Origin of the sequence: Cryobacterium cheniae (assembly GCF_004403395.1) — a bacterium.
Lineage (GTDB): Bacteria > Actinomycetota > Actinomycetes > Actinomycetales > Microbacteriaceae > Cryobacterium > Cryobacterium cheniae.
The window spans coordinates 56,432-112,186 of record NZ_SOGN01000026.1; the positions used below are offsets into that span (position 1 = coordinate 56,432).

Here is a 55,755-nt window from a genome sequence, read left to right on the forward strand (position 1 = left end):
CTCAAGCCTGAGGACTCGGTCTTCCACGAGCTGCAGGACCGCTTCGGCATGTACTTCGAGGCCTACATGGGCGCCGAAGCCATCAAGAAGCGCCTCGAGGCCTTCGACCTGGTCACCGAGAGCGAAAACCTGCACCTGCAGATCGCCGAGGGCAAGGGCCAGAAGAAGATCCGTGCGATCAAGCGCCTCCGCGTGGTCAACGCGTTCATCATCACCGGCAACTCGCCGGCCGCCATGGTGCTCGACGTCGTCCCCGTGATCCCGCCCGAACTGCGCCCGATGGTGCAGCTCGACGGTGGCCGCTTCGCGACCAGCGACCTCAACGACCTCTACCGTCGTGTGATCAACCGCAACAACCGCCTGCGTCGTCTGCTTGACCTCGGTGCCCCCGAGATCATTGTGAACAACGAGAAGCGGATGCTGCAGGAGGCCGTTGACGCGCTCTTCGACAACGGTCGTCGTGGCCGTCCCGTCACGGGTACCGGCAACCGCGCCCTCAAGTCCCTGAGCGACATGCTCAAGGGCAAGCAGGGTCGTTTCCGTCAGAACCTGCTCGGCAAGCGCGTCGACTACTCCGGCCGTTCGGTCATCGTCGTCGGCCCGCAGCTCAAGCTGCACCAGTGTGGTCTGCCCAAGCAGATGGCACTCGAGCTGTTCAAGCCGTTCGTGATCAAGCGCCTGATCGACCTGAGCCACGCTCAGAACATCAAGGCCGCCAAGCGCATGGTCGAACGTTCACGCCCGCAGGTCTGGGACGTGCTCGAGGAGATCATCCGCGAGCGCCCCGTGCTGCTGAACCGTGCGCCGACGCTTCACCGCCTCGGCATCCAGGCGTTCGAGCCTCAGCTCGTGGAGGGTAAGGCCATCCAGCTGCACCCCCTCGTCTGTGCCGCGTTCAACGCCGACTTCGACGGTGACCAGATGGCAGTCCACCTGCCGCTGTCGATGGAAGCCCAGGCCGAAGCGCGCATCCTGATGCTCGCGTCGAACAACATCCTGAAGCCGTCCGATGGTCGCCCGGTGACCCTGCCCACGCAGGACATGATCATCGGTCTGCACCACCTGACCACGCTCAAGGAAGGCGTCATCGGCGAGGGCCGCGCGTTCTCCTCGGTTGCGGAAGCGATTCTTGCTTTCGACCAGAAGTCGCTCGACCTGAACGCCAAGGTGCGCATCCGCCTCACCGACAAGTTCTTCGAAGAGGGCACGCAGCCCGACGGAGTCGAACTGGTCGATGGGCAGGCTGTCGGTGTCGTGCTGGTGACCACCACGCTCGGCCGCGCCATCTTCAACGAGGCCATGCCGGTCAACTACCCGTACTTCGAAAAGGTCGCCGACAAGGGCACCCTCTCGGCGATCGTGAACGACCTCGCCGAGCGGTACCCGAAGGTGGAAGTTGCCGCGACGCTGGACCGCGTCAAGGACGCCGGTTTCTACTGGGCTACCCGCTCCGGTGTGACCGTGGCGCTCAGCGACATCCTGACCCCGCCGAACAAGCCGCAGATCGTTGCCGGCTACGAGAAGCAGGCCGCCAAGGTTCAGTCGCAGTTCGAGAAGGGTCTCACGACCGACCTCGAGCGTCGCCAGGAGCTCATCCAGATCTGGACCAAGGCAACGGAAGACGTTGCCGCGGCCATGCAGGAGAACTTCCCGAAGGACAACACCATCAACCGCATGGTCACCTCCGGTGCCCGTGGTAACTGGCTGCAGGTGCGGAACATCGCCGGTATGCGAGGCCTGGTCAACAACCCGAAGGGTGAGATCATCCCTCGCCCGATCATCTCGAGCTACCGCGAAGGCCTGTCCGTCGCCGAGTACTTCATTGCTACTCACGGTGCTCGTAAGGGTCTGGCCGACACGGCTCTGCGTACCGCTGACTCCGGGTACCTCACGCGTCGTCTCGTGGACGTCTCGCAGGATGTCATCATCCGTGAAGACGACTGCGGCACGACCAAGGGCCTGGAACTGCCGATCGCGGAGGTCAACCCGATGGGCGACCTCGTTCGCCACCCCAACGTGGAGAACGCGGTCTACGCTCGCAGCCTGGCCGCCGCGGCGGTCAACGCCAAGGGCGAGGTTGTCGCCGACGCCGGCGACGACGTGGGCGACGTGCTCATCGACAAGCTGGTCGAGGCCGGTGTCGAGTCCATCAAGGTGCGCTCGGTGCTGACCTGTGAGTCCGCCGTCGGTGTGTGCGCGGTCTGCTACGGCCGTTCGCTGGCCACCGGGCTGCTCGTCGACATCGGTGAGGCCGTCGGTATCATCGCTGCACAGTCCATCGGTGAGCCGGGTACCCAGCTCACGATGCGTACCTTCCACACCGGTGGATCGGCATCCGCCGACGACATCACCCAGGGTCTGCCTCGCGTGCAGGAACTGTTCGAGGCCCGTACCCCCAAGGGTGCGTCGCCGATCGTCGACACCGCCGGTCGCATCACCATCGAGGACACCGACCGCAGCCGGAAGGTCATCCTGACCCCCGACAACGGCGACGAGGCGATTGCCTACCCGGTGCTCAAGCGCTCCACCCTCCTCGTCGAGGATGGCCAGCACGTCGAGCTCGGCACGCAGATCATCATCGGCGCCGTCGACCCGAAGGAAGTTCTTCGGGTCAAGGGTGTTCGCGCCGTGCAGAAGCACATCGTCGGTGGCGTGCAGGATGTCTACCGTTCGCAGGGTGTGCCGATTCACGACAAGCACATCGAGGTCATCGTTCGCCAGATGCTTCGTAAGGTCACCGTCGTCGAGCACGGCGACACCGGCCTGCTCCCCGGCGAGCTCGTTGACCGGTTGAAGTACAACGACCTCAACCGCACCGCGCTCACCGAGGGCAAGAAGACGGCTTCGGCTCGTCAGGAAGTCCTGGGTATCACCAAGGCTTCGCTGGCGACCGAGTCCTGGCTGTCGGCCGCTTCCTTCCAGGAGACCACCCGGGTTCTGACCCAGGCGGCTATGGAAGGCAAGAGCGACCCGCTGATGGGCCTCAAGGAGAACGTCATCATCGGTAAGTTGATCCCGGCCGGCACCGGTCTTGCCCGTTACCGCGACGTCACCGTCGAGGCAACGGATGAGGCCAAGGCCGAGCGTTACCCGAACCGCATCTTCACCGATGATGCAGCGTTCAACGAGGGTGACCTCAGCTTCGTCGACTTCGACAGCTTCTCGTCGGACGACTTCACCCCCGGCACCTACAACTAGTCACTAGCGATAGGTTCCACGGATGGCCCTCTGCCTCGGCAGGGGGCCATCCTCCGTTAACGCCCGCCGGTGGTCGAGCCGCACCCGGTGGTCGAGCCTGTCGAGAGCCGAGCCTCCCGCGACCCACGGTAGGCTGGTGCCCAAACATCCTGGGGGTATCGCATGGCTGCAGGTCCGGTGTCCGCTTCGGTGTTGACGCGTCGACGGATGTGGGTGCTCCTCGGCACCGTCGGCTCCCTGCTGGTCGTCGCTCTCGTCGTGTTGCTCATTGTCTGGCGCGGGGGAGCGGGCACGCCCGGGGCCGCCACGGCCGGGCGACCGCAGCCGAGTTCGTCTCCCGCCCCGCAGGCCATCACTCCGGAACCGGCGGCGACGTCCGCGCCGGGGGTGCCCCGCCCCACCCAGTGTGAGCAGCTGTACAGCCCGGCGATGGTGGCGGCTTTCGATGATTTGGTGCTGAACCCCGCCTGGGTGACCGAGGAGAACTCGGGAGTCACCCGAGGCTCTGACGACGCAGAGCTGGTCACCCTGATCGACGCCGCCGGCGAACACCTCACCTGCGTCTGGGCGAACGAGAACGGCGGGTCCGGCCTGGGACTCACCACGGAACTGGTCTGGGTCACCCCGGAGCAGCAATCCCAGGTTCAGAGCCGGCTGACCGCCGCCGGCATGAACTGCTACGAGGAACTTGACGGCATGCGCTGCCTCCTCGAGGCAACGGAGAACGGTGAGCTCGCCGGCGAGTCGCACTTCCTTCGCGACGGCATTTGGCTGGCCACCCGCTACTTCAATGCCGGACCGGACGGCTACACGCACGACATCATCGCGAACGTCTGGCGTGATGCCTGACATCGGGCGCGCAACGGTCGACGCTCGGCGGCCGAGAGGTCGGCGCAATTCGCCCACCCAGTCTGTTGACACAACGGCCGGCACCGTTACTTTTCGGGATCGAAGAAACAGCATGCGTTTGGTCGGGCAGGTCGGTGCGGCGGTAGTCGGTGCCACGGGGCTCCTCATTCTGGTCGGTTGGTATGTCGGCGTCGACGCCCTGCCGCCGGTGATCGGTTCCCTGTTGGCGATTAAGCCGACGGCGGTAGTGGGGCTCGTGCTGGTGGCGGTTGCCCTGCTCGCGTTCGACCGTCGCCGACTGCCCCTGACTTTGGGTCTGGTGGCCGCCGTGATCGGCGCCCTCACGCTGGCCGAGTACGTCTTCGGCCATTCGCTCGGCATCGATGTTCTGTTGCCCGGAATCGACTTCGGGGGACAACCCGAACGGATGGCGCCGGCCACGGCGGTGGCGCTGGTCCTGCTGGGGGCATCCGTCGTCGCAGGCCGGGCCTCTCGGTCCGCCGTGATGCTCGGCTTCGCGCTCGCGGCCTTAGGCGTCAGCCTGGTCGCGATCCTCGGCTACGCCTATGGCGTCTCCTCGCTGTATTCGCTCGGTGGCTACACGAGCATGGCCTGGCAGACGGCCCTGGCCATCGCGATCCTGGCGTCCGCGTTGCTGTGTCAGCGTCCGGATGCCGGCCTGATCGGCCTTCTTCGCAACGGGGGCAGCGCGGGGCGACTTCTCTTCCAGGTGCTTCCGTTCCTGGTTCTCGGCCCGTTCGTGCTCGGCTGGCTTCGACTGTGGGGTGAGCGCCGGGGGTGGTACGACACGGCTTTCGGGGTCGCCATCCTGATCCTCGGCATGACGGTGGGCAGCTGCGTGCTGGCCTGGGTCGCGGCTCGCCGGCTGCGCGACCTCGATCGCCAGCGTGATGCCGCCATGCACGCTCTCGCCGAGGCCAACCACACTCTCGAGGCGACCGTCGACAACCGCACCCGCCAGCTGGCGGAGACCGCCGACACGCTGCACACCCTGATCAAGATCGCACCGGTGGGAATCGTGCAACTGGATGCCACGGGCGGGCTCATTTCCGCCAACGACCAGTGGCTCGAGCTCAGCGGCCTGACGAAGAGCCAGTCGCGCCGCGACGGTTGGGCCAGCGCGCTCCATCCGGACGACGCCGAGCGTGTGCTCCGCGGTTGGGAAGCGAGCGCCGCCGCCGGCGTGCCCTACGAAACGACCCTGCGGTTCCGTACTCCGGCAGGGCAGGTCAATTGGGTGCAGGTGAGCACCGCCCCGATGCGTGATGCGAAGGGCGTCATCGGGCACCTGGCCAGCGTCACCGATGTGACCGCGCAGCGTGCGGCCGAGAACGCGGCGGCGGAGGCCGCCGCCCGGTTCGAGGCCGCCTTCGCCTCCTCGCCGCTCGGAACGGCCATCGTGTCCCTCGACGGACAAGTGGTGGCTGCCAACAAACGGCTCCTGGAGCTGGCAGGGCGAAGCAGCACACTGGTCGACACCCCCATCGACACGATCTTCATGCCGCCGGAGAACGATGGCGACGCGCTGCCGGACGGCCCGGATCTCGACGGCGCGTCCACCCGCCAGCGCTTGGACCGACGGATGCGCCACAGCGGCATCCAGGAAACCTGGGTCAAGGTCAGCATCGCCGAGATCTTCGAGGGCGACCAGGTCGGGGGACTGCTGTACCAGGTGGAGGACATCACCGCCCGCCGCCGCGCGGAGGCGCGGGTGGAACACCTGGCCTTCCACGACCCGCTGACGAACCTGCCCAACCGTCTGCTGCTGCTCGACCGTTTGAAGCAGGCGCTGCTGCAAAGCTCGCGGCAGGGTCGCGGTGTTGCGGTGCTGTTCATCGACCTCGACCGATTCAAGTTCGTCAATGACAGCCTCGGGCACCACGCCGGAGATTCCGTGCTGATCGAGGTTGCGCTCCGCCTGCGGCAGAGCGTCCGGGCCGGCGACACGGTGTCCCGGATCGGGGGCGACGAGTTCGTGGTGATCTGCCCGGATGTCGGCGGCAGCGAGGCCGTGCACCGCGTCGCCGACACGATCCAGGAGGCCATCGCGCGGCCGATCATGATCGGCGACCAGTTCGCATCCGTCGATGCCAGCATCGGGATCGCCTTCGGCCTCGGGCACGACGACGCCGAGCTGCTCCTGCGCAACGCGGACCAGGCCATGTATCAGGCGAAGGACCGCGGGCGCGCCCGCTACGAGGTCTTCGACGACGATCTCCGGTACCGCATCCATCAGCGGCTCGACAGCGAGCTGGCCCTCCGCGATGCGGTGGACCTGGGCGAGATCGAAACCTGGTACCAGCCGATCGTGGACCTGCAGAACCACCAGGTGGTGGCCACCGAGGCTCTGGCTCGCTGGCGTCGTCCCGAACGCGGGCTCGTGATGCCGGGGGACTTCATTGCCCTGGCCGAGGAAGTGGGCCTGATCAAGGGGATCGGGGCGACCGTGCTCGGTCAGGCCTGCCGGGCGGCCACGGGGCTGGAACCGGGAATGGCGGTCAGCGTCAACGTGTCCGCGCGGCAGTTCGTGCAGGATGACTTCGGTGACGTCGTCAAGCGGGCCCTCGCCGAATCGGGGTTGCCGCCGGAACAGCTCTGGCTGGAGCTGACCGAGAGCGCGGTGCTCCACGCCATCGATTCCGCGGCCAGGACGTTCCAGGAACTGCGCGCGCTCGGTGTGCGCCTGGCGATCGACGACTTCGGCACGGGGTATTCGTCCTTCACTCACCTGCGAGCGTTCACGGTCGACCTGCTCAAGATCGACCTGACGTTCATTCGCGACGTCGAGAGTTCCGACCACGATCGCGCGATCGTGGAGGGAATCCTGCGCCTGGCCGATTCCCTGAACCTGGACGTCGTCGCGGAGGGCATCGAGACGCCCTCCCAGCGGGACCTGCTGCAGGGAATGGGCTGCCGCTACGGCCAGGGCTACCTCTTCTCGAAGCCGGCCCCCAGCGCGTCCCCCGCCCTGCTCTTCGCCCCCTGACCCCGCCCGCCGGTTCCCCATCCCGGTGGTCGAGCCTGTCGAGACCCGGCGACCCGATTTCCGGTGGTTGAGCTTGTCGAGACCCGGCGACCCGATTTCCGGTGGTTGGCCTTGTCGAGACCCGGCGACCCGATCTCCGGAGGTTGAGCTTGTCGAAACCCGGCGACCCGATCTCCGAAGGATCCCCCGACGCTGGTCGAGCCCGTCGAGCCCGTCGAGCCCAGAGGCCAGACTCCCGGCCTAAAGCCCAGGTCTCTTGCTCGGCAGTGCGATCAACTTCTGCTCCGGGTCCACTTCCACCGGTGGCCGGAGCGAGTAGTCCGTTCCGTTGCGGAGGATCGTCCAGTGCTGGTTGTGCAGCAGCAGGTGGTGCGGGTGGCAGAGGAGTACTCCGTCGGCGAGGTCGGTGTTCCCGTTGTCTTTGAGCCATTCGTTACTGTGGTGGGCTTCGGTCCAGGCGGGTGATCTGTCGCAGTCGACCCAGAGGCATCCGCCGTCGCGTACGGCCATCGCGGCGCGCTGGGCCTCTGTGAAGAGGCGTTCGTCGCGGCCGACGTTGATGATCTGGCCTTCTGCGTCGAGCTGGATGCCGCGGGTGCCGGTGTCGCAGAGCAGCCGGCCGATGGTCTCCTGCGAGATCGGGACCGGGTTGCCCTCGATCTGACCGTGAGCGGCGAACTCGGCGGAATCGGCGGCATCGGCAAGGTCCGGGGCTCCCGGCTGACCCGGCTTGAGCGCCTTCTCGGTCATGATCACACGCACCGCGGGGCGGCGCCCGCCGAACACCCGGCCGGGATCGGCCTCGCCGGCGATTTTGAGTAGTTGCACGAGGGAGTCCGCGGCGATCTGTTCGGTGCTGCGCGGGTCCTCCTGCAGGCGTTTGGCCCAGGCTGCCCTTTTCGGGTCCACGAACCTCACTCCGCCGCGGCGGGGAGCGGTGATGGAGTCGAAGGTGGAGAGCACGAACTCGCCGTCTTCCGGGGCGAAGAGCCCGTTCAGGCGCACGTTGCCGTTGCTGAGCCGGTAGACCTTCAGGTAGCGGTCGTCGTGGGCCTGTTTCTCGCGGGCGGCGATGCCGGCCTCGTCGAGCCGGTCGCGCATCCGTCTCGCGCATTTGAAGACCTCGTCGGTGTTCAGAGTCGACGCCTCGGCCAACAGCGTCTCGAGTGCCGCCCCGAGCTTCTCAGCCGTGACCGCGGCATCGATCTGACCGAGTCCGGAACGGATCGACTCGGCCGCGTCGACGGAGAGGGTGCCGGTTGTCACGGCCCGGGCGATCGGTGCCTGCCAGGGCACCTTTGCGACGAATCCGGCCATGCCGGCGGCATCAATGTCGGGCGACGAGAGGGCGGCTTCGACGAGCTTCTCGGCCGCCTCGGTGTCGGCCATCATCGTGCCGACCGCGACCAGCTTGTACGCGTCGCCTTTGGACGAGCCGGTCCACTTCTGGATCAGGGCTTCGGGCGAGAGGAACCCCTGCTGCGCTGCCAGACCCGAGTGCCCGAGCTCGGGCCGGGAACGGCGGGCGATGGTCGCGGCCATCCACGCGGACCGGGTATCGAGCAGGCGCCGGGCGGCCGCGAGCTGCTTCTGACCGGCCAACACCACGGCGTCGGGCAGGGCCTCATAGTCTGCGCTGGACGAGCCCAGGCGGGCGACGGCATCCGTTGCCTGCCTGAGGTCGTCCGCGAGGGTGATCATGATATGAGAATAGCTTAAAACGCACTTGTAAGCGAGTGTTTCTCAACTTTGTGCGAAGTTGATTCGAAACTGTTTTCGCCGTCGAATTGCCGCCAGAGAGGCATCCCAGGTAGCCGATTGCCTCAATTGAGACCCCGGATATGGTGGAGGGCAGAACTTCGGAGGATGCGCCGATGAGCCCAGAGAATGCGGCCGAGAACGGGAACCGGAACCGGAACGACGATGCGCCCGGGAATGAGCCCCCAACGCCGGGCTCGCCGGCAACCCGACGGCGGTTCTGGATCGGTCTAGCCATTCTCGGAACGGCGCTGGCCATCGCACTCGTGGTGGCGCTTATCTGGCGGGGCGGCGAGGGGCTCCCGGGCGCGGGGGAGTCCACCGGATCCGGCATCGTGGCTCCCGGACCCAGTGGAACACCCGACGCGACATCGGTGCCCACCGGATCCCCCACCCAAGCGCCCACGAGAGCGCCCACCGCAGCCCCCGGGCAGACCGCGGCGCCGGGCGTGCCGCGTCCGGCCTCATGCACGCAGCTCTACAGCCCGGAAATGGTCCAGGCGCTCGGTGGCCTCGCGCTGAACCCGGCCTGGACCCAGGAATCGGACAGCGGTGTGTCCCACGGCACGGACGACGACGCACTGCGTGCCGAGATAGACACTCTCGACCACCTGACCTGCGTCTGGGCGAGCCCGTACGGCGGATCCGACGTCGGGATCGTCACCAACGTGGTCTGGGTGACGCCGGAGCAGAGTGCCGCCGTGGAGGCCAGGCTCATCGCAAACGGGCTGGAGTGCTTCGGCCAATCCGACGGCCGCCGCTGCATCATTCAAACCAACACGCTCGACGGTGCGTTCGGCGAGTCCCACTTCCTGCGGAACGGCATCTGGCTCGCCACGAAGTACACGAATGCCGGCCCCCTGGGGTACACGCAGAACATCATCGACAACCTCTGGAGCGGTGTCTAGCCGTCTCCAGGCGGGCTGAGACCCGCTTCACTCCGGCCGCATTCCACCGCCACAATCCGCGGGCCGCAACCGAGCGGATGCCGGGCAGCGTTAGGATCACTGAACAGAGGCTTTTTCAAACCACGCCCACCCTCAATGTGGGTCTGGCAAGACTCCCGGCCCCGACGATAGCGTTAGTCGTTACTCACTTACCGAGCCTGTTCGAGGGGATCGCGTGGCCAGCCTCACCGAAATCTTGATCCTGCACGGTCTGCTGCCGATCGAAGAGCTGGACCACCTCATGGCCGGCGATCCCGCCGACGAGACCGCCGTGCGCGCCCTCGTTGCCAAGGGTGTCATCACCGAGGTGCAGTTCGCCAAGGCTCGGGCCCAGCAGGCCAACCTGCCCTTCGTCGAGCTGATCGATTACCCCGTCGATCGCCTGGCCGTCGCGCTCGTGCCGGTGGCCGTCTGCAAACGCCACGAAGTGCTCCCGATCGCCATCGACAATGGGCGCCTGATCCTGGCCATGGTCGACCCCGGCAACGTCTTCGCCGTCGACGACGTGCGCGAAGCATCACGGATGCGCGTCACCCAGGTCGTCGCCGAGCGCGCCGACCTGCTCGCCGCCATCACCCGCTACCATCGCGCCGACGACGAGCTCAGCAATCTCACCTCCACGATGGAGGAGGAGAACGCCCCGGTCGACACGTCCGCATTCGGCGCAACAGACTCCGGCGACGATGACGCTCCCATCGTGCGGTTCGTGAACCTCCTCGTCAGCCAGGCCATCCAGGACAAGGCCTCCGATATTCACATCGAGCCCGCGGAAACTGACATGCGGGTGCGCTACCGCATCGACGGTGTTCTGCACGAGATGCAGACGGCGCCCAAGAGCATCCAAAGCGGCGTGATCTCACGACTCAAGATCATGAGTGACATCGACATCGCCGAACGGCGGAAGCCTCAGGACGGACGAATGTCGGTCAGCCACGGTGGTCGCAAGATCGACCTCCGGGTGGCAACTCTCCCCACGGTGTGGGGCGAGAAGATCGTCATGCGAATCCTGGACAACTCGAACACCAGCCTCGACGTGCGTGATCTCGCACTGCTGGAACATAACTTCCAGGCGTACAAAACTTCGTACAGCAAGCCTTACGGCATGATCCTCGTAACCGGGCCGACCGGTTCCGGCAAGTCGACGACCTTGTATACGACGCTCGGCGCGGTAGCCCGGCCCGAGATCAACGTGATCACCGTCGAAGACCCGGTGGAATACCGGATGAAAGGCATCAACCAGGTCCAGGTGAATCCCAAAGCGGGCCTCACCTTCGCGAGCGCGCTCCGCTCCATTCTGCGCAGCGACCCGGATGTCGTCCTGCTGGGTGAGATCCGCGACCACGAGACCGCGCAAATCGCCATCGAGGCCTCGTTGACGGGCCACCTCGTGCTCTCCACTTTGCACACCAACGATGCGCCCAGCGCCATCACGCGCCTCACCGAGATGGAAATCGAACCGTTCCTGGTCGGCTCTGCCCTCGACAGCGTGGTCGCCCAGCGCCTTGCGCGGCGGCTCTGTCCGCGCTGCAAACAGCCGGCCGTGCTTGACCGCGAGTACGTTGAACGGTTGCGTTTCTCGCTTGACCCTGACCTCCCGCTGCCAACGATTTACCAGCCCGTTGGTTGCACGAACTGTTCCAACACCGGCTACCGAGGTCGCATCGCCGTTCATGAGGTGATGACCGTGACCGAGGAGATTGAGCGCCTTGCCGTGACGCGCGCTTCGAGCGCAGAAATCGGCCGGATGGCTCGCGAGCAGGGAATGATTTCCCTCCGTGAGGACGGTTGGGCGAAGGCCAAGCTCGGGCTGACTTCGATTGATGAAATTTTGCGAGTGGTTGCCTAGTGGCACCCGAGGAGAGGGACGGCTTCATGGATGAGCCCATTTATGTGATTCCAGTGACGCCGCCTGAGGAGAGCGTCGATTGGGCACGACCGACGCACAGGCTGCCTCTCACAGAGGATGCCGCCACTCCGGTCTACTCGCTGGACGGCTCCGTACCACCTTCGGTCGATACTGCAACCACCAAGGTGTACTCACTCGATGAATACACGTCACCCGGGCGTCGCGCTGCTGCACCACAGCCCATCGCCCCACAGGTTGCCCGGGCCGAATCTCGACTCACCCCCGAGCAGCGCGCCGCACTCGGGAATGCAGATCCCGACCTGATTGCTGCGCTCGAGGAGGTCGTGATGCGAAATGCGTCCGACCTTCACGTCACGGCCGGGGCGCCTCCCAGCATCCGTGTGGACGGAGGTCTCCGGCCCATCGAGGGCGCGCCACGATGGATGCCGGAAAAGGTTTCCAAGGCCCTCTACAGTCTGCTGCTCCCCGACCAACGTGAGCGGTTCGAGCGGGAACAGGAACTCGACTTCGCCTACACCGCGGGTGGGGCGCGCTTCCGTGTCAACTTCTACCAGCAGCGCGATTCCGTCGGCGGAGCCTTCCGTCTGATTCCCCGCGAGATCAAGCCTCTGGAACAGCTCGGCGTGCCGGCTTCCATCGGCAAATTCGCCGGCCTCGCTCGGGGGCTCGTGCTCGTGACCGGGCCAACGGGTTCCGGCAAGTCAACGACGCTCGCCGCGATCATCGACCTCGTCAACCGCACCCGCGCGGACCACATCATGACCGTGGAAGACCCGATCGAATTTCTGCACAGGCATCAGAAATCGCTGGTCAACCAGCGGGAAGTCGGCCACGACACGCACAGCTTCGCAAACGCTCTAAAGCACGTTCTGCGGCAGGACCCCGACGTGATCCTCATTGGCGAGCTGCGCGACCTGGAGACGATCTCGGTTGCGTTGACCGCTGCTGAGACCGGGCACCTCGTCTTCGCCACGTTGCACACGCAGTCCGCAGCACAGACCATCGACCGAGTGATCGACGTCTTCCCGCCGCATCAGCAGGGTCAGGTGCGCGCTCAGCTGGCCGCCACCCTGCAGGGTGTCGTCTGTCAGACGCTGGTCAAGAAGGCCAGCGGGAAGGGCCGTGTTGTCGCCACCGAAGTGCTCGTGACCACTCCCGCAATCGGCAACCTGATCCGCGAGGGCAAGACCTACCAGATCACCTCGATGATGCAGGCCGGTCGCGGGCTGGGCATGCACACGATGGACCAGCACCTGGCAGAGCTCGTCGATGCCGGCCAGATCACCCGTGAAGCGGCGCTCGAAAAGGCGCAGGAGCCGGACGCCATCGGCCAGTTGATCCAGCGGTCGGAATCCCCATCGGATGACATTGGGCGCGCGATCGCCTCCGGGGGTATCGACTTCGGTGACTCCTACTCCCGCGAGAAGCGCTGATGGCCACCGTACAGGCGTACGCCTACAAGGGACGTGACGCCTCCGGGAAGATCATCAAGGGCAAGGTGGATGCCTCCAGCGAGGCGGCCGTCGCCTCCCGTCTCAATACGATGGGATTGTCTCCCATCTCGATCGCAGCGGCACCAGAGGGCACGGGGCTCGGCCGGGAAATCACGATCCCCGGTTTCAGCAAGGGCGTCGGACTCAAGGACCTCGCCATCATGAGCCGTCAGATGGCAACGATGATCGGCTCGGGCCTGTCCCTGCTGCGCGCGCTGAACATCCTGGCGGAGCAAACCGAAAGCCCGCCTCTCGCGAAACTCCTTGTGCAGGTGCGCGACGACGTGGAAACCGGCACCTCGATCTCCGACGCGCTGGGCAAGCACAGCGAGTCGTTTCCCCCGATCATGATCAACATGGTTCGTGCCGGCGAGGTCGGCGGGTTCCTCGACGGCGCGCTCGAGTCGATCGCGGCCAACTTCGAGAAGGAGGTCAAACTCCGCAACACCATCAAGTCGGCGTTGACCTACCCCGTGATGGTCTTGCTCATGTCTTTAGTAGCCGTGATGATCATGTTGATCTTCATCGTGCCAATCTTCGAGGAGATGTTCTCAGGTATGGGCAGTGGGCTCCCCGCCGCGACAATGCTGTTGGTCTACATCTCCCGGTCTATGGTCTGGGTGGCCCCGACCTCTGCCATTGCCATAATCGCCTTCAGCGTCTGGTGGAGGAAAAACAAGAACACAGATCGAGTGCGCAAATTCGTCGACCCGTTGAAGCTCAAACTGCCCGTCTTCGGCCCGCTTCTGAAGAAGATCGCAGTTGCACGCTTCGCCCGAAACTTTTCCAACATGATCGGCGCCGGTGTTCCGATCCTGCAGGCATTGAAGATCGTCGGTGAAACCTCGGGTAACTGGGTGATCGAGAACGCACTTAACGAGGTCGCGGAGTCCGTGCGCCAGGGGCGGTCAATTTCCGCGCCGCTGCTGCAGCAGCCGGTGTTCCCTCCGATGGTGACCCAGATGATCGCAGTCGGCGAGGATGCCGGCTCGCTCGAGGTCATGCTCGACAAAATTGCGGACTTCTACGACGACGAGGTGCAGGCGGCCACGGAACAGCTGACGGCCATGATCGAGCCCCTCATGATCGCATTCCTCGGCGTCGTGATCGGCGGCATGGTCGTCGCGCTGTACATGCCGATTTTCAGCATCGCCAGCGTGGTCAAATAACGTCCAAGAGCTCGCTTGGCGCCCCCGAGACCCAAGGCGGTGGAAGTGACTGTTTGTGCCCCCAGCATTGGGGGCGTGTCGAAACCAAATAACCCCCTCACGTGGGTCTTAGCCGGGAGTTGTTGCCAGTAAAGTGAAATCCTGATCGGTTCCCGAAGGCCGGTTCTCTTGCCACCTATCGAATGGATCCCATCGTGCTCACTCGCAGCCTCAACGCACTCAACGCCCGTCGCAAGAACCCCGAAGCGAACGAAAAGGGATTCACCCTGATCGAGCTCCTGGTGGTCGTCATCATCATCGGCATCCTCGCCGCCATCGCCATACCCGTGTACCTGGGTGTGCAGGGCAGCGCGAAGGAGAGCGCCACGAAGTCGGACCTCGCCAATTTCAAGATTGCAATGGTTGCCTACTCCACGGACTTCCCTGCTGCGACTTCGGCGGCCGCCTTCGACGCGCTCTACGTCGCTGCCACTGGCGTGACAACTGCCGGAAAGTCGTATGGAGTTACTAAGAGCTCGAACACATCGGCTCTCGCACTGGCCACGTCGACGGCTGGGTTCTGCATCGCCGGCACGAGCAGCACGACGAAAGTCTTCTCCGTGAGCGACGCCAATGGTGTCGTCAATGGCGGCACCTGCTAACAGCCCAATTTCCTCTCGGTGGGGCTTCGCGCAATGCGGAGTTCCACCATGAGGCGTTTGGAGCTCACCGCTCCGGCCGGACCTGCGCCGGCCTTGCTGAAGCCCGAAGCCGAAGGCAGGTGAATCATGAAGACCATCCGTAAACGACTGGCGCTTCCGGAGAGCCGGGATGGTGGCATCGGCCTGGTCGAAATCATGATCTCCATGATGCTCCTCGCTATTCTTACCATTGCGATCCTGCCGGTCCTTGTCCAGGGAATGCGAAACTCCAGTAGCAACGCGACGCTGGCAACGGCGAGCCAGTTTGCCGGCCAGGAGCTTGCGTCGGTTAGGGCTTTGAGCGCCGACTGCGCCACGATCAGCTCCTTCGGTGCCGGGCCGTCGACGGTCACGGCGGACGCCCGCGGTGTCCCGCTTTCGATCCGTCGATTCGTCGGCGCATGTCCGTCCGCCGCGGATTACCCGGGAGTCGTGAACGTGAGCGTCGAGGTCACTCGGGTGGGCGTGCCGACGCCCGTACTGGCGCGAGCGACCACATTGGTGCTCGTCAAGAGAGCCACACCGTGATGCGCGGTCCCAGTTTGTCGACTCGCGGCTTTACACTGATCGAACTGGTGGTGTCCGCAGCACTCGGTGTGCTGGTGATGGCTCTCATCGGGGGTTTGCTGGTCAGCACGCTGAACGCTCAATCCAGCGTTCGAGCCGCAGCTCAATCCAGCAATACAGGTCAACTCGTTGCCAAGGCGCTCACTCGTGACGTTCGCGGGGCACGGGACCTGTCTACAGCAGTGCCCTTTGTCGGCACCTGTCTGTTGCGTCTGACCGTCGTCGACAATGCCCTGACCACCCCGGTCTCGGTGCGCTTCGTAGCGTGGTATTTCGGGAACGGGGAGATCCGCACGAGGCGTTCGACAATTGCCATCGCTGATCCGGCCTCCCCTGCGGCCGTCACGGCCACCTGGACTCAGCTTGCAACCGGGGTTCAGCGATCAGGGTCAACGCCTGTGTTCGTCACGACTGGCTCCCAAGTCGGTCTCACCTTCACGGTCGCCGGTGCCGCCGGTGCGCCAGTTCTGATCCAGACGACAGAGACCAGCCGCCAGCCGAGGCCGACTGCCAGCCCCGGGGTGAGTTTGCCATGTTCCTGACCAAAGCAATCGCTCGAGTCCGTCATGGCGAACGGGGAAGCGCACTGATCGCAGTACTGGGCATCATGGTGGTGCTCTCGATCGTGACCGTGACGGTAGGCACCGTGACCGTGCAAGCCGCCGGAACGACAAGCGCGTCCCGCGCCGGCGTTCAATCCCATGCAGCTGCCGAGGCCGGTCTCGACGTCGCCCTCGCGCGACTAACGACAACGAATGGGTGTTCAGCGCTCGGGAACGCAATTACTTCGACGGTGACCCCGGTCTTCACGTCGACCATAAGCCACTCGCTGAACAGCGGGTCGACCTGGACAAACGGGTGTCCGCCGGTCAGCGCGACCCACGTTCGCATCACGTCGGTCGGAACTGCGGAACAGCTCGGCGTAGCACGGGCCAGTTCAGGGGACAAGAGCACAGTCCAGGCCATCTACAAGTGGGTGCCGATCATCGTGCAGGTACCCATCGATGGAGCCGCCGTGTATGCCAACTCCGTTGATGGGGTCCTCAAAAAGTTCAACCTCAGTTCTGCGAACAACAGCGTTGCGACGTCTGTGATGGTCAAAACGGGCGACGTCGTATGTACGAACAACGCGAAGATTGGCGGCGACCTGATTTTGGGTGGGGGCAACGCGAAGCTGAATATGTGCGACGTTGCAGGGAAGATCCATGTCAATGGCAATGTCGACATCGACTCGAGCAACGTCGGTGGGTCGATTTGGGCCACCGGGACGCTTTCGATTACGAACAGTACCTACAACACTGCGACCGTCAGGTCCGGCGCAACGGTGCCCATTCCTGCCATCCCGAACTGGACCGATATCAATTGGGATCCCGCGCATTGGACCGGGATGGGTTACAACATCGTCAATTGGACAGGCTCATGCAATATCAGCAAGAACAACGCGGCGGGAACAGAGTGGGCACGGATCGCTACCTACATCACGCCTACCGTCGTCAATTTCTTGAACGCGTGCCCCAACACCCCGGTGACGACGAGCAACGACATGGACTACGTCGCTCTGAAATCCGACATCGTTTTAGTGGCGAACAAGTTCACGTTTGACAAGCTCTATTTCTCCGCGACGACCACGCGCACACTGACCTTCCTTGTTCCTGACGACGTGCCCGACGGGCAACCGACCTGTAGCCCTACCGCTCCGAGCACCCTGAAGGGCGACATCTACCTGACGAATGAATCAGATTTTGGAACCAATATCGCAGCGATGGCCTACACGCCTTGCAAGATCCAGAGCGATCGCAACGGTTTCCGCGGACAGATGTATGGGGGGGAGGTGGAATTCAACCAGCAGGCGTCCCTCCAATTTGTACCGGTTGGCGTGCAGGGGATCGATCTCAGTGGCGGCCTGACGAATCCCGTCCAAACGGGCGCGCAATTGGGCGATCCTCTCAGCACGTTGGATCTCGGGTGATAGCCGCAGTATTTCCTTTGTTCGGTGTGGGTATTTTTGGCGCATTGATCGGCTCTTTCCTCAACGTTGTGATTTTCCGTGTTCCTGCCGGCCGGTCCATCGTCGCACCGCCCAGCGCGTGCGGCTCATGTGGTGCCGGTATCCGCCCTTGGGACAACATTCCCGTGCTCTCGTGGGTGCTTCTGCGCGGTCGATGCCGGGATTGCGCGGCATCGATTTCCGCACGGTACCCCCTTGTCGAACTGGGCACGGCTCTGTTCTTCGTGCTCGTTGCCAGTCACTTTTTCAGCGCACCATTCGACATCCCCGGTACAGGAGCCACGGTTTTCACGATCCTTGCGTACCTGTATCTGGCTGCAGTCAGCGTCACGCTCGCACTGATCGACGTCGACACCCACACGTTGCCTAACCGGATCGTGCTGCCGAGCTATCTGGTTGGCTTCGGGCTGCTCGGAGGTGCAGCGTTCGCTGGCGGTGATGCTTCCGCGCTGATACGGGGGATATTGGGGCTCGGCATCCTCTGGGCTATCTACCTGGGCCTCGCGCTGCTCTACCCAGGAGGAATGGGCTTCGGGGACGTCAAACTTGCCGGCGTCCTCGGCCTTTTTCTTGGTTACCTCGGCTGGGGAGAGCTCATAGTCGGGGGTTTTGCGGCATTCTTGCTGGGAGGGATCTATGGCCTTGGACTCCTGCTCGCGGAGCGCGCGAGTCGCAAGAGTGGGATTCCGTTCGGCCCGTGGATGCTGGGCGGCGCTTGGGTTGGAATCTTTTTTGGGGATCAGCTGTGGGAGGGCTACTTGTCGCTCCTCGGTGTGGCGTAGCAATGGCGATCAAGTTGGTTAGAGAGAGCAGGATCCAGTGGCATCGAGCGTTGTAGGGATTGACATCGGTAGCGCCGCGCTTCGGGCCGTCGAATTGGCCGACCCGGCCAAGGCGAAGCCGACTTTGCTGCGGTACTTCGAGGTCCCATTGCCCGACGGTGCTGTCAGCCGCGGGGAGGTGATGGAGCCGAATACCGTCGCGGGCGCACTCAAGGAGTTGTGGTCCCAGGGCGGATTCAAGTCGAAAGACGTCGTGCTCGGGATGGGAAATCAACGGGTGCTCGCCCGCGACCTGACCGTTCCGAAGATGTCGCTGAAGCGCATCCGTGAGTCATTGCCCTTCGAAGTGCAGGACATGCTGCCCGTTCCTGTCGCGGACGCCCTCCTCGACTTCTATCCCATCTCCGAATCGACAGGGGAGAACGGTCCTGTCGTCAACGGTCTGCTCATTGCAGCCGTGAAAGAAGCAGTGCTGGGCAACGTCAAGGCCGCCCAGCTTGCCGGGCTGACGACGGTCGACGTTGACCTCATTCCCTTCGCGCTCAGCCGGGTGCTGGTGACCCGCCCGCAAATCACGGGCACGGTGGCCCTACTCGATTTAGGGGGAAACACCAGCAGTGTCGTGATCGTCAAGGATGGGGTGCCACAGTTCGTCAGGATCATCCCGACGGGCGGCAACGACCTCACGGAGGCTCTCCGCAATGGGCTTTCCGTGGACGCGGTGCAGGCCGAATCCATCAAACGCACCCGGGGGTTAGCGACAGGCGCCGTTCCGCCGGCGGACCAGCCTGCGATCGAAATCATCTACCAGGTGACGAGCGAGCTGCTGACGAGCCTCCGCAACACCATCAACTACTACGGAAATACGCGGCCGACTGATCAGGTGCAGCGGATTCTGCTCAGCGGGGGAGGAGCGCTCCTTGGTGGCTTTGCCACAGCGCTCGCGGAATTGACGCGCCTCGACGTTTCTCTGGCGGACCCGTTCGCGACGGTGTCCTTGGCCCGTTCGGTTGACGCGGAGGCGCTGAGAGGCAGCAGCTCAGCGTTCACTGTTGCGCTGGGACTCGCGCTGGGGAGCGCGGCATGAAAGGCGACAAGAGCAAAGACATACTGGTCATCGGCGGCGAACCGCGGGTAGACCTTCTTCCGCTCGAGGTCCGCAAGGAACGCACAGCAAAGGTCACGCGCAGGCGGCAGGCTCTCGGCGTGGTGGGCGTGCTTGCTCTAGTGACCGCCGGCTCGTTCGCGGCAGCGGCCTTGTCCTTGCAGGCTCAAACGCGCTTGGCGGACGAGCAGGCGCGTACGGCCGGTCTTTTGGTGGAGCAGTCGAAATACATCGAAGTCCGGAACGTGCAAGACCAGGTCACTCTCGTCGAAGCGGCTCAGCAGGTCGGCTCTTCAACGGAAATCGACTGGAAGAAATACCTCGAGGACGTTCAGGCAACCTTGCCCCAGGGCGTCACTATTGACGCGATTACCATCGACTCGGCATCGCCGCTAGCGATCTATGATCAGCCGACCCTGCCGCTCCAGGGTGCGCGCGTCGCAACGGTTGGCTTCACCGCGACTAGCGCGGTTCTTCCCGACGTTCCAACCTGGTTGAACGCGCTGGCGACGTTGCCAGGTTATGCCGACGCCCTTCCGAGTTCGGCAAACCTGGACGAGGCAACCAACACCTACAAAGTGAATATCACTATGCACATCAACGACGCCGCCTTCTCGAAGCGCTTCGCAACGGAAGGGAAGTAGCCATGGACAAGAACCGGCTCTGGATGATCGGTTCCGCGCTGATGATGGTTCTCGTCGTTGCGCTGGGCTGGGTCGTTGGCCTCCAGCCCCAGTTTGCGGCTATCGCGACTGCGAACGATCAGCGTGTCTCGGTCGAGCAGACAAATGCGGGCCACCGGGCTGCTCTGGCCAAGCTCAAGGAAGATTTCAAGGGACTCGACGGTCTCAATCAAGAACTTGCGACTCTGAACAAGTCCGTTCCGTCTGGCACCAATGCGCCTGACTACGTCGATCAGCTCGACGCCCTCGCGAACGCGAACCAGGTGACCCTCAAGGGCCTCACGATCGCCGATGCGGAGGCCTACACCCCCGTTGCGCTCGTGGCCCCCGTTGCCCCCGCGCCCGAAGCAGGTGCCCCCGCGCCCAGCCCGGCTCCAACAGCGACCCCGACACCGACTGCCGCGCCGGGATCCCCGCCCGTAACCAATGCCGGCATCACGGCAGCGAATTTCGCTTCGCTCTCGGTTCAGATCACTGTGTCCGGGACTTACAGCAACGTGCTCAAATTCGTCAACGGCCTGCAGACGGGCCCGAGACTCTTCCTCGTGACTGGTCTGACCACCACTTCTTCGACGGGGAGTTCGGCGCCCGTCGACGCCACAGCGACACCGCAGCCCTCTGCCGCACCTGGGAACGATGGCCTCGTCGACGGGTCGATCTCTGGCCTCATTTACTCGATCGTGGCATCACCCGCTCCACTTGCAGTCACGGGAGAATAAGGTGTCGCGTCCGGTCGAGCCTCCCTCGGCCGGGGGAGTCCCATTGCTACAGTTGCTCCTGACCGTTACGGCCTCGGCCACAAGGAGCGCATCATGAGCAACACCACACCCCCCGAGGGCAACCGCAACTACGACCACGACCCGGAACCGGTCGACAACGCCGGCCACGCCGAGCACACGGATGCCCCCGACTACACCGGGTCAGGCTCACACTCCGCGCCGGCCGACTCCGGTGACGCGACCAATGCCGCATCCGACGCACCGGCATCCGCTCACGGCGAGCCGGTCGGCGAACCCGTCTCTTACGACACCCCCGAGACCCATGCCCCCGCGCCGGTCACCCACGACGCCTCCCGTGAGCCCGCGACGGCCGCCTACGCGCCCGCCGCCTCCGTGAACAGCACGCCTGCAAACAGCACCGCCGAGACCCAGCGAATCGACCCGGTCGACACCCGGGCCGACGCTCCCACCACGGCGACCCACACGCCGGCGGACACCACCGTGCAGCCCCCCATCTACATCCAGGCGCCGACCGCACCGCGCTACAAGAGCAACCGCGGCCCCGGCGTCGTGATCGCGCTGCTCTCCACCGCCATCTTCGCGGTGCTCTACGCGATCGTCGCCTTCGTCCTGTCCGGCATCGGCAGCCTCTCGATCTCCGACACGGCCTCGAAGTTTACCGAGTTCATCGTGCTGCCGATCTTCTACGTGCCGGTCATCTTCTTCTTCGTCGCGTTCGCCCTCCTGGTGCTGCTCGTGAACCGCGGCGGCTGGTGGGCCTACGTGCTCTTCGGCTTCCTGGTGGCCGTCGTCGTCTACTTCTCCTACATCGGCGCGGCGCTCCTGAGCGTGCAGGCCTGGAACTTCACGCCCGACCAGGCGGCGCGCTTCATCAGCCAGCAGTGGCTGAACCCCGGCGCCATCGCCGCCGCGATCGTCGCCCGCGAGGTGCCGATCTGGGCCGGAGCGTGGATCGCCCGCAACGGCCGCTCGGTCACCGCCCGCAACGCCGCATCCAAGGCAGAGTACGACCGCGTGCTCGCCGCCGGACCGCAGGGCATCCGCACGAACTAGTCGGTCGACGCCCGGTGCCCGGCGCGAGCCGGCACCGGGCGGCACCCACCGGCACTCCAGCGAGGGGGAGCGATGCGGGACTACCAGAAATACGCGACGGTCGTCGCCGTCTTCGCCGCGGTACTCCTGGCAGCGCTCCTCGTCGCCGCCTTCGGCATGATCAGCCTCCTGGCCGACACGGATGTCATCAGTGACCCCAACGCCGGACCGCTCGTCGGCCCGGGCATGACCGCCGCCGCGGTGGTGCTGGTCTTCACCCTGATGCTTCTGCTCGGGCTGCGCACCAAACCGGAGAACCAGCGCGTCGCCGTCGGCTACTCCCTCGCCACCGGGTTCGCCGCGCTCGGGGCCTTCGTTCTGGTGGGGGTGGTGCTCTATGCGCTCGGCGCCGGGGTGCCGGGCGACAGCGTCGGGTTCGCGACCTCGGTGCTGCTGGGTCCGTTCGCGGTGGCCACCGGCATCCTCTCGTTCATCATCACCCTGCTCTATTCGCTGGTCCTCGCCACACGGATGCCCGAACGCGGCCGCCCGAAGTGGCCGTGGGAGCAGGACGATGACTGAGCGGTCAGCCTGAAATTGGCCGACAGCAAGGCGCCTCGAGCGAGTACCCTTAAGACTCATGGACGGTTCCCTCGAATCGCGGGTCAGCCGGCAGGTTGACGACTGGCTCAATTGGCTGCCGCGCTGGCGCCCGGGCACGCATCGCGGCCGCGCCCGCCTGTGCCGCACCTGTTTCGGGTCGCCGGTCATCGCCGCCGCCGGCCTGGCCACGGATGTCCCGCACGCCGTGCAGCACGCCCTCGCCATGCGCATGAAGCACCTGATCGACGCCGAGGTCGACGAGTTCACCGAGGCGAACCTGCCCCTCCTCAGCAGGGAAATCCGGCTGAACGAGGAGCGCAAGGCCGCATCGGCCTACCACCCGGCCGACGGGCTGGACCCGGCCTACACCGGCCTCGACCTCGACCCGCCGGCCGCGCCCGACGCCCCCTACCTCTTCACCTTCGCCGAACTCGCCCAGCCCGAGGCATCCGCTGCCACGCCCGTCGCCCCGCCGCCGTTGACCGACGAGGAGAAGGCCGCCATCCGCGCCGAGGTCACCCGCGCCGACGAACACGCGGCCCTGGTCGGCGGTCGGGTCTGCGCCGAACTCTTCCGACACCGCGAACGGATGCGCAAAGCCGTCGCCGAATTCGTCGAACCCTGGGTGCTGGCTCTCCTCGCCGACCTCGACACCGCACTCGACTCCCCGCTCTGGCCCCGGGGCATGTGAACAACACCTGAACGAACCCCCTCAGCACTCGTGATCCATTTGACCCGGCGGTCACCCCCGGGATATCCTTTCGAGGTGTGCGCTTTGTCGTGCGCTTGAGTTATGCCACCGCGATTTTGTCGTGCCGCACCTTAGGCGCCGCGGCCCGGCACTCACACAGGGTTTGCTCTCCGAGCAGCCCCCACGGCATACCCACCTCGGCTCGCGGAATTCGTTCCGTGTGTGGCGGCGGGTCCAGATGAACTCGATCGGGCCGGAAACGGAACGATTCGAATGCTAACCATCAATGCGCTGTCACCGTGCAGCAATAACAAGGAGTAATTAGTGCCCACCATTCAGCAGTTGGTACGAAAGGGCCGCAGCCCCAAGGTCACCAAGACCAAGGCGCCCGCCCTGAAGTCCAACCCCCAGCAGCGCGGCGTGTGCACCCGTGTTTACACGACCACGCCGAAGAAGCCGAACTCGGCCCTCCGCAAGGTCGCCCGCGTCAAGCTGTCGAACGGTACCGAGGTCACCGCCTACATTCCCGGCGAGGGTCACAACCTGCAGGAGCACTCGATGGTGCTCGTCCGCGGTGGTCGTGTAAAGGACCTCCCCGGTGTTCGATACAAGATCGTTCGTGGCGCACTGGACACCCAGGCCGTCAAGAACCGCAAGCAGGCTCGTAGCCGCTACGGCGCCAAGATGGAGAAGAAGTAATGCCTCGTAAAGGCCCAGCGCCCAAGCGTCCCGTTATCGCTGACCCGGTATACGGCGCCCCCATCGTCTCCCAGCTCGTCAACAAAATCCTCCTCGACGGCAAAAAGGGCCTCGCCGAGCGCATCGTTTACGATGCACTCGAAGGCGTCGTTGCCAAGAACGGTGCGGATGCTGTTGTCACGCTCAAGAAGGCGCTCGACAACGTGCGCCCCACCCTCGAGGTGCGTTCGCGCCGCGTCGGTGGTTCCACCTACCAGGTGCCCGTCGAAGTCAAGCCGCACCGCGCCAACACCCTGGCTCTGCGCTGGTTGACCAGCTACGCCAAGGCTCGTCGCGAGAAGACGATGACCGAGCGTCTCACCAACGAAATCCTCGACGCATCCAACGGCCTCGGTGCCGCTGTGAAGCGCCGCGAGGACACGCACAAGATGGCCGAGGCGAACAAGGCCTTCGCTCACTACCGCTGGTAGTCGCGTTCCGGAGTCCGGGCTCCCGGTGACCGAGCCTGTCGAGATCTGATTTCGACAAACTCGATCACCGGGGCCCGGAACCCGGATGCCCTGTATAGCCCCAAGATTCATAAGCAAACTTCCGGAGGACCCCTGTGGCACTTGACGTGCTCACCGACCTGAGTAAGGTCCGCAACATCGGCATCATGGCTCACATTGATGCTGGCAAGACCACCGTCACTGAGCGCATCCTGTTCTACACGGGTGTCAATCACAAGATCGGCGAGACGCACGACGGCGCCTCGACCATGGACTGGATGGCGCAAGAGCAGGAACGTGGCATCACCATCACGTCTGCCGCGACGACCTGTTTCTGGGCCGAAAACCAGATCAACATCATCGACACGCCCGGCCACGTCGACTTCACCGTTGAGGTGGAGCGTTCGCTCCGCGTCCTCGACGGCGCTGTCGCAGTGTTCGACGGCAAGGAGGGCGTTGAGCCCCAGTCCGAGACCGTCTGGCGCCAGGCCGACAAGTACGACGTGCCCCGCATCTGCTTCGTCAACAAGATGGACAAGCTCGGCGCCGACTTCTTCTACACCGTCGACACCATCGTCAAGCGCCTCGGCGCGAAGCCGCTCGTCATCCAGCTGCCCATCGGCGCCGAGAGCACCTTCGAAGGTATTGTCGACCTCGTCGAAATGCGTGCACTGACCTGGCGCGGCGACTCCAAGGGTGACGTCGAGATGGGCTCCAAGTACGCCATCGAAGAGATCCCCGCCGACCTCGCCGACCAGGCCGCGGTCTACCGCAAGCTGCTCCTCGAGACCGTCGCCGAGACCGACGACGACCTCATGGAGAAGTACTTCTCCGGCGAAGAGCTCACCGTCTCCGAGATCAAGCACGCGATCCGCAAGCTCACGGTCAACAGCGAGATCTACCCGGTCCTCTGCGGTTCCGCCTTCAAGAACCGCGGCGTTCAGCCGATGCTTGACGCAGTCGTCGACTACCTCCCCACCCCGCTCGACGTGCCGGCCATCGAGGCCCACGACGCGCGCGATGAGGAAAAGGTCATCATGCGTCACCCCGACGCGACGGAGCCGTTCACGGCCCTCGCGTTCAAGGTTGCCGTTCACCCGTTCTTCGGTCGTCTGACCTACGTTCGCGTGTACTCCGGTCACCTTGACTCCGGCGCCCAGGTCATCAACTCGACCAAGGGCAAGAAGGAGCGCATCGGCAAGATCTTCCAGATGCACGCCAACAAGGAGAACCCGGTGGCCTTCGTGACCGCCGGTCACATCTACGCGGTCATCGGCCTCAAGGACACCACCACAGGCGACACCCTGTGCGACCCGAACGCGCAGGTCGTGCTCGAGTCGATGACGTTCCCTGACCCGGTCATCGAGGTTGCGATCGAGCCGAAGACGAAGCAGGACCAGGAAAAGCTGGGTCTCGCGATCCAGAAGCTGGCCGAAGAAGACCCGACCTTCCGCACCGAGCAGAACCAGGAAACTGGTCAGACGGTCATCAAGGGAATGGGCGAACTGCACCTGGACATCCTCGTCGACCGGATGCGGCGTGAATTCAACGTCGAAGCCAACGTCGGCAAGCCCCAGGTTGCATACCGCGAGACGATCCGCAGGGAAGTCCCGCGTCACGACTACACGCACAAGAAGCAGACCGGTGGATCCGGGCAGTTCGCGAAGATTCAGATCGCGATCGAGCCGCTCGAGATCACTGCCGACAAGAGCTACGAGTTCGTGAACAAGGTCACGGGTGGCCGCATCCCCCGGGAGTACATCCCCTCGGTGGACGCAGGAATCCAGGATGCGCTGCACGTCGGCGTCCTGGCCGGCTACCCGATGGTGGGCGTCAAGGCAAGCCTGCTTGACGGCGCCGCGCACGACGTCGACTCCTCGGAGATGGCGTTCAAGATCGCCGGTTCGATGGGCTTCAAGGAAGCCGTTCGTAAGGCCGATCCCGTTCTGCTCGAGCCGCTGATGGCCGTCGAGGTACGTACGCCCGAGGAATACATGGGCGACGTCATCGGCGACCTGAACTCGCGTCGTGGACAGATCCAGACCATGGAGGACGCTCAGGGCGTGAAGGTAATTCGCGCCAACGTGCCGCTGTCGGAGATGTTCGGATACATCGGTGACCTGAGGTCGAAGACCTCGGGCCGCGCGGTGTACTCGATGACCTTCGAGAGCTATGCGGAGGTCCCCAGGGCTGTGGCCGAAGAGATCATCCAGAAGAACAAGGGCGAATAGCCTGCGACCTTCCGGTCTCTCCGGGCCTTCGGGCCCAAATCGCTTCGGCCTCCCGGCCCTAGTAGCATAAGTACACAAATCCAGCAGTTTCACCGGCCGCAAACCAGCGGGCGATGAAGCCATGAGTCCTAGGAGGACCCACAGTGGCCAAGGCCAAGTTCGAGCGGACCAAGCCGCACGTAAACATCGGAACGATCGGTCACGTTGACCACGGAAAGACCACGCTGACTGCAGCGATCTCCAAGGTCCTTGCCGACACGTACCCGTCGAAGACGAACGTTCAGCGCGACTTCGCGTCGATCGACTCTGCTCCGGAAGAACGCCAGCGCGGTATCACGATCAACATCTCGCACGTTGAGTACGAGACCGAAAAGCGTCACTATGCGCACGTCGACGCACCGGGCCACGCTGACTACATCAAGAACATGATCACTGGTGCTGCTCAGATGGACGGCGCGATCCTCGTGGTTGCCGCTACTGACGGCCCGATGGCTCAGACCCGTGAGCACGTTCTGCTCGCGAAGCAGGTCGGCGTGCCGTCCCTGCTCGTCGCACTGAACAAGTCCGACATGGTTGACGACGAAGAGATCCTTGAGCTCGTTGAGCTCGAGGTTCGCGAACTCCTCTCCGCCCAGGGCTTCGACGGCGACAACGCTCCCGTCGTTCGCGTTTCCGCACTCAAGGCGCTTGAAGGCGACGAGAAGTGGGTCGCAAACATCCTTGAGCTCATGAAGGCTGTCGACGACTACTTCCCGGAGCCCGTCCGCGACAAGGACAAGCCCTTCCTGATGCCGATCGAGGACGTCTTCACGATCACCGGTCGTGGAACCGTCGTCACCGGCCGCGCCGAGCGTGGAACCCTCAAGATCAACTCCGAGGTCGAGGTTGTCGGCATCCGCCCGACCATCAAGACCACGGTCACTGGTATCGAGATGTTCCACAAGCAGCTCGACGAGGCATGGGCCGGCGAGAACTGTGGTCTTCTTCTTCGTGGCACCAAGCGCGAAGACGTCGAGCGCGGCCAGGTTGTCGTCAAGCCGGGTTCGGTCACGCCGCACACCGACTTCGAGGGCACCGCGTACATCCTGTCAAAGGATGAGGGTGGGCGTCACAACCCGTTCTACGCGAACTACCGCCCGCAGTTCTACTTCCGCACCACGGACGTCACCGGCGTCATCACGCTGCCTGAGGGCACCGAAATGGTCATGCCCGGCGACACCACCGACATGAACGTCGCGCTGATCCAGCCGATCGCCATGGAAGAGGGCCTCGGCTTCGCCATTCGTGAAGGTGGCCGCACCGTCGGCGCCGGAACGGTGACCAAGATCATCAAGTAGTTCCCTTCGCCCGCCCAGTCACTCCGGTGATCGGGTTGGTCGAGATCAAGGGGCCGGTCCTTCGGGGCCGGCCCCTTTTTCGTGCCGGGGAGGCCCTCCGCGCCCGAGACCCCAACCCTCAGCGTCGCTCTCGAGCGCAGTTGATCACCAACCGCCCAGCAACTAGCCTCTTCACGAGCCCTAACCGCCCCAGATCGGAGCACCCCTTGAATTTCAACGACATCAGCCGCAAGGCGCAGGAGTTCCTCAAAACGGAAAAGGGCGAGAAGATCGCCGACAAGATCCTTGACGGTGGCGCAGCCGCAGCGAACAAGGTCACCGGCAACAAGCACGCCGACAAGGTCAAGGATGCCCGAGACGCGGCGGACAAGCACCTCGGCCGCGGCGACGGTCAGGCCGACCGCGACGCACGAGGCACCGGCCCCGACGCCAGGTAGCCCGGGATCACGGGGCCGGTCCTTCGGGGCCGGCCCCTTTTTCTCTTTTTTTACTCCCTGTGCCCGGGCTCCCTCCCCGCCGCCCCGGCTCCGGGAGGGTTGCGCCGCCGCGCGGGTCGTGCGCCGCTCCGCACAGGGCGTGCCACGCGCGGAGCGGCGCGGCACCCGCGCGTCGCCGGCGGTCCTGTTCTCCCCAAGGGGGTCGGTCGGAGAGGAGTGTGCAGATTTCCGGTGAGTCGGGGGTCCGGGGACAGAGCAATCCACAGTGGGCGGATGCCTGACTCACCTGACGACGACTTCTCACCCCGCCTCCTCCTCGCGACCGATCTTCGGAGGGCCTTCGGCGCCGACCTTCGGCTGCGCCGCCAGGCCGAGAGGGGCGAACTGCACCGGCTCGCCCGCGGTCAATACCTGGATACCGTCCTGTGGACGGCGCTGAACCCGGATCAGCGGTATGCAGCCCGAGTGCGCGGCGCAGCTGACACCCGGCAGACGGAACATGTGCTCTCCCACCAATCCGCGGCCGTGCTGTGGGGACTCCCCACAGTCGCCGGCTGGCCGTCCGAGGTTCACTTCCTCACCGAACGCACCCGCGGCGGACGCTCCACGCCGGGAATCCGCAAGCATGCACTGGGCCTCGACCCGCGGGATCTCGCCGTGGTGAACGGACTCCTGGTCACCGGCATCGAACGCACGGTCGTCGACCTCGCCGCGACTGCGGACCTGAAGTCCGCGGTCGCCATGGCCGACCGCGCCATTGCGGTGGATCGCAGCGGGCGCGTTCTGCCTCTGACCACCCGGCCCCGGCTGCTTGAAACCTGGGAGCGGATGCTTCCCTTCCGCGGGTCGGTGCGCGCGCGGGCCGTGATCGACTTCGCTTCGACCCTGTCCGGGTCCCCGAACGAGTCCGGAAGCCGCGTCAATGTGGCGCTGAACGGATTCCCGGAGCCGGTGCTGCAGAATCCGTTCGTCGTCGACGGCACGACCGTCTTCACCGACTTCTACTGGATCGATGAAGATGCGGTGGGGGAGGCCGACGGCAAACGCAAGTATTTCGACCCCGTCATGCTGGACGGGCGCACCACAGCGGAGGTGGTCTATGACGAGAAACGCCGTGAGGATGGCCTGCGACGCCAGGTGCACGCGTTCACCCGGTGGGACTTCCCGGTCGGGATGAGCCAGAGCCGACTGCGCACCCGCCTGCTGCAGCTGGGACTGCCGATCGGGCGCCCGCGACTCCACGTCAGGTGATGCGCGGGTGCTGCGCCGTTGCGCTGGTGGCGTGCCACGCGCGGAGCGGCGCGGCACCCGCGCGAGGACTCGACGGGCCCGGCGACGCGCCCGGGGCGACCGGTGGCGGAGCCGCGGAACGACACGGATGTGGCGACACGCCGCCCGCGACACGCCCGGGTTGCACAATGACCCAACCCTGTGGCAGACTCTTCTAGTTCAACACTTTCGACTGCCGCGCTGCACGCGGTGTCGGGATCACTGCCAGGCAGTGCATAGCTTGTGCCGTTCGCCGTAAAAAAGCGCCGGGTGCACAGTTAGGCCGCGGGTAGCAGAACATGGCTCAAACCAACAGCCGGGAACACTGGGTAAATCCATGCCTTCCCCCACGCGTGAGTGTGGAGAAGCGGGTTGGCTCGGCAGGACCGCACCGCGGCCAGGCCGAAATTGACAGATGAACAGTGGTGCGATAGCAGCAGTGCTACTACGGCGTCCAATGCAGCCCTCGGGATGTAAGAAGCCTTGACAAGAAAGCGAGTTCGACATGGCGGGACAGAAAATCCGCATTCGACTTAAGTCGTATGACCACGAGGTCATCGACATCTCGGCGCGCAAGATCGTCGACACAGTGACCCGCGCGGGTGCAACTGTCGTCGGCCCCGTGCCGCTTCCGACCGAGAAGAACGTGGTGTGTGTCATCCGTTCCCCTCACAAGTACAAGGACAGCCGGGAGCACTTTGAAATGCGCACCCACAAGCGTCTGATCGACATCATTGACCCGACCCCGAAGGCCGTCGACTCGCTCATGCGTCTCGACCTGCCGGCCGACGTCAATATCGAGATCAAGCTCTAGGGCCCGCGATGTCTTACGCAGATACCAAGACCACCAAGGGTCTCCTCGGCAAGAAGCTCGGCATGACGCAGGTTTGGGACGAGAACAACAAGCTCGTTCCCGTCACCGTCATCGAGATCTCGCCCAACGTTGTCACCCAGATCCGCAGCAAGGACATCGACGGCTACGCCGGCGTCCAGATCGCTGCTGGGGCCATCGACCCGCGCAAGGTCAACAAGCCTTCCGCCGGACACTTCGAAAAGGCAGGCGTCACGCCTCGCCGTCACCTCACCGAGCTCCGCACTGCGGATGCCGCTGACTACTCCCTGGGCCAGGAACTCACCGTTGACGGTGTGTTCGCTGCCGGTACCAAGGTCGACGTCATGGGCACCAGCAAGGGTAAGGGTTTCGCCGGTGTTATGAAGCGTCACAACTTCAAGGGTGTTTCCTCCTCTCACGGTTCGCACCGTAACCACCGCAAGCCCGGTTCCATCGGTGCTTCCTCGACCCCGAGCCGTGTCTTCAAGGGCATGCGCATGGCCGGTCGTATGGGTGGCGAGCGCGTCACTGTGCTGAACCTCAAGGTTCACGCCGTAGATGCCGAGAAGGGCCTCCTGCTGGTCAAGGGTGCCGTTCCCGGTGCCAAGGGCCGCCTCGTATTCGTCCGCAATGCAGTGAAGGGAGCCTAGTCCTATGACTACCTCACTCGATCTCATCGACGCCAAGGGTAAGAAGGCCGGCTCCGTTGAGCTTCCCGCCGAAATCTTTGACGTTCAGACCAACGTTCCGCTGATCCACCAGGTCGTCGTCGCGCAGCTCGCTGCCGCACGTCAGGGAACGCACAAGACCAAGCGTCGTGGCGAAGTTTCCGGCTCCGGCCGCAAGCCGTTCAAGCAGAAGGGAACCGGTCGCGCTCGTCAGGGCTCGATCCGCGCCCCTCAGATGACCGGTGGTGGCATCGTCCACGGACCGACCCCGCGTAACTACGAACAGCGCACCCCCAAGAAGATGATCGCGGCAGCTCTGCGCGGATCCCTTTCTGACCGCGCCCGTGGCGACCGCCTGCACGTCGTGACCGCACTCTTCAGCGCCGAGACGCCCAGCACCAAGGGCGCCATCGAGCTGCTCAGCCAGATCGCCAGCAGCAAGCACGTGCTGGTCGTCCTGGAGCGCACCGACGAAATGACGCTGCGCAGCATCCGCAACCTGCCGACGGTGCACGTTCTGCCGTGGGACCAGCTGAATGCTTATGACGTGCTCGTCAGCGACGACATTGTCTTCACCAAGGGCGCGTTCGACGCGTTCGTGGCGAGCAAGACCAAGAAGGAAGAGGTGTCCGCATAATGGCTACCCCGATCAACAAGGATCCCCGCGACGTCATCATCGCTCCGGTCGTCTCTGAGAAGAGCTATGGCCTGATCGACGAAGGCAAGTACACCTTCACCGTGGACCCGCGCTCGAACAAGACCGAAATCAAGCTCGCGATCGAGAAGATCTTCAAGGTGGAGGTCGCTTCGATCAACACCATGAACCGCATCGGCAAGACGCGTCGCACGAAGTTCGGTCAGGGCAAGCGCAAGGACACCAAGCGTGCCATCGTCACGCTCAAGTCCGGCTCCATTGACATCTTCACGGCCGTCGGCTAAACGGCGCGGACTAGAGGAATAACAAATGGCTATTCGTAAGTTCAAGCCCACGACTCCCGGTCGTCGCGGTTCATCTGTTGCAGACTTCGCAGAGATCACCCGCTCCACGCCGGAGAAGTCCCTGCTTCGCCCCCTGTCCAAGACCGGTGGCCGTAACAACCAGGGTCGCATCACCACCCGTCACATCGGTGGTGGACACAAGCGCCAGTACCGTCTGATCGACTTCCGTCGTAACGACAAAGACGGCGTCAACGCCAAGGTTGCTCACATCGAGTACGACCCGAACCGCACGGCGCGCATCGCGCTCCTGCACTTCATGGACGGCTCCAAGCGCTACATCATCGCCCCGAACAAGCTGAACCAGGGCGACATCGTAGAGTCGGGCGCGGGTGCTGACATCAAGCCCGGCAACAACCTGCCGCTGAAGAACATCCCCACCGGTACCATCATCCACGCGGTCGAACTGCGTCCGGGCGGTGGCGCCAAGATGGCCCGCTCCGCCGGATCGTCTGTTCGCCTCGTTGCGAAGGATGGCATCTACGCCCAGCTGCGCCTGCCGTCCGGAGAAATCCGTAACGTCGACGCCCGCTGCCGCGCCACGATCGGCGAGGTCGGCAACGCCGAGCAGTCGAACATCAACTGGGGCAAGGCCGGCCGTATGCGTTGGAAAGGCGTTCGCCCGACCGTTCGTGGTGTTGCCATGAACCCGGTCGACCACCCGCACGGTGGTGGTGAGGGTAAGACGTCCGGTGGACGTCACCCCGTCAGCCCCTGGGGCCAGAAAGAAGGGCGCACCCGCCACCCGAACAAGGAAAGCGACAAGCTCATTGTTCGTCGCCGTACCGTCGGCAAGAAGCGTAAGTAGGAGTAGACGATGCCACGCAGTCTCAAGAAAGGCCCGTTCGTTGACGACCACCTGCTTCGCAAGGTTGTCAAGGCGAATGAAGCCAGCAGCAAGAACGTAATCAAGACCTGGTCGCGCCGTTCGATGATCATCCCCGGCATGCTCGGGCACACCATCGCCGTGCACGACGGACGCAAGCACATCCCGGTGTTCGTCACCGAGAGCATGGTCGGGCACAAGCTCGGCGAGTTTGCGCCCACCCGCACCTTCCGTGGACACGTGAAGGACGACAAGAAGGGCCGTCGCCGCTAACGCGGTGACGTGAAGGAGGATAAGAAATGGTGGAGTCGATCGCACGCGTGCGTCACATCCGCGTTACCCCCCAGAAGGCTCGTCGCGTTGTCAACCTGATCCGCGGCAAGCAGGCCCACGAGGCCCTGGGAATTCTGAAGTTCGCGCCGCAGGGCGCGAGCGACCCGGTGTACAAGCTGGTTGCCTCGGCAATCGCGAACGCCCGAGTCAAGGCTGATGCAGCGAACACCTTCCTCGACGAGCAGGACCTGTTCGTCAGCCAGGCGTTCGTTGATGAGGGTACGACCCTCAAGCGTTTCCAGGCCCGCGCACAGGGTCGCGCATTCCAGATCAAGAAGCGCACGAGCCACATCACGGTTGTGCTCGCCACTCCTGAGGAGGGTACGAAGTAATGGGTCAGAAAGTAAACCCCTATGGCTTCCGTCTGGGAATCACGACCGACCATGTGTCGCGTTGGTTCTCTGACAGCACGAAGCCGGGCCAGCGTTACAGCGACTTCGTCGCCGAAGACGTCAAGATCCGCCGCCTGTTGAGCACCAGCCTCGACCGCGCCGGCGTGTCCCGCATCGAGATCGAGCGCACTCGTGACCGCGTTCGCGTCGACATCCACACCGCCCGTCCGGGCATTGTGATCGGTCGCCGCGGCGCGGAGGCCGAGCGCATCCGCTCCGACCTCGAGAAGCTCACCGCGAAGCAGATCCAGCTGAACATCCTTGAGGTGAAGAACCCCGAGGTCGACGCTCAGCTGGTCGCTCAGGGCATCGCCGAGCAGCTCTCCGCTCGTGTGGCATTCCGCCGCGCGATGCGCAAGGGCCTGCAGGGTGCCCAGCGCGCCGGCGCCAAGGGTGTTCGCATCCAGGTGTCCGGTCGCCTTGGTGGCGCCGAAATGAGCCGTTCGGAGTTCTACCGCGAAGGCCGTGTGCCGCTGCACACCCTGCGCGCGAACATCGACTACGGCTTCTACGAAGCCAAGACCACCTTCGGCCGTATCGGCGTGAAGGTCTGGATCTACAAGGGCGACATCACCAACAAGGAACTCGCTCGCGAGCAGGCCAACGCTAAGTCGTCCCGCCCCGAGCGTCGTGACGACCGACCGCGTCGTGCGCCCCGCGCAGAGGCTGCGGCGCCGGTTGCAGCAGGAGTTGAGGCATAACCATGTTGATTCCACGCAGAGTCAAGCACCGCAAGCAGCACCACCCGGGCCGTACCGGCCACGCAACCGGTGGTACCGAGCTGTCGTTCGGTGAGTACGGCATCCAGGCCCTCACGCCCGCCTATGTGACCAACCGTCAGATCGAGTCCGCTCGTATCGCGATCACCCGTCACATGAAGCGCGGCGGCAAGGTCTGGATCAACATCTACCCAGACCGTCCGCTCACCAAGAAGCCGGCCGAAACCCGCATGGGTTCCGGTAAGGGTTCCGTCGAGTGGTGGGTTGCCAACGTCAAGCCGGGTCGCGTGCTTTTCGAACTCAGCGGTGTCACTGACATCGTTGCCAAGGAAGCGCTGACCCGCGCTATTCACAAACTGCCCTTGAAGGCACGCATCATCAAGCGCGAGGAGGGCGACGCATAATGGCGATCGGATCCAAGGAGCTCGCCTCAGTCGAGCTCGACACTTTTGAAAACGAGCGGTTGTTCGATGAGCTGAAGAAGGCGAAGGAAGAACTCTTCAACCTTCGCTTCCAGTCGGCCACCGGCCAGCTTGAGAGCCACGGCCGCCTCCGCGCGGTCAAGCGCGACATCGCTCGCATCTACACGGTTCTCCGTGAGCGCGAGTTGGGTATTCGCCCGACTCCCGCGCCAGTCGAGGCTCCGGCCAAGGCTGAGAAGAAGACCAAGAAGGCCAAGCCTGCTGTGAAGTCTGACGACTCCGCTGCGGCCGACGCCGCCCAGACGAAGGAGGCCTAGTCATGGCGAAGACTGACGCAAAGGTCGTCGCAGTCGAGGCTGAGGCTCTCGTTCGCGGCTACCGCAAGACGCTGCGTGGTTACGTGACCAGCGACAAGATGGACAAGACCATCGTTGTCGAGGTCGAAGACCGCGTGAAGCACCCCCTGTACGGCAAGGTCATCCGCCGTACGTCCAAGCTGAAGGTCCACGACGAGGCGAACATCGCCGGCGTCGGCGACCTGGTCCTGATCAGTGAGACCCGTCCGCTGAGCGCCACCAAGCGCTTCCGCCTGGTCGAGATCCTCGAGAAGGCCAAGTAAGCCTCGCGCTTACTTGATAGAAGGGTATAAAAAGTGCTTCAGCAAGAATCACGACTCAAGGTTGCCGACAACACGGGCGCCAAGGAGCTGTTGACCATTCGCGTGCTCGGCGGCTCCGGCCGTCGCTACGCCGGACTGGGCGACACGATCGTCGCCACGGTCAAGGACGCGATCCCGGGCGGCAACGTCAAGAAGGGCGACGTCGTCAAGGCCGTCGTCGTTCGCGTCAAAAAGCAGACCCGTCGTCCAGACGGTTCGTACATCAAGTTCGATGAGAACGCCGCAGTGATTTTGAAGAACGAAGGTGACCCCCGCGGCACCCGAATCTTCGGACCGGTCGGTCGCGAGCTTCGCGACAAGAAGTTCATGAAGATCATCTCGCTGGCACCGGAGGTTATCTAAATCATGGCCAGACTCAAAAAGGGTGACCTCGTAGAGGTCATTACCGGCCGCACCCAGGCCCGCGGCGGAGACCGTGGCAAGCAGGGCAAGGTCATCGCCGTCCTGGTGGAGAAGAACAGGGTCCTCGTCGAGGGCATCAACTTCGTCACCAAGCACGTTCGCGTGGGCCAGACCCAGCGCGGCACCAAGACCGGCGGCATCGAGACCATGGAGGCACCGATTCACGTGTCCAACGTGGCCCTCGTCGACCCGGAGACCAAGAAGCCGACTCGCGTCGGCTTCCGCCTCGAAGAAGTAACGAAGGACGGCGTCACCAAGACGGTCCGCATCCGTTACGCCAAGAAGTCAGGGAAGGACCTCTGATGACCGACACTTCAGTTGCAGCAGCAGAAGCGCCCGTCGAGGCAGTCCTGCCGCGTCTCAAGCAGAAGTACCGCGACGAGATCATGGCGCAGCTCACCAAGGACCTCGGGTTCACCAACGTCCACCAGGTTCCGAACCTGGTCAAGATCGTTGTGAACATGGGTGTCGGCGAGGCAGCACGCGACGGCAAGATCATGGATGGCGCCGTCGCCGACCTCACCAAGATCACCGGTCAGAAGCCGCAGGTCACCAAGGCCCGCAAGTCGATCGCGCAGTTCAAACTGCGTGAAGGACAGCCCATCGGCACGCACGTCACTCTTCGTGGCGACCGCATGTGGGAGTTCCTCGACCGTCTCCTGAGCCTGGCGCTTCCGCGCATCCGCGACTTCCGCGGCCTGAGCGACAAGCAGTTCGATGGCAGCGGTAACTACACCTTCGGTCTCACCGAGCAGGTCATGTTCCACGAGATCGACCAGGACCGGATCGACCGTATCCGCGGTATGGATATCACGGTTGTGACGACGGCCAAGAACAACGACGAAGGTCGCGCGCTGCTCAAGGCGCTGGGCTTCCCGTTCAAGACGGCCGAAAACACCAAGTAAAGTAGCTCTTTGGCTCTTGTAGTACAAACCCGGGGCTGGACAACCGTCCAGCCCCACCACGACCAAGGTCGTCACCCGTGTAACGGATGAACGAAACCAGGCGAGAAAGGCACCACAAATGACAATGACAGATCCGGTCGCAGACATGCTGACCAGACTGCGCAACGCTAACTCGGCGTTCCACGACACCGTGTCCATGCCGCACAGCAAGCTCAAAGCGAACATCGCAGACATCCTCAAGGCCCAGGGTTACATCTCGGCTTGGGACGTCAAGGATGCAGTGGTCGGTAAGACCCTCACGCTCAACCTCAAGTTTGGTCCGAACCGCGAGCGTTCCATCGTCGGCATCAAGCGGGTTTCCAAGCCCGGCCTGCGCGTGTACGCAAAGTCGACCGAAATCCCCACCGTTCTCGGTGGCCTCGGCGTTGCCATCCTGTCCACCTCCAGCGGTCTGCTCACCGACCGCCAGGCCGAGAAGAAGGGCGTAGGCGGAGAAGTTCTCGCCTACGTGTGGTAGTCGACAATGTCACGTATTGGAAGACTCCCCATCCCGATCCCCGCGGATGTCACAGTCGCCACTGAAGGCCAGCGCGTCAACGTCAAGGGTCCGAAGGGTGAGCTCGCGCTCACCGTCGCGAACCCCATCGAGGTCAAGATCGAGGACGGCCACGTTGTCGTCACTCGCCCGAACGACGAGCGCAACTCGCGTTCGCTGCACGGACTGACCCGCACGCTGATCGCAAACCAGATCATCGGGGTGACCGTGGGTTACACCAAGTCACTCGAGATCGTCGGTACCGGTTACCGCGTCGCCCAGAAGGGCAGCTCGATCGAGTTCGCCCTCGGCTTCTCGCACCCGGTCCTCGTCGAGGCCCCTGCCGGCATCACCCTCACCGTGGAGAGCGTAAACCGCCTCACGGTCGGTGGCATCGACAAGCAGGCCGTCGGCGAGGTCGCCGCCAACATCCGTAAGATTCGCAAGCCAGAGCCCTACAAGGGCAAGGGTGTGCGTTACGCCGGCGAGATTGTTCGCCGCAAGGCCGGAAAGAGTGGTAAGTAACCATGGGTCTCGGAACTAGAGGTAAGAGCAAGGCTGCTGCCCGCGGACGCAGGCACACACGTCTTCGCAAGAAGATCGAGGGGACCGCGCTTCGTCCGCGTCTCGTCGTGACCCGTTCGGCTCGCCACGTGTTCGTGCAGGTCGTCGATGACAGCAAGGGTTTCACCCTTGCTTCGGCGTCCACGCTCGAAGACGGTCTGCGCACCTTCGATGGTGACAAGACCGCCAAGGCCCGCAAGGTCGGCGAACTCGTCGCCGAGCGTGCGAAGGCCGCCGGCATCGACGCCGTCGTATTTGACCGTGGCGGAAGCAAGTACGCAGGACGCGTCGCTGCGATCGCCGATGGAGCTCGAGAGGGTGGATTGAACCTGTGAGCACTGAAACCGCTAGCACAGCAACCAAGGAGACCGTGGTGGCCGCAGAGGCACCCGTCGAAACCGCTGCCTCAACGGCACCTGCCCAGAACGAGCCTCGTGAGGCTCGTCGTGGCGGCCGTGAGCGCAACCCGAACAAGGACCGCGGAAGCCGCGATGCCGACAAGAGCCAGTTCCTGGAGCGCGTCGTCACAATCAACCGCGTGTCCAAGGTGGTGAAGGGTGGTCGTCGCTTCAGCTTCACCGCTCTCGTCGTCGTCGGTGACGGAAACGGCCTCGTCGGCGTTGGATACGGCAAGGCCCGCGAGGTGCCGACCGCCATTTCCAAGGGCGTCGAGGAAGCGAAGAAGAACTTCTTCCGCGTTCCCCGCGTCGGCCTGACGATCCCGCACCCCGTGCAGGGTGAAGCCGCAGCCGGCGTTGTCCTGCTGCGTCCCGCCGCTGCCGGTACCGGCGTTATCGCCGGTGGCCCGGTGCGCGCCGTCCTCGAGTGTGCAGGCATCCACGATGTCCTGAGCAAGTCACTCGGTTCGTCGAACACCATCAACATCGTTCACGCCACCGTCGAGGCCCTGCACCAGCTCGAAGAGCCGCGTGCGGTTGCGGCTCGTCGTGGCCTCGCGTATGAGGACGTCGCTCCGGCACGCTTCCTGCGTGCCGACGCCGCCGCAGCAGCAGCTGCGGCAGCAGCAAAGGCAGGTGCCTGATGGCTCGCCTCAAAGTGACACAGATCAAGTCCAAAATTAGTGAGAAGCAGAACCAGCGCGACACGCTTCGCAGCCTGGGTCTCAAGCGCATTGGCGCGGTCACGATTCGCGAGGACAACTCGCAGAACCGCGGCTACGTCAACACCGTTGCTCACCTCGTCAAGGTCGAGGAGATTGACTAATGGCTGACGAAAAGGAAGCTGCCACCGCAGCCGCCAAGCCCGCCACCGCAAAGAAGGCAGCCCCCAAGAAGGCTGCCACCGCGAAGGTCGCAGTGAAGGCTGCTCCGACCGAGAAGCGCGAGCAGGTCCTGAAGGTCCACCACCTTCGTCCCGCCCCCGGAGCCAAGAAGTCGCGCATGCGCGTCGGTCGTGGTGAAGGATCCAAGGGTAAGACCGCCGGCCGTGGTACCAAGGGCACGAAGGCACGCTACAACGTGCGTATCGGGTTCGAGGGTGGCCAGATGCCGCTGCACATGCGTACTCCGAAGCTGCGCGGGTTCAAGAACCCGTTCCGCGTCGAGTACCAGGTCGTCAACCTTGAGAAGCTCGCCGAGCTGTACCCGAACGGCGGCGATGTAACCATCGCCGACCTGGTCGCCAAGGGTGCCGTTCGCGACAACGAGAAGGTCAAGGTTCTCGGCAATGGTGACATTGCGGTTAAGCTGAACATTGCAGTGGATAAGGTCTCCGGCTCAGCAGAGCAGAAGATCGTCGCTGCGGGTGGCTCAATCAAGTAAGTCCGTAGACGCTGAGCGAGCTTGTCGAGGCCACCAATCGAAATCTTTCGATGCTGGTCTCGACAGGCTCGTTTTTCTCGTTATTAACTGGAGGCATTGTGTTCAGCGCCATCGCGCGGATCTTCCGCACACCCGACCTGCGCAGGAAAATCGGGTTCAGTCTGGGCATCGTTGCCCTGTTCCGACTGGGTTCGTTCATCCCTGCCCCCTTCGTCGACTTCGGGAACGTGCAAGCGTGTCTGGCGGCGAACCAGGGCACCAGCGGCCTCTATGAGCTCGTCAACCTGTTCAGCGGCGGCGCCCTGCTGCAGCTGTCGGTCTTCGCGCTCGGCATCATGCCGTACATCACGGCCTCGATCATCGTGCAACTCCTGCGCGTGGTCATCCCCCACTTTGAGACCCTGCACAAGGAAGGCGCGTCCGGTCAGGGCACGCTCACCCAGTACACGCGGTACCTCACCATCGCCCTCGCGATCCTCCAGTCGACGACGCTGATCACCGTTGCCCGCAGTGGCGCCCTCTACGGCACGTCGGCCAGCGCCGAGTGCTCGCAGCTGCTCACCAACGACGCCTGGTACGCCATCATGCTGATGGTCATCACCATGACGGCCGGTACCGGCCTGATCATGTGGATGGGCGAGCTCATCACCGAGCGCGGCATCGGCAACGGCATGTCACTGTTGATCTTCACGTCGATCGCGGCACTGTTCCCGGGTTCGCTCGCCTCCATCGGCCAGCAGAAGGGCCTCGACATCCTGATGATCGTGATCGCGGTCGGTCTGGTCGTGGTCGCCGCCGTGGTCTTCGTCGAGCAGTCCCAGCGGCGCATCCCGGTGCAGTACGCCAAACGGATGGTCGGACGCCGCACCTACGGCGGAAACAACACGTACATCCCGATCAAGGTGAACATGGCCGGCGTCGTGCCCGTCATCTTCGCGTCGTCGCTGCTCTACCTGCCGGCCCTGATCGCACAGTTCAACCAGCCGGCCGCCGGCCAGGCGCCGCCAGCGTGGGTGAACTGGGTCACGAACAACCTCACCCAGGGCAACGACCCGCTCTACATGGCGCTGTACTTCCTCCTCATCGTCGGATTCACGTACTTCTATGTCGCGATCACCTTCAACCCCGAAGAGGTCGCCGACAATATGAAGAAGTACGGTGGATTCATCCCGGGCATCCGTGCCGGTCGTCCGACCGCCGAGTACCTGGACTTCGTTCTGACCCGGGTGACTCTGCCCGGCGCCCTGTACCTGGGCCTGATCGCCCTGCTGCCGCTGATCGCGTTCTCCGCGATCGGAGCCGACCAGAACTTCCCGTTCGGTGGCGCCAGCATCCTGATCGTGGTCGGTGTCGGGCTTGAGACGGTCAAGCAGATCGATGCACAACTCCAACAGCGTCACTACGAAGGGCTCCTCCGATGACCCGTTTGCTGCTAATCGGCCCGCCCGGCGCGGGCAAGGGCACCCAGGCCGAGCGCCTGTCCGAGGCGTTCGATGTTCCGGCCGTTTCGACCGGGGACATCTTCCGCTTCAACGTGAAGAACGACACGGAGCTGGGCCTCCAGGTCAAGGCGTTCATGGATGCCGGCGCCTACGTGCCGGATTCCCTCACCAACGCGATCGTGTCCGACCGGTTGAAGAAGCCCGACGCCACCGAGGGATTCCTTCTGGACGGGTACCCGCGCACGCAGGAACAGGTTCTGGAACTGGACCGTCTGCTCGAGGCTGACGGCACCGCGCTCGACGCCGTCGTGCTGATCGTCGCCGACACCGAAGAGGTCGTCGCACGGCTCCTCAAGCGTGCGGCCGAGCAGGGGCGTGCGGATGACACCGCCGACGTCATCCGGCACCGGCTCGCCGTTTACGAGGAGCAGACCGCTCCGCTGATCGACATCTACTCCTCCCGCGGCCTCGTGGTCACGGTCGACGGTCTCGGTGCCGTCGACGAGGTGACCGGGCGCATACTCGAGGTCCTGGCCGCCCGCGGTCTGACCGTGCCCGTCGCCGCCGTGCCCGTGACCAGCGGAGACGCAGCCAGCGCCTCCTAACCCCGGTCGTGCGCGCTCGGCGTGCAGGGCCTCAGCAGTTTGCAGAGATTTTCACAATGAGCCTTCGACGATCCATCTACAAGTCGCCGGCGCAGATGCGGTTGATGATCGCACCCGGACTGGCCACGGCCGCATCCCTGGATGCGGCCCGCGCGGCCATCCGGGTCGGCGCAACCACCCTCGAGCTCGACGCGGCGGCCGAGGCTGCCATCGTCGCTCGGGGCGGCCTGCCCAACTTCAAGCTGGAGCAGGGCTACCACCACACGGTGTGCGCGTCCGTCAACGACGATGTCGTGCACGGCATCCCCGGGGCACGCGTGCTCGCCGCCGGCGACATCGTGTCGATCGACAGTGGGGCCATCATCGATGGCTGGAACGGTGACGCGGCCTTCTCCTTCGTGATTCCCGACCCGAACCGCCCCGAGGTCGTGGCCGAGCGCGAGAAGCTGTCGCACGTCACCGAGCAGTCGTTGTGGCACGGGATCGCCCGCCTCGCGGTGGCGCGTCACCTCAACGAGGTCGGCGACGCCATCGAGGACTACGTCGAGTCGCAGGGCGACTACGGGATCCTCACCGACTATGTCGGTCACGGAATCGGCCGGTCCATGCACGAGGCGCCGCCCGTGTTCAACTACCGGGTGCGCCAGAAGGGCCCGGACGTGAAGCCCGGGCTCGTGATCGCGATCGAACCCATGGTCGTCATGGGATCCATCGAGACGTACGTGCGCGAGGACGACTGGACCGTCGCCACCAGCGACGGACTGGCCGCCGCCCACTGGGAACACAGCGTGGCCGTGCACAAGGACGGGATCTGGGTTCTCACCGCTCCCGACGGCGGCGCTGCCGCCCTGGCCCCCTTCGGCATCACGCCCGTTCCGCTCGCTTAGTCGAACTCTTTCTGAATCAGCCACACTCGGGAGACGGGATCTGGTCTTCTCGAGCGCCCCGAAGCGGGAAGATTGAGTAGGGGACAAAACCGTCCTCCTCGGCTCAGGGAAAGAGCGATTCCATGAAGATTCTCGTCGTCTGCGGTGCTGGAGCCTCCAGCGCCTTCGTTGCACACCGGGTGCGCCACACCGCGGAGGCCCGCGGTCTGGATGTTCACGTCTCCGCGGGGAGCGAGTCCGATCTGCCGGCCTCCCTCGGACCGGTCGACGTGCTCCTGGTGGGGCCGCACCTGGCACCCCGATTCGAGAAGATCCGCCTTCAAGCCGTGCACGCCGGGGTCGGCATCGCCCTGCTCGAGGCCACCGTCTTCGCCTCGCAGAACGGCGACGAGGCACTCGACGCCGCCATCTACGCCTATAAGACCCGCGACTGGGCCGAAACCAAGAAGTAACCGGCAGGTGGCCTACTGGTCCATCAGGTGCACGAGCTCATCGATGAAGGATGCAAAGTCGACCGAACGCCTGACCAGCCGCTGAACATCGGCCCGGTCTGAGAAGACCTCGACGAACTGATCGAAAACGGTCTGGAAGCTCTTGCGGCCGGCGGCGCTGAACGCAATCATCGCGACCACGTTGACCCGGTTCTCGCCCCATGGCATGGGAGTGTCATTGATCACGATGGCGATCGAGGTGCGGAAGGCCGTCATCGACATCGAGTGCGGCACCGCCAGGTTGTCTGTGAACGCCGTCGACGACATCAGCTCGCGCTCGATCGCGCCGTCGATGTAGCTCTGGTCGATGTCGCCGTGTTCGATCATCCGTTCGCCGAGCGCCCGAATCATCGCGGTCTCGTCGTCGGCGTGGAAGTTGCGCGCGAACAGCGACTCGTCGAAGAACTGCAGCAGCTCATCCTTGAGGTCGGCGCGACGGCGGAGACGACGGATGCGGCTGGCCGCCTTCCGCACGCGGTCGATGTCGGCCTCGGTCAGGAACGGTTGAATCACGATGACGCCCTCCGTGGGCGACTGCGGTTCGATCGTGGTGAGCACGAGTTTCGCGTCGAGGGCCTTCCAATCGACGTCGCTGCGGGTGACCACCGACACCACTTCGAGCTCGTCACCGAGAACCCGCTCGATCCTCTCGCGCAGAAGCACATGCATGTCGTAGTAGTTCGGGCAGATCAGGGCGCACGTGACCAGGTCCTCGCGCCGGGACTGCTGTTGCAGATGCGCACCGACGTGCATCGCGATATAGGCGATCTCATCATCGTTGATCACGATCTGCTCCTGCCGCTGCAGTTGGCTGGCGATGTAGACGGCGACCTCGTAGATCATCGGGTAAGACGTCTTGATCGACCTGGTGAGCGGGTTGTGCGAGTAGGACCGGCCCTGGGCTCGGTTGATCAGGTTGCGCACGTGCAGGGTGAGTCGCACGATGAAGTTCTCCTCGGCGAGGTCCAGCAGGAACTCGTCCCCGGCCTGGCCGACGATGCGGCGCACGGCCTCGAGGTCCTCCGGGCGGACGAAGCTCTCGATCAGAACCTGCGCGGGCTGGTCCTGTCCGGGGGTGATCACCCGGGTCTTGAGCAGGAGCGCGATGTAGTCCAGATCCCCGGTGCCCAGCTCGACGTGGAAGTGGCGCACGATCAGTGCGGCGAGGGCGAGGGTCATCGCGTCGGGGGAGGCGACGGATTCCGCGGTGTCGGCCGTCACGGGGGCGGTGCGCCTCGTGACCCGGTCGATGGCGATGGCAACGTGGAGTAGCACGTCGTTGGTGCCGTACTCGTTGACGAAATACCCCTGCGAGTCGAGCATCGCTATCAGATCGGTCTTGAACGCCCCCAGGCTCTCGGAGGCGAACTCGCGCTGGATCGCCTCGAGTTCGAGCAGACCGCGCGAACTCTCCTCGCGGAACATGCGGCTGAGCAGCCGGCGCCGGTCGGTCTCGGAACCGGTGAGCGTGATGACGCTGCCGTGGCGGCTGAGGGTGAGCCCGGTATCGGGCAGCAGCTGCCGCACCTTGGTCAGGTCGGCGTCGATCGTGGAGTCGCTGACGAACAGCTCGGCGGACACCGCGTACACGTCGAGCCCCTCGGGGGACTCCGTGAGTCGGCGCACCAGGGCGTACAGGCGATCCCGCGGGGTCTCGGCATCGTCCGCCTGCGCGCGCGCGCTGGAGCGGTACAGGGCGAACGCCTCGAGGTCGAGTCGGTACCCGGCCGGACCCGACTCGATGATTTCGAGCGGCACCGCAGCCAATTTCAGGCTGGTGACGTAACTGCGAACCGTCCGGGGCGTGACGCCCAGGAGGTCGGCAAGCTCGCCGGCGGTAACCCAGGCCGGCGTCTGCGACAGGAAATCCAGCATCCGTGTCTGTTTGTCGCTCATTGCACGCCACTCCATTGTAAAAACCCAGTCTCCCATGGCCCCACGGTCCGGAACCCTGCCACGACATTTCCGGGGGTGCGGAAAAGTCTCTGGTGGCCCTGCCAGTCCCCTTCGAGAAGACTGGCATCAGTCGCACCGTGATGAGGCAACACCCATCGCAACTCCTAAGAAAGGCAGACCAATGACGACGTCGTCAGCTAACAAGACCAAGAGCGGAGGGACCCGTGTTCACGTTCAGCGGTTCGGAACGTTCCTCAGCGGCATGGTCATGCCCAACATCCCCGCATTCATTGCGTGGGGACTGATCACGGCATTCTTCATCCCGACCGGCTGGACCCCGAACGCAACCCTGGAAACGCTCGTCGGCCCGATGATCGTGTACTTACTGCCACTCCTGATCGCCAACACCGGTGGCCGCATGGTCTACGGAACGCGGGGCGCGGTCGTCGCCTCGATCGCGACCATGGGTGTCATCGTGGGCAGCGAGATTCCGATGTTCATCGGCGCCATGATCGTCGGCCCGGGGTCCGCGTACCTCCTGAAGAAGCTGGACACCCTCTGGGCCGGCAAGATCAAGCCCGGCTTCGAGATGCTGGTCGACAACTTCGCGTCCGGAATCCTCGGCATGATCCTCGCGCTCGGTGCGTTCTTCGGAATCGCCCCGCTGGTGACCGGGATCAGCAACTTCCTCGAGATGATCGTCGATTGGCTCGTCGTCAACAGCCTGCTGCCGATCGCCAGCATCTTCATCGAACCCGGCAAGATCCTGTTCCTCAACAACGCCATCAACCACGGCGTGCTCACACCGATCGGAGTTCAGCAGGTTGCCGAGTCCGGCCAGTCGGTGCTCTTCCTGCTTGAAGCGAACCCCGGTCCCGGCCTCGGCATCCTGCTTGCATTCTCCTTCTTCGGAGTCGGCATCGCCCGCGCCAGCGCACCGGGCGCCATCATCATCCACTTCTTCGGTGGCATCCACGAGATCTACTTCCCGTACGTGCTGATGAAGCCCGCCCTCCTGCTCGCCGTCATCGGTGGTGGCATGACCGGTGTCGCCATCAACGTCGCCTTCGCAACCGGCCTGCGCGCCCCGGCCTCACCCGGCAGCATCATCGCCATCCTGATTCAGACGGCGCCGGGCAGCTACGTCGGCGTCATCCTCTCGGTGATTGGCGCCGCCACGGTGTCGTTCCTGATCGCAGCCGTCATCCTCCGTTCCAGCCGCAAGCGCGACCTGGCCGCGGGCGATACCGGTGACATGGCTGAGGCCATCGCCAAGACCGAGGCCAACAAGGGCAAGGCCAGCACCATCCTCGCCGGCCTCGCCGCCACCGACGCTTCGTCCACCACCGCTCGCCCCGTGAAGAAGATCATCTTCGCCTGCGACGCCGGCATGGGTTCCAGCGCCATGGGTGCTTCGGTGCTGCGCAACAAGATCAAGAAGGCCGGAGTAGAGGGCGTCACGGTGACCAACCAGGCCATCGCGAACCTCGACGGCACGGCCGACCTGGTCATCACGCACCAGGACCTGACTGCCAGGGCACAGTCTCAGTCTCCGAACTCCGTGCACATCTCGGTGGAGAACTTCATGAACAGCCCGAAATACGAGGAGGTCGTCGCTCTCCTGCAGAGCCAGACGGCCGAGGGAGTAGCGCGATGACGAACCGAATTCTGGAACTGGGCAACGTGGTGGCGGCCGGGTCGGCCACCACCAAGCTCGACGCAATCCGTGAGGCCGGCGCCCTGCTCGTGACTGCGGGCGCCGTGCGCGAAGACTACGTCGACTCGATGTTCGACCGCGAAGCAAGCGTGTCGACTTACATGGGAAATTTCCTGGCCATTCCGCACGGGACCAACGACGCCAAGGAGTCGATCATCCGGTCGGCCCTGTCGCTCGTGCGGTACGCCGACCCGATCGATTGGAACGGCCAGCAGGTTCGCTTCGCCGTCGGGATCGCCGGGCTCAACAACGAGCACCTCGAAATCCTGCAGAAGATAGCGATTGTCTTCTCGGACGAGGACGAAGTGCAGAAACTGATGGACGCCGTCACCGCTGAGGACATCTTCACGCTCCTCGAGGAGGTCAACGCAGAATGAAAGCCATTCACTTCGGCGCGGGGAACATCGGCCGCGGATTCGTCGGCCTCCTGCTTCATGATGCCGGATACGAGGTTGTCTTCGCCGATGTGAATGCTTCCCTGATCAACGCTCTGCAGGCCGCCGGCAGCTACACCGTGCACGAGGCAGGGGAGGTGTCGACCACCCGCGTGGTCGACACCTTCCGGGCCATCAACAGCGCCACGGATGAGGCCGCCCTGATCGAAGAGATCGCGACGGCCGACATCGTGACCACCGCGGTCGGCCCCACCGTCCTCCGCTTTGTGGCACCGGTCATCGCGGCCGGGCTGGCGCGGAGGGCCCCCGAGCGGCCGCCCCTGGCCGTGATGGCGTGCGAAAACGCCATCAACGCGACGGATGTCCTCGCCGAACAGGTGCTGGCAAACGTGCCGGACTCGGAACGTGCGGCCCTGGAGCAGCGGGTCGTCTTCGCCAACACCGCGGTCGACCGCATCGTCCCCGGCCAGGCCGAGGGCGCCGGCATCGACGTCACCGTCGAGGCCTTCTATGAGTGGGTCATCGAGCAGGGCGCCTTCAACGGCGCCGTACCGGTCATCCCGGGTGCGACCTTCGTCGAGAACCTCGCGCCGTACATCGAGCGCAAACTGTTCACGGTGAACACCGGTCACGCGACGGTCGCCTACCTCGGCTCCGTCGCCGGGGTATCCAGGATCTCCGACGCCCTCCTCGTGCCGGCGGTCCTGGACGGCACCCGGGCGGTGCTCGAGGAGACGTCCGCCCTTCTCGTGGCCAAGCACGGCCTGGACGTGGAGGCGCAGCGCGCCTACCGGGAGAAGATCCTGGTGCGGTTCGCCAACCCGTCCCTGCCCGACACGGTGGAGCGCGTCGGCCGCCAGCCGCTGCGGAAGCTCAGCCGCAACGAACGGTTCATCGGCCCCGCCGCCGAGATCGCCGCACACGGCACCCGCCCGTCCGCGCTGCTCGCCGCGATCGAGGCCGCACTCCGGTTCGACGTCGCCGACGACGAGCAGAGCGCCCTGCTGCAGCAGATGCTTCGCGCCGAGACCCCCGAAACGTTCACCGCTTCGGTGTGCGGTCTGGACTCTGCGCATCCGTTGTTCGCCGATGTGGTCCGGGTCGTCGACACGGTCCAGAAGGCCCTCTAAGTCGAAAATCCCGTGAGGGATTATAGGGAAGAATTGCCAAAAGGCAACTCTGTACCATAGAGTAAATCCTTGGTGTCTGATGCGCGCGTATGCGGCGTGTCATTTCACCACAATCCACGCACGACCAGCAATCAATACCCTAGCGATAGTGAGTTATGGCCAAAAAAGACGGTGTCATCGAAATCGAGGGCGCAGTAGTCGAAGCTCTTCCCAACGCGATGTTTCGTGTTGAGTTGACCAACGGCCACAAAGTTCTTGCCCACATTTCCGGCAAGATGCGTCAGCACTACATCCGTATCCTCCCCGAGGACCGCGTGATCGTTGAGCTGAGCCCGTACGACCTGACTCGCGGCCGGATCGTTTACCGCTACAAGTAGAGAGTGCTGTAAGTAACGGCCCGAGGCGTTCCTGGGGTACGAAGACAGCGAATACAAGGACACACCATGAAGGTCAAGCCCAGCGTCAAGAAGATCTGCGACAAGTGCAAGGTCATTCGCCGTAACGGCAACGTGATGGTCATCTGCGAGAACCCTCGTCACAAGCAGCGTCAGGGCTGATCGCGACAGGCTCGATCAACGTCGAGCCCGTCGAGATGCAACTGAACACAGAAAATAGCAGTGCCGGGAACCCTGCGGGGGGACACCATCGGTTGGAGGCCGATGTACAGGCACTGTTACAGACCTCCACTCATATACAGGAGAAGCCACAATGGCACGTCTAGCCGGCGTTGATATTCCTCGCGATAAGCGCGTGGAAGTTGCACTGACTTACATCTTTGGTGTTGGCCGCACGAGGGCCCTCAAGACCCTCGCCGACACTGAAATCGATGGAAACATCCGAGTCAAGGACCTGAGTGACGAGCAGCTCGTCGCCCTCCGTGACTACATCGAAGGAACCTTCAAGGTTGAGGGTGACCTCCGCCGTGAGGTTGCCGCTGACATCCGCCGCAAGGTCGAGATCGGCAGCTACGAGGGCATCCGCCACCGCAAGGGCCTGCCCGTTCGCGGCCAGCGCACCAAGACCAACGCTCGCACCCGCAAGGGCCCGAAGCGCACCGTAGCCGGCAAGAAGAAGGCGCGCTAGGCCTCGGCCTGGCCCGCCAAAGCCTTTAGGATTCAGGAGAAATTCATGGCAGCACCAAAGTCGGCCGTTCGGAAGCCGCGCAAGAAAGAAAAGAAGAACATCGCAGTGGGCCAGGCCCACATCAAGAGCACCTTCAACAACACCATCGTCTCGATCACTGACACCACCGGTGCGGTCATCAGCTGGGCGTCTTCAGGTGGAGTTGGCTTCAAGGGCTCGCGCAAGTCGACCCCGTTCGCCGCGCAGCTGGCTGCCGAGTCGGCCGCCCGCCAGGCGCAGGAGCACGGCATGAAGAAGGTTGACGTCTTCGTCAAGGGACCCGGATCGGGCCGCGAGACCGCGATCCGTTCGCTCCAGGCCGCCGGCCTCGAGGTCGGTTCGATCAACGACGTCACCCCTCAGGCGCACAACGGTTGCCGTCCGCCCAAGCGTCGTCGCGTCTAACCAACCGGCATTCCGCCATCGACCGGGCCCGTCGCACGACGGGCCCGGTTCTGGCGGGTCGTGGGGCATAAGCCCTCCTCGTTCGACGATGTGCTCGATGGTCGGGCTTGTCGAGAGACACACAACTAAAAAAATCTCGCCACGCAAGTGTCATATAGCGGACACTTAGCCGAAAGGAATCAACAGTGCTTATTGCACAGCGCCCCACGCTCACCGAAGAGAACATCTCGGAGTTCCGATCCAGGTTCGTCATCGAACCTCTTGAGCCTGGTTTCGGTTACACCCTCGGCAACTCGATGCGCCGCACCCTCCTGTCCTCGATCCCCGGAGCCGCTGTCACCAGCATCCGGATCGACGGTGTGCTGCACGAGTTCAGCACCGTTCCCGGTGTCAAGGAAGACGTCACCGAGATCATCCTGAACATCAAGGGTCTCGTCATCTCCAGCGAGCACGACGAGCCCATCACCGCGTACCTGCGCAAGCAGGGTGCCGGCCAGGTCACGGCCGCCGACATCTCGGCTCCGGCCGGGGTCGAGGTCCACAACCCCGAGCTGGTCATCGCGACGCTGAACGACAAGGCCAAGTTCGAACTCGAGCTGACCATCGAGCGCGGCCGCGGCTACGTGTCGGCCACCCAGAACCGCAACGAGTACTCCGAGGCCGGCCAGATTCCGGTCGACTCGATCTACTCGCCCGTGCTCAAGGTGACCTACCGCGTCGAGGCCACCCGTGCCGGTGAGCGCACCGACTTCGACCGCCTCGTCGTCGACGTCGAGACCAAGTCGGCGATTTCGCCTCGCGACGCCATCGCATCGGCCGGTCGCACGCTGACCGAGCTGTTCGGTCTGGCCCGCGAGCTGAACACCGCCGCCGAAGGCATCGAAATCGGCCCCGCGCCGGTTGACGCCGTGCTGTCGACCGAGCTGTCGGTTCCGATCGAAGACCTCGATCTGTCCGTTCGCTCGTACAACTGCCTCAAGCGCGAGGGCATCAACAACGTCAGCGAACTGGTCGCCCTCTCGGAGACCCAGCTGATGAACATCCGCAACTTCGGACAGAAGTCGGTGGATGAGGTCAAGGACAAGCTCGTTGAGCTCGGCCTGTCACTGAAGGACTCGGTGCCCGGATTCGACGGTGCCCACTTCTACAGCGGCTACGACGAAGAAACCATCTAAAGCAGTCGTTCAGACTGACTTTCGACTTTGATACTGGAGATAACCAATGCCTACGCCCACTAAGGGAGCCCGCCTCGGAGGCGGACCGGCCCACGAGCGCCTCATGCTCGCCAACCTGGCCGCTTCCCTGTTCACCCACAAGTCCATCAAGACGACCGAGACGCGCGCCAAGCGCCTGCGTCCGGTCGCCGAGCGACTGATCACCTTCGCAAAGAAGGGCGACCTCCACGCTCGTCGTCGCGTGCTTGCCACCATCGGTGACAAGACCGTCGTGCACGAGCTCTTCACGGAGATCGCACCCCAGGTTGCTCTTCGTGAGGGCGGCTACACCCGCATCACGAAGCTCGGCTTCCGCAAGGGCGACAACGCCTCGATGGTGCAGATGGAACTCGTTCTCGAGCCCGTCACCCCGAAGGTCAAGCGCTCCTCCGCCAAGGCTGCTTCCAAGCCCGCCGCGGCAGCGCCCGTCGCCGAGGCTCCGGCCGAGGTCGTCGCCGAGGACGCAGCGCAGGACGCTGACGTCGTCGAGGCTGAGGAATCCAAGTAGGCACACTGTGCGTACTCGGCCCAGCTGACTCGCTGTGTTGAACTGAGAGGGGCCCGACTTCGGTCGGGCCCCTCTTCTGTGCCTGGGCAACGGACTATCGCCCGCGAAAGGCCCCGGCTACGGTGTGCGCCATGGAATGCAGGACTGGAATCCAGACTGACGCACCGCGGCGGCGCACGGTCCTGCCGACCGACACGCTGGGCTCCGCCCGCCCGGAGGCTGTCCGGTGGCGTCCGGCGACGTTGGCGGACGTCGACGATCTGTGGCACTTCACCCGGATGGTGGGCAGAGCGGACCATCCATACCACCTGACGACGCGGGAGGGCATCGAGCGGGACTTCGGCCTGTCGTACTTTCACCCGGAGCAGGACTCCCTGATCGGGTTCGCCCCCGACGGCACCCTCGTGGCGATGGGGATGGTGATGTCACCGCCGCTGCGCGAGCTCCGGGCCCGCTCGATCCTGGTCGGCGGGGTGCACCCCGACTACCGTGGGCGCGGCATCGGCCGTGAACTGCTGGCGTGGCAACTGGGCCGAGCCGCGGAACAGCTGGCCACCGCAGCGCCCACCGTGCCGCGGTGGATCCTCGCCTACACCGACGAGGCCGCGTACCGCAACGCCCGGCTGTTCCGGCGTCTGGGCATGGAATGCGCACGGTACTTCCAGTCCCTCGAGCGGCGCCTCGACCAGCCGATCCCCGACATCGACCTTCCGGGCGACGTCCGCGTCGTCCGGTTCACCGCGGAGCTCTCCCAAGCCGCGCACGAAGCGCGCGATTCCTCGTTCCAGGACCACTGGGCCAGCCAGCCGATGAGCGATGAAGCCTGGGACTTCTTCGTGGCCTCCGGCAAATTCCGCCCTGACCTGTCCTACCTGGCCCTCGGGACCGGCCCCGACGGGACCGAGAAGGTGGTGGGCTTCACCCTGGCCACGGTCACCGAAGACGACTGGGTGAACCAGGGCTATACCGGCAGTCACGTCGACCTCGTCGGCGTCATCGACGGATGGCGCGGCAAGCATATCGCGCGTGCTCTGCTGGCCGCGCACCTGCGCGCCGCGCGCACCGAGGGGTTGGCCAGGGTCACCCTGATCGTCGACTCCGAAAGCCCCACCGGTGCGCTGAACCTGTATCTCGGCATGGGGTTCACGCCCACGACCCGCCGGCTCGCCTTCACCGTCGAGCTCTAGTTTCACCCGTAACCCGTAACCCGTAACCCGGCGAACGTGGGCCGCGTCAGGGCAGCAGTGGCGGCCGGGGACCGGTCGAACCGGCAGGGACGGGACGGCGATACACCTCGAGGCCCGGCGCCGGCGGCGGTGCGGCGAGTCGTACCAGTGCGGCGCGGATGCTGTCCGTGTAGATCCGCCCGCCGGCCGGACCGGGGTGGATGTCGTCGTCCGCGAGCACATCCGTGTGCGCGGCGATCGCGGCGTTCCAGTCGGCCAGCTCGACCTTGCGGTGGCGGGCCGCGAACCGGGCCAGGTCGTCGTTGACTCCGGCCGTCCAGTCGCGCTCGGCGAAGGCGTTGACCAGGATCAGTTCCCGCTCCGGGCCGATGACCTGGCGGATGACCGCCAGCTGACTCGGCCGGATCGGCCCGTTGGTGCCGAGTCCGACGACGACCACCGGCCGGAGGGTGCCGGCATCGGCCAGGGCGGCGAGGATGCCGGGGGCAGCCCCCATACCGCGTGACACGGCGGCGTCGATCATGATTCCCGGGAAGCCGGTTTGCAGCTCGGGCGCCGAGGCCAGCATGACCGAGTCGCCCACGGCCGTGATCAGGTCCCCGGACGACGGCCGTCCGAGGGCGCCGGCGGCCGGCCGGGACGCCAGGCGTGCGGCCTCCCGCTCCGCGGCATTCACCGCCTCCTGGCCGCGCTCGATCTCGCTCTGGGCGCTCGTCTGGGTGGGAGCGGTGACCAGGGACGCGGTCGTCCCCGCCGCCAGGATCAGCGCGACGACGCCCACCAGGCCGAGCCAGCCGAGCCTGCCGCGCGGATGGATCGTGCGAGCACGGAGGCGACGGATGCTGCCGCGCACCCCCACCGCCCGTACGGGAAGTTCGAGCCAGCGGTACGACACGCCGGCCGCCAGCAGCGTCAGCGCGGCCGCCAGCACCCCGACCACGCTGCTCGTCAGCACGGTCGCCGGCCCGGTCGGCGAGGCGCCGGCCGCCGGCCACGCCGCCTGGGCGAGCACGAGCACCGGCCAGTGCCACAGGTAGATGCCGTAGGAGCGCTCGCCGAGGTAGCGCAGCGGCCCCGTGTCCAGTGCGGGCCCGAATCGCGGCCCCTGCACGGCCGCCCAGATCACGACCGCGCTGAGCAGGCTCACCAGCAGCAGGCCGCCCCGGTAGGTCACCATGCCGGTGTCGGGCAGCGTGAGCGCCGCCGCCAGCAGCCCGGCGAGGGCGGCCAGACCCAGCCGCGCCCGCCAGCGGCCGAGCAGGGCGGTGAGGCGGGGTGCCGGGCCGCGGGAGAAACCGGAACGGCGCAGCAGCAACGCGAGCGCGGCCCCGGTGAAGAGCCCGAAGCTGTGGGTATCCGAGCCGTAGTACACCCGGGTGGGGTCAGCGGGCTCGACCAGCAGCCCCATCCACCCGGCGGACGCCAGAGCCAGGGCGGCGACCAGGGTGAGGCGCAGCCGGCCGTTCCGCACCCGCAGCAGCCCGAGGAGCGCGAACGGCCAGACCAGGTAGAACTGTTCCTCCACCGCCAGCGACCACAGGTTCCGGAACAGCTCCGGCGCCGTGGCGCTGAAATAACTCACCGACCCGGCGATCGACACCCAGTTGTAGCCAAAGGTGACCGCGCCGAGCAGTTGCCAGCCGAGGCCCACCAGCACGTCGCCGCCGATCAGCCAGGCGGCCGTGCACAGGACCAACACCAGCGGGATCAACGGCGGCACCAGGCGCCGCGCCCGCCGCTTCCAGAACCGGCCGAGCGCGAGCCGCGAGGTGTCGTCCCATTCGGTGATGAGCAGGCCCGTGATCAGGAAACCGCTGATCACGAAGAAGACGTCCACGCCGATGAAACCGCCGGGCAGCACCGCGGGGAAGAAGTGGAACACGACGACCAGAGCCACCGCGATGCCACGCAGGCCGTCGAGACCGGCCAGGCGTTTCGGGGGGACGCTCATGGAGTGCGGACAAGCGTCGGAGTGCGGACAAGCATCAGTGGGTGGGGGCTGCAGGTATTCATGACAGGAGAGGACCGGAAGTCCGGGTTCTACGATAACCCGGCCCGGAACATACACTTACCTCCGTGATTCTTCCCCCGGCGCCCGACGAGACCCAAGCAGCGGGCGCCACCCGGATCAGGCTCGATATCGCCTACGACGGCACCGGCATGAGCGGCTGGGCGACCCAGCCGGGCCTGCGCACCGTGCAGGGCCAGATCGAGGCCGGGCTGGCGGGCATCCTGCACAGCCACCCGCCGACCCCGGTCCTGACCGTGGCCGGGAGAACGGATGCCGGCGTGCACGCCACCGGGCAGGTCGCCCACTTCGACCTCAACCCCGACCAGGCCGACGGCCTCGTGCGCATCGCCCGTGGCAAGGGTCGGCCCCCGACGCCGCTGGCGGTCATGGTGCAGCGGCGGCTCAGCGGCATCCTCGTCACCCAGCCCGAAATCGTGATCAAATCCTCCGTGCTCGCCCCGCCCGGGTTCGACGCCCGGTTCTCCGCGCTCTACCGGCGCTACGAGTACCGGATCGCCGACTCCGTCGTCGGGCACGATCCGCTGCAGCGGTTCCGCACCACCTGGCACGGCTTCGCCCTCGACGTGGACGCCATGGACGCGGCGGCCGCGACGCTCATCGGCCTGCACGACTTCGCCACCTACTGCAAGCCGCGTCCCGGGGCCACGACCATCCGCACCCTGCAGGAGTTCCGGTGGCGCCGCGACCCGGATGGCGTGCTCGTCGCATCCGTTCAGGCCGACGCCTTCTGCCACAGCATGGTGCGCGCGCTGGTCGGGGCCTGCGTCGCGGTGGGGGAGGGCCGCCTGGCCGGGGACCGCCTGGTGGACCTCCGGATCGAGCGGGCCCGCACCAGCGAATTCAAGGTGATGCCCGCCCAGGGACTCGCGCTGCTGGAGGTCGGCTACCCGGCCGACGAGCTGCTGGCCCTGCGGGCCCGGGAGACCCGCGCTCGCCGGGAGCTCATCGACGACGTCGAGTAGCCCTCGAATTGCGCTGCCGGGCCCACCGGGTTAGTATTATTCCTTGGTGTCTGTGCGTTGCAGCCAGG

Annotated in this window: 62 protein-coding genes (1 of these 62 running past the window's edge); 59 read left to right on the plus strand and 3 right to left on the minus strand. The window is 64.7% G+C overall.

Annotated features, from left to right (window positions below; genetic code table 11):
* The 3 genes from E3T23_RS04635 to E3T23_RS04645 form a co-directional block, all read left to right on the plus strand.
* Positions 1-3,198, plus strand: partial view of a DNA-directed RNA polymerase subunit beta' gene (locus E3T23_RS04635; RefSeq protein WP_134369240.1) — the 3' portion only. The gene continues 699 nt to the left of window position 1, outside the view; the window shows 3,198 of its 3,897 coding nt (coding positions 700-3,897); the start codon falls outside the window, past its left edge; it ends in the stop codon at positions 3,196-3,198.
* Between the two features lie 162 nt (positions 3,199-3,360).
* On the plus strand, positions 3,361-4,047 hold the full coding sequence (locus E3T23_RS04640; RefSeq protein WP_134369241.1) for a hypothetical protein: 687 nt from the start codon (positions 3,361-3,363) through the stop codon (positions 4,045-4,047).
* Positions 4,048-4,159: 112 nt separating this feature from the next.
* Positions 4,160-7,054, plus strand: coding sequence for a sensor domain-containing protein (locus tag E3T23_RS04645; RefSeq protein ID WP_166806204.1), 2,895 nt, complete (start codon positions 4,160-4,162; stop codon positions 7,052-7,054).
* A gap of 240 nt (positions 7,055-7,294) precedes the next feature.
* Here E3T23_RS04645 and E3T23_RS04650 read toward each other — a convergent pair whose 3' ends face one another.
* The gene (locus E3T23_RS04650) at positions 7,295-8,755 is read right to left on the minus strand and encodes a DUF222 domain-containing protein (protein ID WP_134369243.1); all 1,461 of its coding nucleotides are present in this window, start codon (positions 8,753-8,755) and stop codon (positions 7,295-7,297) included.
* Positions 8,756-8,928: 173 nt separating this feature from the next.
* Between E3T23_RS04650 and E3T23_RS04655 the strand changes: the two genes are divergently transcribed.
* From E3T23_RS04655 to E3T23_RS04875, 45 genes are all read left to right on the plus strand, one after another.
* Positions 8,929-9,720 (plus strand): hypothetical protein, encoded by a 792-nt coding sequence (locus tag E3T23_RS04655; protein WP_134369244.1) that lies wholly within the window; start codon positions 8,929-8,931, stop codon positions 9,718-9,720.
* Positions 9,721-9,934: 214 nt separating this feature from the next.
* Entirely contained in the window at positions 9,935-11,605 is a 1,671-nt protein-coding gene (locus tag E3T23_RS04660; RefSeq protein ID WP_134369245.1) for a GspE/PulE family protein, read from the plus strand.
* A gap of 347 nt (positions 11,606-11,952) precedes the next feature.
* On the plus strand, positions 11,953-13,059 hold the full coding sequence (locus E3T23_RS04665; protein ID WP_241977600.1) for a type IV pilus twitching motility protein PilT: 1,107 nt from the start codon (positions 11,953-11,955) through the stop codon (positions 13,057-13,059).
* Entirely contained in the window at positions 13,059-14,288 is a 1,230-nt protein-coding gene (locus E3T23_RS04670) for a type II secretion system F family protein (protein ID WP_166806205.1), read from the plus strand. Before E3T23_RS04665 ends, E3T23_RS04670 begins: the two co-directional genes overlap by 1 nt.
* A gap of 194 nt (positions 14,289-14,482) precedes the next feature.
* The gene (locus E3T23_RS15865; RefSeq protein ID WP_277612449.1) at positions 14,483-14,929 is read left to right on the plus strand and encodes a type II secretion system protein; all 447 of its coding nucleotides are present in this window, start codon (positions 14,483-14,485) and stop codon (positions 14,927-14,929) included.
* 126 nt (positions 14,930-15,055) lie between these two features.
* The gene (locus tag E3T23_RS04680; protein WP_134369248.1) at positions 15,056-15,496 is read left to right on the plus strand and encodes a type IV pilus modification PilV family protein; all 441 of its coding nucleotides are present in this window, start codon (positions 15,056-15,058) and stop codon (positions 15,494-15,496) included.
* Positions 15,493-16,077: a PulJ/GspJ family protein gene (locus tag E3T23_RS04685; protein WP_206750238.1), complete on the plus strand. Its 585-nt coding sequence runs from the start codon at positions 15,493-15,495 to the stop codon at positions 16,075-16,077. The genes E3T23_RS04680 and E3T23_RS04685 overlap by 4 nt, the downstream gene beginning before the upstream one ends.
* Positions 16,068-17,504, plus strand: a complete 1,437-nt coding sequence (locus E3T23_RS04690) for a hypothetical protein (protein ID WP_134369250.1) — start codon at positions 16,068-16,070, stop codon at positions 17,502-17,504. The genes E3T23_RS04685 and E3T23_RS04690 overlap by 10 nt, the downstream gene beginning before the upstream one ends.
* Positions 17,501-18,325, plus strand: coding sequence for a prepilin peptidase (locus tag E3T23_RS04695; protein WP_134369251.1), 825 nt, complete (start codon positions 17,501-17,503; stop codon positions 18,323-18,325). Before E3T23_RS04690 ends, E3T23_RS04695 begins: the two co-directional genes overlap by 4 nt.
* Positions 18,326-18,362: 37 nt before the next feature.
* On the plus strand, positions 18,363-19,412 hold the full coding sequence (gene pilM, locus E3T23_RS04700) for a type IV pilus assembly protein PilM (RefSeq protein WP_134369252.1): 1,050 nt from the start codon (positions 18,363-18,365) through the stop codon (positions 19,410-19,412).
* Complete coding sequence (locus E3T23_RS04705) at positions 19,409-20,074, plus strand: hypothetical protein (protein ID WP_134369253.1); 666 nt, start codon at positions 19,409-19,411, stop codon at positions 20,072-20,074. The genes pilM and E3T23_RS04705 overlap by 4 nt, the downstream gene beginning before the upstream one ends.
* A gap of 2 nt (positions 20,075-20,076) precedes the next feature.
* A complete protein-coding gene (locus E3T23_RS04710) occupies positions 20,077-20,832 on the plus strand; it encodes a hypothetical protein (protein WP_134369254.1) in 756 nt (251 codons plus the stop codon).
* Between the two features lie 93 nt (positions 20,833-20,925).
* Positions 20,926-21,906, plus strand: coding sequence for a tripartite tricarboxylate transporter TctB family protein (locus E3T23_RS04715; RefSeq protein WP_134369255.1), 981 nt, complete (start codon positions 20,926-20,928; stop codon positions 21,904-21,906).
* 72 nt (positions 21,907-21,978) lie between these two features.
* Entirely contained in the window at positions 21,979-22,467 is a 489-nt protein-coding gene (locus tag E3T23_RS04720; protein ID WP_134369256.1) for a DUF6121 family protein, read from the plus strand.
* A gap of 58 nt (positions 22,468-22,525) precedes the next feature.
* Positions 22,526-23,179, plus strand: a complete 654-nt coding sequence (locus E3T23_RS04725) for a spermidine/putrescine ABC transporter substrate-binding protein (protein WP_134369257.1) — start codon at positions 22,526-22,528, stop codon at positions 23,177-23,179.
* 324 nt (positions 23,180-23,503) lie between these two features.
* Positions 23,504-23,878 carry a 30S ribosomal protein S12 gene (gene rpsL / locus E3T23_RS04730; RefSeq protein ID WP_055811472.1) on the plus strand — a complete coding sequence of 125 codons (375 nt, stop codon included), beginning with the start codon at positions 23,504-23,506 and terminating at the stop codon, positions 23,876-23,878.
* On the plus strand, positions 23,878-24,348 hold the full coding sequence (rpsG, locus tag E3T23_RS04735) for a 30S ribosomal protein S7 (RefSeq protein WP_066597688.1): 471 nt from the start codon (positions 23,878-23,880) through the stop codon (positions 24,346-24,348). Before rpsL ends, rpsG begins: the two co-directional genes overlap by 1 nt.
* Positions 24,349-24,482: 134 nt before the next feature.
* The gene (gene fusA, locus E3T23_RS04740; RefSeq protein ID WP_134369258.1) at positions 24,483-26,597 is read left to right on the plus strand and encodes an elongation factor G; all 2,115 of its coding nucleotides are present in this window, start codon (positions 24,483-24,485) and stop codon (positions 26,595-26,597) included.
* 143 nt (positions 26,598-26,740) lie between these two features.
* Positions 26,741-27,934 carry an elongation factor Tu gene (tuf, locus tag E3T23_RS04745; RefSeq protein WP_134369259.1) on the plus strand — a complete coding sequence of 398 codons (1,194 nt, stop codon included), beginning with the start codon at positions 26,741-26,743 and terminating at the stop codon, positions 27,932-27,934.
* Positions 27,935-28,140: 206 nt separating this feature from the next.
* Positions 28,141-28,371, plus strand: coding sequence for an Rv0909 family putative TA system antitoxin (locus tag E3T23_RS04750; protein ID WP_134369260.1), 231 nt, complete (start codon positions 28,141-28,143; stop codon positions 28,369-28,371).
* 273 nt (positions 28,372-28,644) lie between these two features.
* Positions 28,645-29,622, plus strand: a complete 978-nt coding sequence (locus E3T23_RS04755) for a hypothetical protein (protein WP_134369261.1) — start codon at positions 28,645-28,647, stop codon at positions 29,620-29,622.
* A 523-nt stretch (positions 29,623-30,145) separates the two neighbouring features.
* A complete protein-coding gene (rpsJ, locus tag E3T23_RS04760) occupies positions 30,146-30,454 on the plus strand; it encodes a 30S ribosomal protein S10 (protein ID WP_035834607.1) in 309 nt (102 codons plus the stop codon).
* 8 nt (positions 30,455-30,462) lie between these two features.
* A complete protein-coding gene (gene rplC, locus E3T23_RS04765; protein WP_134369262.1) occupies positions 30,463-31,122 on the plus strand; it encodes a 50S ribosomal protein L3 in 660 nt (219 codons plus the stop codon).
* Between the two features lie 4 nt (positions 31,123-31,126).
* Entirely contained in the window at positions 31,127-31,777 is a 651-nt protein-coding gene (gene rplD / locus E3T23_RS04770; RefSeq protein WP_134369263.1) for a 50S ribosomal protein L4, read from the plus strand.
* Positions 31,777-32,079: a 50S ribosomal protein L23 gene (gene rplW, locus E3T23_RS04775; RefSeq protein WP_134369264.1), complete on the plus strand. Its 303-nt coding sequence runs from the start codon at positions 31,777-31,779 to the stop codon at positions 32,077-32,079. The genes rplD and rplW overlap by 1 nt, the downstream gene beginning before the upstream one ends.
* Before the next feature lie 25 nt (positions 32,080-32,104).
* On the plus strand, positions 32,105-32,944 hold the full coding sequence (gene rplB / locus E3T23_RS04780; protein ID WP_104100967.1) for a 50S ribosomal protein L2: 840 nt from the start codon (positions 32,105-32,107) through the stop codon (positions 32,942-32,944).
* A 9-nt stretch (positions 32,945-32,953) separates the two neighbouring features.
* Positions 32,954-33,235 (plus strand): 30S ribosomal protein S19, encoded by a 282-nt coding sequence (gene rpsS / locus E3T23_RS04785; RefSeq protein WP_104100966.1) that lies wholly within the window; start codon positions 32,954-32,956, stop codon positions 33,233-33,235.
* Positions 33,236-33,261: 26 nt separating this feature from the next.
* Positions 33,262-33,627: a 50S ribosomal protein L22 gene (gene rplV, locus E3T23_RS04790; protein WP_134369265.1), complete on the plus strand. Its 366-nt coding sequence runs from the start codon at positions 33,262-33,264 to the stop codon at positions 33,625-33,627.
* A complete protein-coding gene (gene rpsC / locus E3T23_RS04795) occupies positions 33,627-34,388 on the plus strand; it encodes a 30S ribosomal protein S3 (protein WP_134363322.1) in 762 nt (253 codons plus the stop codon). The genes rplV and rpsC overlap by 1 nt, the downstream gene beginning before the upstream one ends.
* 2 nt (positions 34,389-34,390) lie before the next feature.
* Positions 34,391-34,810, plus strand: coding sequence for a 50S ribosomal protein L16 (rplP, locus tag E3T23_RS04800; RefSeq protein WP_104100963.1), 420 nt, complete (start codon positions 34,391-34,393; stop codon positions 34,808-34,810).
* Positions 34,810-35,145, plus strand: coding sequence for a 50S ribosomal protein L29 (rpmC, locus tag E3T23_RS15870; RefSeq protein WP_134369266.1), 336 nt, complete (start codon positions 34,810-34,812; stop codon positions 35,143-35,145). Before rplP ends, rpmC begins: the two co-directional genes overlap by 1 nt.
* Positions 35,146-35,147: 2 nt before the next feature.
* A complete protein-coding gene (gene rpsQ / locus E3T23_RS04810) occupies positions 35,148-35,447 on the plus strand; it encodes a 30S ribosomal protein S17 (RefSeq protein ID WP_134369267.1) in 300 nt (99 codons plus the stop codon).
* 33 nt (positions 35,448-35,480) lie between these two features.
* On the plus strand, positions 35,481-35,849 hold the full coding sequence (gene rplN / locus E3T23_RS04815; protein ID WP_134365618.1) for a 50S ribosomal protein L14: 369 nt from the start codon (positions 35,481-35,483) through the stop codon (positions 35,847-35,849).
* 3 nt (positions 35,850-35,852) lie between these two features.
* Complete coding sequence (rplX, locus tag E3T23_RS04820) at positions 35,853-36,212, plus strand: 50S ribosomal protein L24 (RefSeq protein ID WP_134369268.1); 360 nt, start codon at positions 35,853-35,855, stop codon at positions 36,210-36,212.
* Positions 36,212-36,814 (plus strand): 50S ribosomal protein L5, encoded by a 603-nt coding sequence (gene rplE, locus E3T23_RS04825; protein WP_134369269.1) that lies wholly within the window; start codon positions 36,212-36,214, stop codon positions 36,812-36,814. Before rplX ends, rplE begins: the two co-directional genes overlap by 1 nt.
* Positions 36,815-36,932: 118 nt before the next feature.
* Positions 36,933-37,331 carry a 30S ribosomal protein S8 gene (gene rpsH, locus E3T23_RS04830; protein ID WP_104100957.1) on the plus strand — a complete coding sequence of 133 codons (399 nt, stop codon included), beginning with the start codon at positions 36,933-36,935 and terminating at the stop codon, positions 37,329-37,331.
* 6 nt (positions 37,332-37,337) lie between these two features.
* A complete protein-coding gene (gene rplF, locus E3T23_RS04835) occupies positions 37,338-37,874 on the plus strand; it encodes a 50S ribosomal protein L6 (RefSeq protein WP_104100956.1) in 537 nt (178 codons plus the stop codon).
* 2 nt (positions 37,875-37,876) lie between these two features.
* Complete coding sequence (gene rplR, locus E3T23_RS04840; protein WP_104171761.1) at positions 37,877-38,248, plus strand: 50S ribosomal protein L18; 372 nt, start codon at positions 37,877-37,879, stop codon at positions 38,246-38,248.
* A complete protein-coding gene (rpsE, locus tag E3T23_RS04845) occupies positions 38,245-38,955 on the plus strand; it encodes a 30S ribosomal protein S5 (protein ID WP_369827970.1) in 711 nt (236 codons plus the stop codon). Before rplR ends, rpsE begins: the two co-directional genes overlap by 4 nt.
* Complete coding sequence (gene rpmD, locus E3T23_RS04850; protein ID WP_174235710.1) at positions 38,955-39,137, plus strand: 50S ribosomal protein L30; 183 nt, start codon at positions 38,955-38,957, stop codon at positions 39,135-39,137. Before rpsE ends, rpmD begins: the two co-directional genes overlap by 1 nt.
* On the plus strand, positions 39,137-39,694 hold the full coding sequence (rplO, locus tag E3T23_RS04855; protein WP_134369270.1) for a 50S ribosomal protein L15: 558 nt from the start codon (positions 39,137-39,139) through the stop codon (positions 39,692-39,694). The genes rpmD and rplO overlap by 1 nt, the downstream gene beginning before the upstream one ends.
* A gap of 98 nt (positions 39,695-39,792) precedes the next feature.
* Positions 39,793-41,115: a preprotein translocase subunit SecY gene (gene secY / locus E3T23_RS04860; RefSeq protein WP_134369323.1), complete on the plus strand. Its 1,323-nt coding sequence runs from the start codon at positions 39,793-39,795 to the stop codon at positions 41,113-41,115.
* Positions 41,112-41,741, plus strand: a complete 630-nt coding sequence (locus E3T23_RS04865) for an adenylate kinase (RefSeq protein WP_174843839.1) — start codon at positions 41,112-41,114, stop codon at positions 41,739-41,741. Before secY ends, E3T23_RS04865 begins: the two co-directional genes overlap by 4 nt.
* Before the next feature lie 56 nt (positions 41,742-41,797).
* A complete protein-coding gene (gene map, locus E3T23_RS04870; protein ID WP_134369271.1) occupies positions 41,798-42,628 on the plus strand; it encodes a type I methionyl aminopeptidase in 831 nt (276 codons plus the stop codon).
* 122 nt (positions 42,629-42,750) lie between these two features.
* Positions 42,751-43,080 (plus strand): PTS sugar transporter subunit IIB, encoded by a 330-nt coding sequence (locus E3T23_RS04875; RefSeq protein WP_134369272.1) that lies wholly within the window; start codon positions 42,751-42,753, stop codon positions 43,078-43,080.
* A 12-nt stretch (positions 43,081-43,092) separates the two neighbouring features.
* Here E3T23_RS04875 and E3T23_RS04880 read toward each other — a convergent pair whose 3' ends face one another.
* Positions 43,093-45,015, minus strand: coding sequence for a BglG family transcription antiterminator (locus tag E3T23_RS04880; RefSeq protein WP_241977601.1), 1,923 nt, complete (start codon positions 45,013-45,015; stop codon positions 43,093-43,095).
* Positions 45,016-45,196: 181 nt separating this feature from the next.
* Between E3T23_RS04880 and E3T23_RS04885 the strand changes: the two genes are divergently transcribed.
* From E3T23_RS04885 to E3T23_RS04930, 10 genes are all read left to right on the plus strand, one after another.
* A complete protein-coding gene (locus E3T23_RS04885) occupies positions 45,197-46,672 on the plus strand; it encodes a PTS mannitol transporter subunit IIBC (protein WP_134369273.1) in 1,476 nt (491 codons plus the stop codon).
* Positions 46,669-47,109 (plus strand): PTS mannitol transporter subunit IIA, encoded by a 441-nt coding sequence (locus tag E3T23_RS04890; protein WP_134369274.1) that lies wholly within the window; start codon positions 46,669-46,671, stop codon positions 47,107-47,109. The genes E3T23_RS04885 and E3T23_RS04890 overlap by 4 nt, the downstream gene beginning before the upstream one ends.
* Positions 47,106-48,257: a mannitol-1-phosphate 5-dehydrogenase gene (locus E3T23_RS04895; RefSeq protein WP_134369275.1), complete on the plus strand. Its 1,152-nt coding sequence runs from the start codon at positions 47,106-47,108 to the stop codon at positions 48,255-48,257. The genes E3T23_RS04890 and E3T23_RS04895 overlap by 4 nt, the downstream gene beginning before the upstream one ends.
* Before the next feature lie 155 nt (positions 48,258-48,412).
* The gene (gene infA / locus E3T23_RS04900; RefSeq protein WP_022883252.1) at positions 48,413-48,634 is read left to right on the plus strand and encodes a translation initiation factor IF-1; all 222 of its coding nucleotides are present in this window, start codon (positions 48,413-48,415) and stop codon (positions 48,632-48,634) included.
* A 66-nt stretch (positions 48,635-48,700) separates the two neighbouring features.
* Positions 48,701-48,814, plus strand: a complete 114-nt coding sequence (rpmJ, locus tag E3T23_RS04905) for a 50S ribosomal protein L36 (RefSeq protein ID WP_035834639.1) — start codon at positions 48,701-48,703, stop codon at positions 48,812-48,814.
* A gap of 151 nt (positions 48,815-48,965) precedes the next feature.
* A complete protein-coding gene (rpsM, locus tag E3T23_RS04910) occupies positions 48,966-49,340 on the plus strand; it encodes a 30S ribosomal protein S13 (protein ID WP_104100946.1) in 375 nt (124 codons plus the stop codon).
* 45 nt (positions 49,341-49,385) lie between these two features.
* Positions 49,386-49,784, plus strand: coding sequence for a 30S ribosomal protein S11 (gene rpsK / locus E3T23_RS04915; protein ID WP_055821293.1), 399 nt, complete (start codon positions 49,386-49,388; stop codon positions 49,782-49,784).
* A gap of 185 nt (positions 49,785-49,969) precedes the next feature.
* Positions 49,970-50,959, plus strand: a complete 990-nt coding sequence (locus tag E3T23_RS04920; protein WP_110128294.1) for a DNA-directed RNA polymerase subunit alpha — start codon at positions 49,970-49,972, stop codon at positions 50,957-50,959.
* 46 nt (positions 50,960-51,005) lie between these two features.
* The gene (gene rplQ, locus E3T23_RS04925; protein WP_134369276.1) at positions 51,006-51,506 is read left to right on the plus strand and encodes a 50S ribosomal protein L17; all 501 of its coding nucleotides are present in this window, start codon (positions 51,006-51,008) and stop codon (positions 51,504-51,506) included.
* Between the two features lie 131 nt (positions 51,507-51,637).
* Entirely contained in the window at positions 51,638-52,693 is a 1,056-nt protein-coding gene (locus E3T23_RS04930; protein WP_134369277.1) for a GNAT family N-acetyltransferase, read from the plus strand.
* Positions 52,694-52,739: 46 nt separating this feature from the next.
* On the opposite strand, the gene E3T23_RS04935 is transcribed toward E3T23_RS04930, so the two are convergent.
* Complete coding sequence (locus E3T23_RS04935) at positions 52,740-54,644, minus strand: acyltransferase family protein (RefSeq protein WP_134369278.1); 1,905 nt, start codon at positions 54,642-54,644, stop codon at positions 52,740-52,742.
* 209 nt (positions 54,645-54,853) lie between these two features.
* On the opposite strand from E3T23_RS04935, the gene E3T23_RS04940 reads away from it, so the two are divergent.
* Positions 54,854-55,687 carry a tRNA pseudouridine synthase A gene (locus tag E3T23_RS04940; RefSeq protein ID WP_134369326.1) on the plus strand — a complete coding sequence of 278 codons (834 nt, stop codon included), beginning with the start codon at positions 54,854-54,856 and terminating at the stop codon, positions 55,685-55,687.
* The last annotated feature ends 68 nt before the right edge of the window (positions 55,688-55,755 follow it).

What these genes read in the sequence shown, in the direction of transcription:
- E3T23_RS04690 (WP_134369250.1), top strand. Translation starts at nt 16,068, where the DNA reads ATGTTCCTGACCAAAGCAATCGCTCGAGTCCGTCATGGCGAACGGGGA.
- rpsS (WP_104100966.1), top strand. Translation starts at nt 32,954, where the DNA reads ATGCCACGCAGTCTCAAGAAAGGCCCGTTCGTTGACGACCACCTGCTT.
- E3T23_RS04940 (WP_134369326.1), top strand. Translation starts at nt 54,854, where the DNA reads ATGAGCGGCTGGGCGACCCAGCCGGGCCTGCGCACCGTGCAGGGCCAG.
- rplX (WP_134369268.1), top strand. Translation starts at nt 35,853, where the DNA reads ATGGCCAGACTCAAAAAGGGTGACCTCGTAGAGGTCATTACCGGCCGC.
- E3T23_RS04655 (WP_134369244.1), top strand. Translation starts at nt 8,929, where the DNA reads ATGAGCCCAGAGAATGCGGCCGAGAACGGGAACCGGAACCGGAACGAC.
- E3T23_RS04650 (WP_134369243.1), bottom strand. Translation starts at nt 8,755, where the DNA reads ATGATCACCCTCGCGGACGACCTCAGGCAGGCAACGGATGCCGTCGCC.
- E3T23_RS04665 (WP_241977600.1), top strand. Translation starts at nt 11,953, where the DNA reads ATGCGAAATGCGTCCGACCTTCACGTCACGGCCGGGGCGCCTCCCAGC.
- infA (WP_022883252.1), top strand. Translation starts at nt 48,413, where the DNA reads ATGGCCAAAAAAGACGGTGTCATCGAAATCGAGGGCGCAGTAGTCGAA.
- rplF (WP_104100956.1), top strand. Translation starts at nt 37,338, where the DNA reads ATGTCACGTATTGGAAGACTCCCCATCCCGATCCCCGCGGATGTCACA.
- E3T23_RS04645 (WP_166806204.1), top strand. Translation starts at nt 4,160, where the DNA reads ATGCGTTTGGTCGGGCAGGTCGGTGCGGCGGTAGTCGGTGCCACGGGG.
- rplE (WP_134369269.1), top strand. Translation starts at nt 36,212, where the DNA reads ATGACCGACACTTCAGTTGCAGCAGCAGAAGCGCCCGTCGAGGCAGTC.
- rpsC (WP_134363322.1), top strand. Translation starts at nt 33,627, where the DNA reads ATGGGTCAGAAAGTAAACCCCTATGGCTTCCGTCTGGGAATCACGACC.
- rplV (WP_134369265.1), top strand. Translation starts at nt 33,262, where the DNA reads ATGGTGGAGTCGATCGCACGCGTGCGTCACATCCGCGTTACCCCCCAG.
- rpsJ (WP_035834607.1), top strand. Translation starts at nt 30,146, where the DNA reads ATGGCGGGACAGAAAATCCGCATTCGACTTAAGTCGTATGACCACGAG.
- rpmC (WP_134369266.1), top strand. Translation starts at nt 34,810, where the DNA reads ATGGCGATCGGATCCAAGGAGCTCGCCTCAGTCGAGCTCGACACTTTT.
- E3T23_RS04715 (WP_134369255.1), top strand. Translation starts at nt 20,926, where the DNA reads ATGAGCAACACCACACCCCCCGAGGGCAACCGCAACTACGACCACGAC.
- rpmJ (WP_035834639.1), top strand. Translation starts at nt 48,701, where the DNA reads ATGAAGGTCAAGCCCAGCGTCAAGAAGATCTGCGACAAGTGCAAGGTC.
- E3T23_RS04670 (WP_166806205.1), top strand. Translation starts at nt 13,059, where the DNA reads ATGGCCACCGTACAGGCGTACGCCTACAAGGGACGTGACGCCTCCGGG.
- E3T23_RS04890 (WP_134369274.1), top strand. Translation starts at nt 46,669, where the DNA reads ATGACGAACCGAATTCTGGAACTGGGCAACGTGGTGGCGGCCGGGTCG.
- E3T23_RS04680 (WP_134369248.1), top strand. Translation starts at nt 15,056, where the DNA reads ATGAAGACCATCCGTAAACGACTGGCGCTTCCGGAGAGCCGGGATGGT.
- E3T23_RS04705 (WP_134369253.1), top strand. Translation starts at nt 19,409, where the DNA reads ATGAAAGGCGACAAGAGCAAAGACATACTGGTCATCGGCGGCGAACCG.
- rplR (WP_104171761.1), top strand. Translation starts at nt 37,877, where the DNA reads ATGGGTCTCGGAACTAGAGGTAAGAGCAAGGCTGCTGCCCGCGGACGC.
- rplQ (WP_134369276.1), top strand. Translation starts at nt 51,006, where the DNA reads ATGCCTACGCCCACTAAGGGAGCCCGCCTCGGAGGCGGACCGGCCCAC.
- rplO (WP_134369270.1), top strand. Translation starts at nt 39,137, where the DNA reads ATGGCTGACGAAAAGGAAGCTGCCACCGCAGCCGCCAAGCCCGCCACC.
- rpsK (WP_055821293.1), top strand. Translation starts at nt 49,386, where the DNA reads ATGGCAGCACCAAAGTCGGCCGTTCGGAAGCCGCGCAAGAAAGAAAAG.
- E3T23_RS04895 (WP_134369275.1), top strand. Translation starts at nt 47,106, where the DNA reads ATGAAAGCCATTCACTTCGGCGCGGGGAACATCGGCCGCGGATTCGTC.
- E3T23_RS04710 (WP_134369254.1), top strand. Translation starts at nt 20,077, where the DNA reads ATGGACAAGAACCGGCTCTGGATGATCGGTTCCGCGCTGATGATGGTT.
- rplW (WP_134369264.1), top strand. Translation starts at nt 31,777, where the DNA reads ATGGCTACCCCGATCAACAAGGATCCCCGCGACGTCATCATCGCTCCG.
- rplP (WP_104100963.1), top strand. Translation starts at nt 34,391, where the DNA reads ATGTTGATTCCACGCAGAGTCAAGCACCGCAAGCAGCACCACCCGGGC.
- rplB (WP_104100967.1), top strand. Translation starts at nt 32,105, where the DNA reads ATGGCTATTCGTAAGTTCAAGCCCACGACTCCCGGTCGTCGCGGTTCA.
- E3T23_RS04880 (WP_241977601.1), bottom strand. Translation starts at nt 45,015, where the DNA reads ATGAGCGACAAACAGACACGGATGCTGGATTTCCTGTCGCAGACGCCG.
- map (WP_134369271.1), top strand. Translation starts at nt 41,798, where the DNA reads ATGAGCCTTCGACGATCCATCTACAAGTCGCCGGCGCAGATGCGGTTG.
- E3T23_RS04720 (WP_134369256.1), top strand. Translation starts at nt 21,979, where the DNA reads ATGCGGGACTACCAGAAATACGCGACGGTCGTCGCCGTCTTCGCCGCG.
- E3T23_RS04755 (WP_134369261.1), top strand. Translation starts at nt 28,645, where the DNA reads ATGCCTGACTCACCTGACGACGACTTCTCACCCCGCCTCCTCCTCGCG.
- E3T23_RS04640 (WP_134369241.1), top strand. Translation starts at nt 3,361, where the DNA reads ATGGCTGCAGGTCCGGTGTCCGCTTCGGTGTTGACGCGTCGACGGATG.
- E3T23_RS04935 (WP_134369278.1), bottom strand. Translation starts at nt 54,644, where the DNA reads ATGAGCGTCCCCCCGAAACGCCTGGCCGGTCTCGACGGCCTGCGTGGC.
- rplC (WP_134369262.1), top strand. Translation starts at nt 30,463, where the DNA reads ATGTCTTACGCAGATACCAAGACCACCAAGGGTCTCCTCGGCAAGAAG.
- rplD (WP_134369263.1), top strand. Translation starts at nt 31,127, where the DNA reads ATGACTACCTCACTCGATCTCATCGACGCCAAGGGTAAGAAGGCCGGC.
- E3T23_RS04885 (WP_134369273.1), top strand. Translation starts at nt 45,197, where the DNA reads ATGACGACGTCGTCAGCTAACAAGACCAAGAGCGGAGGGACCCGTGTT.
- rpmD (WP_174235710.1), top strand. Translation starts at nt 38,955, where the DNA reads ATGGCTCGCCTCAAAGTGACACAGATCAAGTCCAAAATTAGTGAGAAG.
- E3T23_RS04875 (WP_134369272.1), top strand. Translation starts at nt 42,751, where the DNA reads ATGAAGATTCTCGTCGTCTGCGGTGCTGGAGCCTCCAGCGCCTTCGTT.
- rpsQ (WP_134369267.1), top strand. Translation starts at nt 35,148, where the DNA reads ATGGCGAAGACTGACGCAAAGGTCGTCGCAGTCGAGGCTGAGGCTCTC.
- E3T23_RS04725 (WP_134369257.1), top strand. Translation starts at nt 22,526, where the DNA reads ATGGACGGTTCCCTCGAATCGCGGGTCAGCCGGCAGGTTGACGACTGG.
- rpsG (WP_066597688.1), top strand. Translation starts at nt 23,878, where the DNA reads ATGCCTCGTAAAGGCCCAGCGCCCAAGCGTCCCGTTATCGCTGACCCG.
- E3T23_RS04865 (WP_174843839.1), top strand. Translation starts at nt 41,112, where the DNA reads ATGACCCGTTTGCTGCTAATCGGCCCGCCCGGCGCGGGCAAGGGCACC.
- rpsH (WP_104100957.1), top strand. Translation starts at nt 36,933, where the DNA reads ATGACAATGACAGATCCGGTCGCAGACATGCTGACCAGACTGCGCAAC.
- rpsM (WP_104100946.1), top strand. Translation starts at nt 48,966, where the DNA reads ATGGCACGTCTAGCCGGCGTTGATATTCCTCGCGATAAGCGCGTGGAA.
- E3T23_RS04930 (WP_134369277.1), top strand. Translation starts at nt 51,638, where the DNA reads ATGGAATGCAGGACTGGAATCCAGACTGACGCACCGCGGCGGCGCACG.